Source organism: Haliscomenobacter sp. (genome assembly GCF_041740695.1).
GTDB lineage: Bacteria > Bacteroidota > Bacteroidia > Chitinophagales > Saprospiraceae > Haliscomenobacter.
The window spans coordinates 1-57,671 of record NZ_JBGSLK010000018.1 but is presented as its reverse complement, the minus strand read 5'-3'; the positions used below and the strand labels follow the sequence as shown (position 1 = coordinate 57,671).

The 57,671-nt window shown below is 45.5% G+C and carries 44 protein-coding genes; 34 read left to right on the top strand and 10 right to left on the bottom strand.

Annotated elements, in window-relative coordinates; genetic code table 11:
* The first annotated feature begins 135 nt into the window (after positions 1-135).
* From ACEW9O_RS03245 to ACEW9O_RS03185, 13 genes are all read left to right on the top strand, one after another.
* Positions 136-1,827 carry a hypothetical protein gene (locus ACEW9O_RS03245; RefSeq protein WP_373548686.1) on the top strand — a complete coding sequence of 564 codons (1,692 nt, stop codon included), beginning with the start codon at positions 136-138 and terminating at the stop codon, positions 1,825-1,827.
* On the top strand, positions 1,811-2,734 hold the full coding sequence (locus tag ACEW9O_RS03240) for a hypothetical protein (RefSeq protein WP_373548685.1): 924 nt from the start codon (positions 1,811-1,813) through the stop codon (positions 2,732-2,734). The genes ACEW9O_RS03245 and ACEW9O_RS03240 overlap by 17 nt, the downstream gene beginning before the upstream one ends.
* A 58-nt stretch (positions 2,735-2,792) precedes the next feature.
* The gene (locus tag ACEW9O_RS03235) at positions 2,793-6,404 is read left to right on the top strand and encodes a polymorphic toxin-type HINT domain-containing protein (protein ID WP_373548684.1); all 3,612 of its coding nucleotides are present in this window, start codon (positions 2,793-2,795) and stop codon (positions 6,402-6,404) included.
* Between the two features lie 4 nt (positions 6,405-6,408).
* Entirely contained in the window at positions 6,409-7,218 is an 810-nt protein-coding gene (locus tag ACEW9O_RS03230) for a hypothetical protein (protein WP_373548683.1), read from the top strand.
* Complete coding sequence (locus ACEW9O_RS03225) at positions 7,215-8,705, top strand: Hint domain-containing protein (RefSeq protein WP_373548682.1); 1,491 nt, start codon at positions 7,215-7,217, stop codon at positions 8,703-8,705. Before ACEW9O_RS03230 ends, ACEW9O_RS03225 begins: the two co-directional genes overlap by 4 nt.
* Positions 8,702-9,409: a hypothetical protein gene (locus ACEW9O_RS03220; protein ID WP_373548681.1), complete on the top strand. Its 708-nt coding sequence runs from the start codon at positions 8,702-8,704 to the stop codon at positions 9,407-9,409. Before ACEW9O_RS03225 ends, ACEW9O_RS03220 begins: the two co-directional genes overlap by 4 nt.
* Positions 9,406-11,037 (top strand): T9SS type A sorting domain-containing protein, encoded by a 1,632-nt coding sequence (locus tag ACEW9O_RS03215; RefSeq protein ID WP_373548680.1) that lies wholly within the window; start codon positions 9,406-9,408, stop codon positions 11,035-11,037. Before ACEW9O_RS03220 ends, ACEW9O_RS03215 begins: the two co-directional genes overlap by 4 nt.
* A 116-nt stretch (positions 11,038-11,153) precedes the next feature.
* Entirely contained in the window at positions 11,154-13,292 is a 2,139-nt protein-coding gene (locus ACEW9O_RS03210; protein WP_373548679.1) for a fibronectin type III domain-containing protein, read from the top strand.
* A 23-nt stretch (positions 13,293-13,315) separates the two neighbouring features.
* Positions 13,316-15,412, top strand: coding sequence for a T9SS type A sorting domain-containing protein (locus ACEW9O_RS03205; protein ID WP_373548678.1), 2,097 nt, complete (start codon positions 13,316-13,318; stop codon positions 15,410-15,412).
* 180 nt (positions 15,413-15,592) lie between these two features.
* The gene (locus ACEW9O_RS03200) at positions 15,593-16,876 is read left to right on the top strand and encodes a flavin-containing monooxygenase (protein ID WP_373548677.1); all 1,284 of its coding nucleotides are present in this window, start codon (positions 15,593-15,595) and stop codon (positions 16,874-16,876) included.
* 365 nt (positions 16,877-17,241) lie between these two features.
* The gene (locus ACEW9O_RS03195; protein ID WP_373548676.1) at positions 17,242-18,012 is read left to right on the top strand and encodes an SDR family oxidoreductase; all 771 of its coding nucleotides are present in this window, start codon (positions 17,242-17,244) and stop codon (positions 18,010-18,012) included.
* A 27-nt stretch (positions 18,013-18,039) separates the two neighbouring features.
* Complete coding sequence (locus ACEW9O_RS03190; RefSeq protein WP_373548675.1) at positions 18,040-19,749, top strand: AMP-binding protein; 1,710 nt, start codon at positions 18,040-18,042, stop codon at positions 19,747-19,749.
* A gap of 160 nt (positions 19,750-19,909) precedes the next feature.
* Positions 19,910-21,151, top strand: a complete 1,242-nt coding sequence (locus tag ACEW9O_RS03185; RefSeq protein ID WP_373548674.1) for a M20 family metallopeptidase — start codon at positions 19,910-19,912, stop codon at positions 21,149-21,151.
* A 138-nt stretch (positions 21,152-21,289) separates the two neighbouring features.
* Here the strand turns inward: ACEW9O_RS03185 and ACEW9O_RS03180 are convergent, their stop codons facing one another.
* Positions 21,290-21,640, bottom strand: a complete 351-nt coding sequence (locus tag ACEW9O_RS03180) for a DUF5615 family PIN-like protein (protein ID WP_373548673.1) — start codon at positions 21,638-21,640, stop codon at positions 21,290-21,292.
* A complete protein-coding gene (locus tag ACEW9O_RS03175) occupies positions 21,637-21,879 on the bottom strand; it encodes a DUF433 domain-containing protein (protein ID WP_373548672.1) in 243 nt (80 codons plus the stop codon). Before ACEW9O_RS03175 ends, ACEW9O_RS03180 begins: the two co-directional genes overlap by 4 nt.
* 203 nt (positions 21,880-22,082) lie before the next feature.
* Here ACEW9O_RS03175 and ACEW9O_RS03170 point away from each other — a divergent pair, with 203 nt between their 5' ends.
* The 6 genes from ACEW9O_RS03170 (at position 22,083) to ACEW9O_RS03145 (ending at position 30,761) form a co-directional block, all read left to right on the top strand.
* The gene (locus ACEW9O_RS03170) at positions 22,083-22,649 is read left to right on the top strand and encodes a hypothetical protein (RefSeq protein WP_373548671.1); all 567 of its coding nucleotides are present in this window, start codon (positions 22,083-22,085) and stop codon (positions 22,647-22,649) included.
* A 5-nt stretch (positions 22,650-22,654) separates the two neighbouring features.
* Positions 22,655-23,845: a serine hydrolase domain-containing protein gene (locus ACEW9O_RS03165; RefSeq protein WP_373548670.1), complete on the top strand. Its 1,191-nt coding sequence runs from the start codon at positions 22,655-22,657 to the stop codon at positions 23,843-23,845.
* 284 nt (positions 23,846-24,129) lie between these two features.
* Positions 24,130-24,996, top strand: a complete 867-nt coding sequence (locus tag ACEW9O_RS03160) for a LytR/AlgR family response regulator transcription factor (RefSeq protein ID WP_373548669.1) — start codon at positions 24,130-24,132, stop codon at positions 24,994-24,996.
* A 290-nt stretch (positions 24,997-25,286) separates the two neighbouring features.
* The gene (locus tag ACEW9O_RS03155; protein WP_373548668.1) at positions 25,287-26,378 is read left to right on the top strand and encodes an efflux RND transporter periplasmic adaptor subunit; all 1,092 of its coding nucleotides are present in this window, start codon (positions 25,287-25,289) and stop codon (positions 26,376-26,378) included.
* Positions 26,375-29,461, top strand: coding sequence for an efflux RND transporter permease subunit (locus ACEW9O_RS03150; protein ID WP_373548667.1), 3,087 nt, complete (start codon positions 26,375-26,377; stop codon positions 29,459-29,461). Before ACEW9O_RS03155 ends, ACEW9O_RS03150 begins: the two co-directional genes overlap by 4 nt.
* Positions 29,424-30,761 carry a TolC family protein gene (locus ACEW9O_RS03145; RefSeq protein WP_373548666.1) on the top strand — a complete coding sequence of 446 codons (1,338 nt, stop codon included), beginning with the start codon at positions 29,424-29,426 and terminating at the stop codon, positions 30,759-30,761. The genes ACEW9O_RS03150 and ACEW9O_RS03145 overlap by 38 nt, the downstream gene beginning before the upstream one ends.
* A gap of 203 nt (positions 30,762-30,964) precedes the next feature.
* Here ACEW9O_RS03145 and ACEW9O_RS03140 read toward each other — a convergent pair whose 3' ends face one another.
* On the bottom strand, positions 30,965-31,489 hold the full coding sequence (locus ACEW9O_RS03140; RefSeq protein ID WP_373548665.1) for an RNA polymerase sigma factor: 525 nt from the start codon (positions 31,487-31,489) through the stop codon (positions 30,965-30,967).
* A gap of 332 nt (positions 31,490-31,821) precedes the next feature.
* On the opposite strand from ACEW9O_RS03140, the gene ACEW9O_RS03135 reads away from it, so the two are divergent.
* The 3 genes from ACEW9O_RS03135 to ACEW9O_RS03125 all read left to right on the top strand — a co-directional run bounded on the left by ACEW9O_RS03135 (position 31,822) and on the right by ACEW9O_RS03125 (position 38,375).
* The gene (locus tag ACEW9O_RS03135; RefSeq protein WP_373548664.1) at positions 31,822-32,346 is read left to right on the top strand and encodes a helix-turn-helix transcriptional regulator; all 525 of its coding nucleotides are present in this window, start codon (positions 31,822-31,824) and stop codon (positions 32,344-32,346) included.
* Positions 32,347-32,428: 82 nt separating this feature from the next.
* On the top strand, positions 32,429-33,271 hold the full coding sequence (locus ACEW9O_RS03130; RefSeq protein ID WP_373548663.1) for a thioredoxin family protein: 843 nt from the start codon (positions 32,429-32,431) through the stop codon (positions 33,269-33,271).
* Between the two features lie 421 nt (positions 33,272-33,692).
* Positions 33,693-38,375 carry a gliding motility-associated C-terminal domain-containing protein gene (locus ACEW9O_RS03125; protein ID WP_373548662.1) on the top strand — a complete coding sequence of 1,561 codons (4,683 nt, stop codon included), beginning with the start codon at positions 33,693-33,695 and terminating at the stop codon, positions 38,373-38,375.
* 144 nt (positions 38,376-38,519) lie between these two features.
* On the opposite strand, the gene ACEW9O_RS03120 is transcribed toward ACEW9O_RS03125, so the two are convergent.
* Entirely contained in the window at positions 38,520-39,749 is a 1,230-nt protein-coding gene (locus ACEW9O_RS03120) for a LamG-like jellyroll fold domain-containing protein (protein WP_373548661.1), read from the bottom strand.
* A 119-nt stretch (positions 39,750-39,868) separates the two neighbouring features.
* On the bottom strand, positions 39,869-40,183 hold the full coding sequence (locus ACEW9O_RS03115; protein WP_373548660.1) for a YbaB/EbfC family nucleoid-associated protein: 315 nt from the start codon (positions 40,181-40,183) through the stop codon (positions 39,869-39,871).
* A 192-nt stretch (positions 40,184-40,375) separates the two neighbouring features.
* Here ACEW9O_RS03115 and tatC point away from each other — a divergent pair, with 192 nt between their 5' ends.
* From tatC to ACEW9O_RS03085, 6 genes are all read left to right on the top strand, one after another.
* The gene (gene tatC, locus ACEW9O_RS03110) at positions 40,376-41,242 is read left to right on the top strand and encodes a twin-arginine translocase subunit TatC (protein WP_373548659.1); all 867 of its coding nucleotides are present in this window, start codon (positions 40,376-40,378) and stop codon (positions 41,240-41,242) included.
* A 109-nt stretch (positions 41,243-41,351) separates the two neighbouring features.
* Positions 41,352-41,801: a hypothetical protein gene (locus tag ACEW9O_RS03105; RefSeq protein ID WP_373548658.1), complete on the top strand. Its 450-nt coding sequence runs from the start codon at positions 41,352-41,354 to the stop codon at positions 41,799-41,801.
* A 262-nt stretch (positions 41,802-42,063) separates the two neighbouring features.
* Positions 42,064-42,273: a hypothetical protein gene (locus ACEW9O_RS03100; RefSeq protein ID WP_373548657.1), complete on the top strand. Its 210-nt coding sequence runs from the start codon at positions 42,064-42,066 to the stop codon at positions 42,271-42,273.
* Between the two features lie 226 nt (positions 42,274-42,499).
* Positions 42,500-44,914: a DUF3536 domain-containing protein gene (locus ACEW9O_RS03095; RefSeq protein ID WP_373548656.1), complete on the top strand. Its 2,415-nt coding sequence runs from the start codon at positions 42,500-42,502 to the stop codon at positions 44,912-44,914.
* 90 nt (positions 44,915-45,004) lie between these two features.
* Complete coding sequence (locus tag ACEW9O_RS03090) at positions 45,005-45,301, top strand: hypothetical protein (RefSeq protein WP_373548655.1); 297 nt, start codon at positions 45,005-45,007, stop codon at positions 45,299-45,301.
* The gene (locus ACEW9O_RS03085) at positions 45,288-45,548 is read left to right on the top strand and encodes a Txe/YoeB family addiction module toxin (RefSeq protein ID WP_373548654.1); all 261 of its coding nucleotides are present in this window, start codon (positions 45,288-45,290) and stop codon (positions 45,546-45,548) included. Before ACEW9O_RS03090 ends, ACEW9O_RS03085 begins: the two co-directional genes overlap by 14 nt.
* On the opposite strand, the gene ACEW9O_RS03080 is transcribed toward ACEW9O_RS03085, so the two are convergent.
* Entirely contained in the window at positions 45,545-46,351 is an 807-nt protein-coding gene (locus ACEW9O_RS03080) for a sulfite exporter TauE/SafE family protein (RefSeq protein WP_373548653.1), read from the bottom strand. The two genes, ACEW9O_RS03085 and ACEW9O_RS03080, sit on opposite strands and share 4 nt — an antisense overlap.
* Positions 46,352-46,564: 213 nt before the next feature.
* Here ACEW9O_RS03080 and ACEW9O_RS03075 point away from each other — a divergent pair, with 213 nt between their 5' ends.
* The 6 genes from ACEW9O_RS03075 to ACEW9O_RS03050 all read left to right on the top strand — a co-directional run bounded on the left by ACEW9O_RS03075 (position 46,565) and on the right by ACEW9O_RS03050 (position 52,321).
* Entirely contained in the window at positions 46,565-47,515 is a 951-nt protein-coding gene (locus ACEW9O_RS03075) for a S8 family serine peptidase (protein WP_373548652.1), read from the top strand.
* Between the two features lie 136 nt (positions 47,516-47,651).
* Positions 47,652-49,637, top strand: a complete 1,986-nt coding sequence (locus ACEW9O_RS03070; protein WP_373548651.1) for a hypothetical protein — start codon at positions 47,652-47,654, stop codon at positions 49,635-49,637.
* A gap of 144 nt (positions 49,638-49,781) precedes the next feature.
* A complete protein-coding gene (locus tag ACEW9O_RS03065) occupies positions 49,782-50,078 on the top strand; it encodes a DUF1330 domain-containing protein (RefSeq protein ID WP_373548650.1) in 297 nt (98 codons plus the stop codon).
* Positions 50,079-50,528: 450 nt separating this feature from the next.
* Complete coding sequence (locus ACEW9O_RS03060; RefSeq protein ID WP_373548649.1) at positions 50,529-50,978, top strand: MarR family winged helix-turn-helix transcriptional regulator; 450 nt, start codon at positions 50,529-50,531, stop codon at positions 50,976-50,978.
* Positions 50,979-51,036: 58 nt separating this feature from the next.
* Entirely contained in the window at positions 51,037-51,456 is a 420-nt protein-coding gene (locus tag ACEW9O_RS03055; protein ID WP_373548648.1) for a DUF6069 family protein, read from the top strand.
* A gap of 244 nt (positions 51,457-51,700) precedes the next feature.
* A complete protein-coding gene (locus ACEW9O_RS03050; RefSeq protein ID WP_373548647.1) occupies positions 51,701-52,321 on the top strand; it encodes a glycoside hydrolase family 73 protein in 621 nt (206 codons plus the stop codon).
* Positions 52,322-52,693: 372 nt separating this feature from the next.
* Here ACEW9O_RS03050 and ACEW9O_RS03045 read toward each other — a convergent pair whose 3' ends face one another.
* From ACEW9O_RS03045 to ACEW9O_RS03030, 4 genes are all read right to left on the bottom strand, one after another.
* A complete protein-coding gene (locus ACEW9O_RS03045) occupies positions 52,694-53,809 on the bottom strand; it encodes a helix-turn-helix domain-containing protein (RefSeq protein WP_373548646.1) in 1,116 nt (371 codons plus the stop codon).
* A gap of 55 nt (positions 53,810-53,864) precedes the next feature.
* Positions 53,865-54,494, bottom strand: coding sequence for a hypothetical protein (locus ACEW9O_RS03040; protein ID WP_373548645.1), 630 nt, complete (start codon positions 54,492-54,494; stop codon positions 53,865-53,867).
* Positions 54,495-55,042: 548 nt separating this feature from the next.
* Positions 55,043-56,698, bottom strand: coding sequence for an RNA-directed DNA polymerase (locus tag ACEW9O_RS03035; protein ID WP_373548644.1), 1,656 nt, complete (start codon positions 56,696-56,698; stop codon positions 55,043-55,045).
* A 355-nt stretch (positions 56,699-57,053) separates the two neighbouring features.
* Positions 57,054-57,494: a hypothetical protein gene (locus ACEW9O_RS03030; protein WP_373548643.1), complete on the bottom strand. Its 441-nt coding sequence runs from the start codon at positions 57,492-57,494 to the stop codon at positions 57,054-57,056.
* Between the last annotated feature and the right edge of the window lie 177 nt (positions 57,495-57,671).

The window sequence follows — 57,671 nt, the reverse complement described above, 5'->3', positions numbered from 1 at the left end:
ATACAGCCTGAAGCGCCGCAAAAGAGCGGCGCACAGGGCCTTTTTTGAAGCTGAGACAATATGGTGTTTCAGCTTCAGTAACATTCTTGCATTAATTTTTGTAAAGCCCCAAAGTTTTACTTAAAACTACATTGTATGAAAAGGATATTTTTTCTTTCAATTCTTTTCTTTGGTTTGTTAAGTTCTAGTGTGAAGTCAACTAGATTTAGAACCAACCCGAATTCAATTAGCATGTTTACAACGAGTTTTAAACATGTTGAGCTTAAAAAATGGGCGGATGCGAATCCCAATTTGTTTCAAAATGGTCTTGTTCGAGAAGATTACGTTAGAATTTTCTCGAGCGCCGAGTACAATAAAGTAACAAGCATCGCCAACCAAATAGCAGATGACCATGGCTTTTTGGTACTGGAATTCCAATTTCCTATCATCTATCAATCCTTGAACAATGGTAGAGGTGTTGCTCAAGAAATCATCCAAAGGACCATCAATCAACAATTAAACTACCAGGGGCGCTGGATCGTATTGTGTGGATACCTCAACAACAGAAATTTATTGGATTTTGATGTAATGGTTAGGTGGGAGGATGGCAATGGCAATGTGTCAGGAGTTGATCAAATGCCAGCTACCCGAAGGATTGCTGCTGAAGCATTTGCTGAAGATCACTTGAATAATAACCTACAAAATGATCCGTACAGTTTGCCGGATCGAGAATATTATGTTTTGTCTGGGGTGTTTGATTACTTCACACCAGTTTCACCTGCAGATTATACTACTGATTTAATCGATATGAATACGGGGGAAGTCCTTGGATATATAAAAGATGGAAAACATCGAATAGTTATTATTAAAAAGAATGAATATGAACAGCTGCTTGGCAATTTGAAAACCGAAGAGGCCAAATCGCAGGCTGTAACGACATTGCTTAGTGATGGTACAAAGGCATATCTTGCACAAGTTAAAAAGGATGTATGGGTTTTAGCAAGTACAGGATTTGCAGAGTTTGATGGGACTCAAAACCAAACATCCACAAAAATTGGAGACCCAGAATCTAGAAAAGACGAGACTTTAACTACACAACTTAACTATGCAAGAGCAATAGCTATGGCCTCTGTGCTGAACAGAAGAGATGCAGTCTTCAAATATTATTATAAGTTGGATGATAAGGGTGAATTAATTAGCAATAGTGGGTGGCCTTGCAAGGAAATTAATGGCACTATAAAATGTTTTGATGGAAATAATAACGAAGTAGTTCCTACTGAATTTAATTATAACAAGCCATATAACGGAGGAAGTAGAGATATACAATCGATCGTTTCCATTCGGAACGGATATGAAGCAGTAATGAATAATAAGCCTTCATATGCTGATCCAATGGCATATGTATTGAATGTCTCATATGGTAGATCGGATTGCAAAAATTCAAATGGAGGATATTCTTCTTATTGTTATAGAAATAATAAAGACCAGTTAGTGAGCTGTGTTGCAACTGCTTACCGTTTTTTCTATAATATGGGAGATAGTAGGAATAAAGATGTTTTATTGTATAATTCTATTCCTTGCCAAAAGGTTAGTGATATTCGGTCGCCTTCATCTCAGTATAAAAAATGGAGCGGACGTGTTTCGGGATGCCCTTTAGGTTCGTACGGGTGTGAATATTCGTTCATGTGTGATGTTTCTAATGGATGGAAAGATGGTAATATGGATATATTTGACCTGACTAACGAAACTGGGGGGCTTATCACGCTTTGTATGAAACATCGAATAAGCGACGAAATTGGAAAAATTAAAGAACAAAAAGCGAGGCCAAGATATGAAGATTTACATTAGTTTGTCAGTCCTAGTTTTTTGCCTATTCAGTTGTGAAATTAGGCAAAAACAGTTGGAGGGTAACATAAACCTGCAAGAGATTCGCGATTCTTTCATTGTGAAAGACGCAGTAGTAGTTGATACTTCGCTTGTAAGTGCCCAAGATAGAATGAAGAAATTCTTTGATAAAGTTAATGCTTTAACTAGTGGTTTTTTTGATCGAAAATATAATTATATTGAAATTTGTTTTAGCCCATCTATTATATATTCGGCACTCCCAAGTACTGACACAACAGTGATAAATCAATGCTTAGAGCATCAAAAGCCAGCATCTAAGGAATTTTGCGCATTTATTACTCATGTAATTCTCTTTCAAGACTATGGTAATGGAAATTTTTATACAATAGTTAGAGATCACTCAAAGCAAGGAAGCTTAGTTAGCATCTATTACAATAGTGCACTGAAAAAATTCCATATTACCTCGGATTTAGGTTTGTTATATTGGAAACCAGCACTTGATGGGCCCAATAAATATTCTAACATTCTTTTATTTAGGGTGAAATCAAAAGAGTTTTATTTATATGCGGCAGAATTGCATGGTTTTCCAATAACCCCTGTGCCTGAAAATTTAAAATATTTAACCGTTGAATTTCAGATGATTACAAATCAAGGCGAAGCTGTTTATTTTGATGGGATTGCAGATGTACTATTGCAAATGTACGCCGTTAGATCAGGAGTAACTTTCCAAAAACTTTTGATTAATGGTAAGAAATGCGACGAGGTTCTTCGAAATATTATTAAAGGAACCAAAATAAGTTTAGTACCGAAGTCAAAAGCAATCACCATCAATTTTCCCATCCACAACGATACCGTTCGATATTATCTGGATGAACAAAAATTTCAATTTATTAAAATGTTGGACAAATGATCATGGAAGCACAATTAAATTGGAGGTTTTCATTCCCCAAAACGAAAATGAAAAAAAAATGACTACGCCTAAGCCTTTAGCCCTGCCATACTTTATTGGCAAAATGGCATTGGTATTGAGCACCTTTCTGCTGCTCACTAGCGCAACCATGTTGGTACAAGCCCCCCAACCTAGGGTGCCTTTTCCTGATTTCCAAAACTTACCCCTTCCGGTCTCGGACTTTGTAGAGCGCTACGACGCCTTGATGATCAATGACCCCACCGCTGTTTTTTTGGACGCGGAGGCAGAATACCTGGCCGGAATCGTGCAGCGGGTATTGGGTTATACGGGTGTTTTTAAAACTTATGAATTTCGCATGTATGGCCCCAGTCTCATCGCCAATGGTGAAATCGCCTTTGAAACTGCGGCAGGGTCTTTTGCTGGGAAAATAGAAAACGGAGGTGTGGTTGCTGTAAGAGGCAAAGGAGGGCAGCCGGAATTGCGCAAGGTAACCCAAAATGAGTACTATCTGATGATCGCCATGCAAGCCCAGGGTGGCAATGCGGTGAAGTTTAAAGTGGTACTCAAACTGCCGAAGAAGGCTGGCGTGAGTGATGCGGAGCATGCGACGATGGAGGGGGCACTGGGGCGAATAGGGGAGGCAGAACTCCTTTCTCAATGGAATAAGCGTACGGTTTTGGATGAAGCGGGTATTGCAGAAGCAAAGGGCACCCGTAAGATCGCCGATATGCTGGAAAAATGGACGCCTGGGCAACCAATTGGCAGTGACCAAATGCAGCAAATTTTATCGACTGATGGTTTTTTTAGCCAAAAAGTGCCTTGTTCTAACTTTAGCTTAGATAATACTCAAGCACCCGGGAAAAGTGGCAATGTAGAGTATTACTCCCATGTAACTGTCTATGATGATGAGGCTAATACTGTACCTGCATTTGGTGCCTCCAGCGGGATTGCACTTCACTCTTTTTTGCTAAGTAATGGATTCAATACGGAATTGCAAAAATTGGCCTCTTTTCCGGTTCATTTCATCATTACCTCGGATAAAGATTTTCAGAATGAAAATTGGAATAATGCGAAGCGCTCCTTTGAAGACAAAAGTAAAAAAGTAGCGGTTTGGATTCATTACTCAGAGGGGGATTGTGCCACCAATCTTCGCTCTGCTGGAGATGGATCAGCCAATCTGTCCATAAAAATCAATTCAAACTTAAGTGAAGCGGATATTAATGGAATTGGAAGCATCGACAACCAGAATGACGCCTGGTCATTTTTGAAAGAATGGAGAGCCAAAACCGCTTGGCTGGAAGGTCACGACTCTAACGACCTTGTCGAATTATTTGCCTTTGGGGTCGTGTGTGGAATGATGGATCAAGCTTTAGATCGGCTAGCTGAATTGGTGAGTTTTGTAACTGAATCTGTGAGTTGGCTCGAAAGCCTGGGCAATGAAATTAAAATAGCGGGCAGCAAATTGACTGTATGGATTTTAAATGCGGTCAAACAAGGTATGGAATTGAAATACGTATTTGGGCCTCTGGGGTTAACCATTGATGAATTTGCGCGTAGAAACCCGGAGTCCATCAACCTTATGATCACTGAGTTTTCGGAGTATATTGTTGAACTTGAAGCAATGCAAGGAGAGTTTAGACAACAAATAGAAGACCTCAAAAAGTTGTTTCAACTGTCAACGATTAAAGCTTTTGTAGATGGATTTATTACTGAAATTGTCAAGTGGCTTGGGGATATTAAACGTATTTTTACCAATCCAACTCATACGGATATTAAAAACCTGGGCTATAGCACAGGAAAGGAATTAATGGACTTTGTGATATCCTGGCTTACTGGAGGTGCTGGCAAACTCTTGACAAATACATTTAGCCAAATCAACAAGTCTTTTAAATCTGCTAACAACATGGTCGATTTTAACTTTAGAGGTGGGAGTCGTGCAGTGGGTGACCCTGATGGCATACGTACACGGGAGCGATCCTACGCGGCCAAACTTGGCTGCTTCATCTCCGGCACCCTCGTCCTCACCACCCTCGGCGCCCAACCCATCGAAGCCCTCAACCCCGCTACCCCTATCCCAGTTTACCAAGCTGCCAGTACCCCCACCAGCTACGACCCCAGCACCACCACCGAGTTCGGCATCCAAGCCCTCAATGCCGAGCACACCCTACCCGGCGATGTGCAGGACATCGACCGCGAAGAAATCACCCCCGCCACCTGGCGCTGGCTGCACCTGAGCTATACCAAACCCGATGGCACCGCCGCCCAAGTCTACCTACGCCGCCCCCTGTGGTGGATGCAGCAGCACGGTGCCCGCGCTCCCGGTGACCACATCACCCTGCTCATGCCCGAAATGGGCATCGTAGGCCGGGCCCAGCTCGAAGCCATCCTGCCCAATACCCTCGATACCCACTCCTGGGACTACCGTGCCCAGGGCGACTACGCCCACTACCCCCTCACTGGCTTTTTTGCCCACGAGAGCGCCGAGGTCTGGGATTTGTACTTCTCCTCCTCCAAACAACCCGTGGGTGCTACCTACAATCACCCCTTTTATTCCACCGACCGCGGCCAGTACATCTACGCAGGCGAACTAGCGCTAGGCGAACGAATCCTGACCCAGTCGGGCGATACCGTACAGTTTTTGCTCAAGCGGCCACATGCTGACCTAAGTACCAGGGTGTACAATCTGGAGGTATGGCGGGCACACAATTTCCTGGTGACGGAGAAAGGGATGGTTGTGCATAATAATGGGTGTATGGTGGAGGTGATGGGGGATGACCCGATTACGTGCCTTTTGGAAATACTTAAAAAGAAATTAAAAGACCCTAAATTGGAGGCGGCCTTAGAAGCGGATTTAAAAGCTACTGGGAAAGAGTTTCGTGATGAATTGAGTAGCAAACCTGAAATGTTGCAAGCTTGGGAAGCATTAAACAACAAAAATGATCCCAACACCGTAGGTATTCGCCAGAATGTAGATAACCTGAAGAAACTGGATGACTTCAAAACTAGTTCAAATAAGAGTCTCGCAGAACTTCAAGCTGAATACGAAAAACTACCTAATGCCGAAAAACAGGCTTGGCTGGATCATTTGGAGTATAGAAGTGTAAATGGGAGAGTGGCGAAGGCGGGAGGGAATGCAAGTGTTTATCGAAACATGAGCGATTTGTCAAATATTCCTGCTAGATACCAAAACCATAGTGAGTTTTCGAAGTTGAGCAAAGATCCAGACACTGGTAAATCAAATGTCTATAGAGAAGCCATGACTGGTATAGAAGCAGAGCGCCAAGGGTTATTGAAAAGTCCAATAAAGAGGGGGCCTAGAGGGATTGAATTTTTTGATGCTAATGGTGATCCTTGGGATGCCAAAACCCCTGTAGGTGGTACTTTTTTCAAAGTTGCAACATCTGATAAAAAAGGGATAGGGGACTCAATTGTAAAAGAACTTACAGAGCCCAAGAGACTTGATATTTACGGAGATGGAAATTTAATTGATTTTCCAGGAGGGCAGTATATAAATGAAAACACGAAAGCTATCGTTTTTAAGAGAATATTGCTTGATGTGTCATATATTGATGATCAAGAATTAGCAGCACTGAGGAACTGGTTGAAAAATGATAGTGGGTTGAGTTCTGATGAATTATCTAGAATTGTGGAAATCAACATAAACCTTTAACGATATGACTGAGCTAACAAAGGATGATATGGATAGAGTTGTTGATACTATTCGATTTGAAGTCGAAAGCACAGATTCTATACCCGAATTTGAGTTTGTTGAGATGCATCTATTGAATTTTGAATTTATAGAACTGTTTATCCAGTTTTATTGTAAGGGATGTGTTTTTGAAAAAATAATTTTCAAAAAATCCCATTTTACTCGATGCATTATAATGGACTCTAAGTTTGTAAGTTGTATTTTTGAAAATTGCAAAATTCATGCGAGTAATATTGGCGAGGAGTTTATTGATTGTAAGTTTATTGATTGTAGTTTTGATGAGAGCAGTTTAGGCTCTTATTTCGTATCAGTATTATTCCAACAATGTAATTTTTGGAACTCTTACTTTTTTAAATGCAGGTTTAAAAATTCTCAGTTTGAATATTGTTACGGGTTTCGTTTGGGGAGTTTTAGAGATACATCAGAAGAAAATGTCCGTTGGATTCCAGCTCACTTCCAAGAGATATCTAAAAATGAGTATATAAGGATTTGTGAAATATTGAAAGAGGAACTTCCATTACTTATTAAAGAAAAATCAGTCGATGAATGGATTAAGGATGATATTTTGGTGGAATCGATTAAACTTAAATACAGTGGTTGGGATAATTTGCATGTAGATCACATTTCTTCAGGCATTTATGAACATTTACCAGATGCCCACGATTTTTTCAGTCATTTTTACAATAGTCAAGAGCATCATAGTGGATATACTCGCTTAAATCAGGGTATTATTAATGATGAAAAAGCTCATAATCCAATAACTACTAAGCCATGAAAAACCTCATTTACATCCTCTTCTTCCTCTTTCTCCAGCACCTGAGCGCCCAAACCCCGCGCCAGGTACTCGACCTCATTCCGGGCACTGTCACCACCCTCGGCGCCCAACCCATCGAAGCCCTCAACCCCGCCACCCCTATCCCGGCCTACCAAGCTGCCAGTACCCCCACCAGCTACGACCCTAGCACCACCACCGAGTTCGGCATCCAAGCCCTCAATGCCGCCCACACCCTACCCGGCGACGTAAAAGAGGTCGACCTCGAAGAAATCACCCCCGCCACCTGGCGCTGGCTGCACCTGAGCTACACCAAACCCGATGGCTCTACCGCCCAAGTTTACCTGCGCCGCCCCCTGTGGTGGATGCAGCAGCACGGGGCTCGCGCCCCCGGTGACCACATCACCCTGCTCATGCCCGAAATGGGCATCGTAGGCCGAGCCCGACTCGAAGCCATTCTGCCCAGCACCCTCGATACCCGCAGTTGGGACTACCGAGCCCAGGGCGACTACGCCCACTACCCCCTCACTGGCTTTTTTGCCCACGAGAGCGCTGAGGTATGGGATTTGTACTTTACCTCCTCCAAACAGCCCGTGGGGGCTACCTACAATCACCCCTTTTATTCCACCGACCGCGCCCAGTACGTATACGCAGGTGAACTGGCGCTGGGTGAACATATCCTGACCCAATCGGGCGATACCGTACAGTTTTTGATCAAGCGGCCACATGCGGGGCTGAGTACCAAGGTGTACAACCTGGAGGTATGGCGAGCACACAATTTTCTGGTGACGGGAAAAGGGATGGTCGTGCACAATAATGGGTGTATGGTGGAGGTGATGTTAACCGATCCATTGACTTGTTTGATTGAAAACTATAGAGAGAGAATCTCAAGAATTGCTAATAGATTTGGTAGACCAGAGGCGTTTGAACAACTGCTAAAAACTCTTGCATCAGCTGGAGAGGATGGCCTTAAACTACTTCAAAGAATCGAGTCTGGAGTATTTGAAAATGTTGAAGGGTACACGCAGCTACTTAATAATGCTAAAGCTGACCTTCAAAGCGTAAGATCCGTGAATCAGGCTTTAAATAATGCAGAGGAATTGATCTCAAAAGATATTTCGGTGAGTGATTTACGATTTGAACATAATACAGGTACTGGACTTCATGATGTTGATTTAGGAATTAAAAACCCTAACATTCCGGATGCATACCTTGTAGCATACCAGTTTAAGTATTTAGAAGGAAAACTTAATGCGACTAAAATTCAAGGTGCTGCAAAACAGTTAATAGAAGTCAACTCAGAGAAAAAAATCCTTGGATTTATTTGTGATCCAGAAACAACTATAGACGATATCCTAAATCCGAGTATCATTAAGGAAATGCGATATCAAGCAAAATTGACATTTCCAGATAAAGGTGCAGGTATCCACGAATTTCATTTTCATCTTTCAGATGGCACTAAAATTGTAAAAACTGTTGCTGACCTATGAAAACAATAAAATTTCCTTACATGGGATTTGAAATTTCTTGGTATTTTCATGATAGTGAGGCTACTGAATATCCGCAATACATCATTGATCGTACTGCGAATAAAAAGGTGTATGTGGATTTGGAGCAACTGCTTTTGCTTTTATCTAAGCATCAATTGCTATTTCCAACATATGTAATTGATGAGCCATCACGGAGAATTGAAATTCAAGGAAAAACCATACAGCAATCAATTTGTAACTTAAAGGAGCTAATTCTTCAAAAGGAGATATCTGTTGAAATTCTTCGAATCGGAGGATATGGATTTGTCCTTGATGATAACAAGGAAATGGTGCTCCAAAATGACCTGATTGTTGTGGATAGCTTTCGGTTTTTTGAACGAGCTTTTTGCATTTCAATCAATACAAGTATTTGGCTGCCAATTAGATTTGAATATCAAAATGATTATGACTGGCAAGTGAATCTTGCAAAAAACAATAGCGTTCGTTTAGAGAATTGTCTCAAAGAAATAAAAGAAGTCCTAGCCATTAATGTTACCCCTGCTGAGGATGAACTCGATCGGGAAAATCCCATCTGGCAAAAAGGTTTTAAACTGTACGTGAATCCAGAAATTCTATTACGTGAATATCGGAATAATCCACCTTCAAGTGCTTTTGACCTCCAAGAATTTTTGATTGACGAGCAATCCAACAAACCAAAACCATGAAATACCTCTTTTACATCATCTTTTTCCTCCTGCTCCAGCACCTCGGCGCCCAAACCCCGCGCCAGGTACTCGATCTCATTCCCGGCACCACTTCCACTTTCAACGACGCCCAGGACGAGCTCAGAATCGGCGTAGGCAACCGCGTACTCTTTGTCGTGTACCGTCAGTTCAAATACGAGCTCTGGTCATCTGATGGCAGCGAGGCAGGTACCAGCATGCTGATGGTGGGCACCAATGGGGAAGACTATCCCGAGTTTTTGCCTTACGACAGCAAACAAGTGCTCTTTGTAGCGGATCGCAACAATGGAAACCGCACAGGTGGCGAATTGTGGATCACAGATGGTACCGCAGCGGGCACCCGCAAGCTATTCAGCAATGCCAGCAGGCTAATTCGCAAGGTAGTAGTACACCAGGGGCAAATTTTTTACGTGAGCGCTTCGGCTTCCGAGTTTTTTGACCAAACCGAACTGTGGCGTTACAATCCCACTACGAGTGAAAACCAGATGTTGGCCCGCTACAAAGGCCCCGATGGCATTCTAGATGTAGTATCCTTTTCCAATCAACTCATTCTGCTGGCCCAAAGCAAAGACAGTACTTACCAACTCATCAAGTCGGATGGCACTGTGGCGGGCACCCAAGCCTACCACACCCTGAAGAATGATGGCGAGCTGGGCGGTTCCCCTTTGTTGACCGCAACCGAAAAGCAGGTGTTTTTCTTTTTCCAGTACAGCAAAAAAGATGAACTCTACCGTACGGATGGCACTGCCGCGGGCACGCTGCGGCTGGCTACCTATGAGCCGGTCGTTACCGGTGAAGTGGCGCGTCGCGAACGGGAATTTATTGGCTGGAACAACCTTTTCTTTTATTCCGCTTGCCCACTGGGCACCAGCTTTTGTACCTATCGCGATTTTTTTGTATCCGATGGTACGGTGGCCGGCACCAAACAACTCGATTTTAACGATCGCTCTAAAGAGGATGTCAATTACCTCACGCCATATCGGAACAAGTTGTTTTTGCATGCTGGCCAACCCTCCGGTGTCGCTACTACCGATGGTACCCTGGCGGGCACCCGTTTCCCGATTGTAGACAACCGCAATAACTCCACTTATTACGGTGGAGATTACCTCTGTGTGTTGCAGGATTCGTTGTACTACGTCGGTTACCGCGCTGGCGGCGGTGATGAGTTGTATCAATCAGATGGCACGGCAGCAGGTACCCGCTTTATTGATCTCCGCCCTGGCAGCATCAGCAGCGAACCCGAACAACTGACCCCGGCGGGCAATCGTCTCTTTTTTACGGCCAACACCCCTGTCGCCGGGCGAGAGTTGTGGGTATACGAACCGAAAAGCAACACCACGAGCACCCGCACTCCCGAGGCATTGCCAGCACTGGTGCAGCTTTGGCCCAATCCGGCCACTACCCGTTTGGAAGTGTCTGCCCAAGCCCAGGTCGATTTGGCTCAAATCCGGGTGTATGACCTACTGGGTCGCCCTCGGTTTCAGGCAGCAGTAAGCGGGCAGTCCATTTCCACGTCCATCGACCTCAGCACCTGGCCGAAAGGTTTCTATTTGCTGGAGTTAAGGGCGCAAAATGGTGCCAGGAAAATAGAGCAATTTTTGTTGAAATAACGATAGGCAGCTTCGCTGCTTGTTTTTGTGTATGTAGAATTTAATGCTAGAGTTCCGTGGCAATCAGCCGCCATCGGGCTGATTCTGTATTTATGTAAAAACTACAACACAAGGACATGATAAAACACCCATCGAGCATCATTTGGCTACTCCTGCTGTGCCTCAGCAGCATTGGCCTGAATGCCCAAAGTGAGGCCCAGGTGCGCTTATTGGGCATTCACAGCAATGGCAAAGCCCTCTTGCGCTGGGCACCTACCGATTTCAAATCCTGGCAACAAGGTCGGGATCAGGGTTATCGCCTGGAGCGCTACACCATTTGGAACACGGGCAGTACCCTGAGTGCGGAGCAAATTCTCGCCTCCAAGGTTGTTTTGACCACTCAGTTGTTGCCACAACCCGTGGAAGTGTTTGAAGCAATGTCGGACACCAGCAATGCTGCCGGGGTGGCTGGGGCTGCTTTATTCGAAGACAGCGTACAAGTGAGTGTGGGTACCGGCGATCCCTTTGTCCGTGCGCTCAGCCTGAGTGAGCAAAACGATAGCCGTTTTGGCCTGGGGCTCGTGGCTGCGGATGCCTCTTTCCCGGTGGCTTTGGCGATGGGCTTGGGTTTTCGGGACAATACGGTGGCCGCCAACTCGGTTTACGAATACCGGATCCGCTTTTACAGTGCCGATACGACCCAAACGAGCGCAGCCTGGCTGACGACCATCGATACCCGCCAAACCCAGAGCTTGCCCGCTTTACCCGCACCTACTACCGATGTCAACGTCAAGCAAGTTTTGCTGAGTTGGTCAAAGCAAGGTCTGGACATGTACTACACGGGCTATGATGTAGAGCGTTCGGCAGACAATGGGAGCAGCTGGCAAAAACGCAATCAGGAAACTATCCTTCCGCCAGAAACAGAAACTGCACTCAACCCCAACGCGGTGTTCTATACAGATACCCTGGAGTCGGAAAGCGTGACATACCAGTACCGTTTGCGGGGGCATTCCATTTTTGGCATCAGTGCACTGGGTACCAGCAACAATGCCAAAAGTACCCCGGCACCATTGGCCGAAAAGCCTTCCATCACGGATGTAGCGCGGGAAACGGGGAGCAAACTCTTGGTGAAATGGAGTTTCCCCAGCGGTTTGAATGCCCAAATCAAGGGTTTTAAAATCTATCGCTCACCCTTTGTAGATGGCCCCTTTGTCGCCTTGAGTAGCTTGACAGCAGCGACTGCCCGAGAGTACCTGGACGCCACTCCGCTACATACCAACTATTACCAGGTAAAGGCGGTGGATGTACACGACCGGGAATATGCCTCGCTTGCATTGCTGGGCCAACCCGAAGACAACACCCCACCCGTGCAAGTAGCGGGCCTCAGTGGCCAAATCGACGCCACTGGCCTCACTCTGATCAAATGGACGCACAACCCCGAAGCCGACCTGAGTGGTTATCGCATTTATTTGGCTGACGCTTTGGAGGGCGAATATGTGCAGGTCAACGGTGAAACAGTGTTGGCTAATGCTTTTTCCATCCAGGTGCCGATGAACACCAGTTCGGAGTACGTCTACTTCAAAGTACGCGCAGTAGATTTTCGCGACAATTTGGGCGATTTATCGACTGCACTCAGTCTCAAACGCCCCGATGTGATCCCTCCCGCTCAGCCCAATCTGGCAGAAGTGGAGCCCGTTAGCCTGGGCGTCAAAGCAAAATGGGCACCCAGTGTCAGTACCGACGTAGTGAGCCACGAAGTGCAACGCCGTTCGATCTTACAAACTGACTGGACGACCATTGCCACCTTAACAGATAGCCTTTCCGGGGATCAAATGACGCTCGACACCACTTTACGCGATGCCGCAGATTGGGAATACCGCGTCGTAGCCACCGACGAGGCTGGCTTGAGCAGCACTTCGGCCACGGTGAAGGTGACTTTGCCCAACGTGAAGCGGCCAGCACTCAGTGCAGTAAAAGCAGAATCAACGATTGTGGAGAACAAACCCGCCATTAAGCTCAGTTGGGAGTATGTGCAGGATCCCTTGTTGCGCGCTTTTGTGGTATACCGCGCTGAAAATGGCGGACCTTTGCGCGAATTTCAATACCTGGACGCCGCTACCTTTTTGCCGCTTGGGCAAGTAGAACAAGGTCGAGCCTACTACGCCTGGCGAGATACCCAGACCAAAAGTGGGGAGAATTACCAATATCAACTTGTCGCCAAATTTTTGGACGGCAGCGCTTCGGGCATGTCCGCAGCGGTGACTAAATCCTTGTAACCCGCCACAAAAAACAAAACACCATGAAAAAGACAATCCTTCTCCTCCTCAGCTTTTGTTTGAGCCTCCAGGTATTCGCCACCATCCGCATCGTCAGTACCACGGCGGCTACGGGCAGCTGTACGGGCAGCATCAGGGTAGAAGCAACGGGTACTGCTGGGCCCTTCACGATCACCCTGATTAAGTCCGATGGCACTCAAATCCCCTTCAGTAGCCCTTTTACGGGTACTAAAACCCTACCCAACTTGTGTCACGGCACTTATACGGTGAAAGTATTCAATCGCTTTGAATGTGCTGCCGAGTTAAGTGCCACGGTAGGGAAACAATTGAGCATCAAAGATACGATCCTTTACAATTGTGATGCCAATGGCAGCATTGTGATCACCCCTAGCGGTGGTGATGCTCCTTATACCTATGTTTGGGTGGGGCCTGGATCATTGTATGTACCGCCTCAGAATCCGGTATCGGTATCCCGATCCGGGACTTATTCCATCACAGTAACCGACTCTAAGGGGTTAAGAGCTTCAAAGTCAATCAGCTACGTACCCTTGGTGAGCCAAGCTGTACCAGGCTCTGCCCAAATCAGCATCCAGGCAAGTTGTAGCAGTGGCCAGGGAGGGGGGAGCATTTGCATCAACGTCGACACTAGCAAATGGAAAATAGACTGGCCAGCATTGGGAAAAACAGGAGCCTGTGTGAACAACATCAATGCTGGCACCCACTGTTACAAGTTGACGGATCGGGGCTGTAATAAAGTAACGAACCAGTGTGTAATTGTGCCGATTGGAACACCAAAAGCGCTAAGTATAGTGAGTGACACCAGCCGAGATTGTTCTGTGCCGCAGGAAAAGACAATTTGTGTAAAGGCAAGTGGGGGTTTGGGCCCCTTTCAATACACCTGGAGCAATGGTTCAACCTCCGCTTGTATGACGCGTAGCTCTAGTAGCCGAACAGTAACCATTACCGATGTATGCAATACTACGACAACACAGAGTTACAATTTTGGAGCTACTTTTCCTGCGCTTCGAATCGTCAGTGCGGAAGGGATCAATCAGTGTGCACACCCCAGCGAACAATTTTTGATCAAAGCCAGTGGAGGCAAAGGACCCTATACGTATGAATGGTTTGTGGGCAATCTTAGCAATACGGTGTATTCGCTGGTTGCAGGAGACATAAACAACCCATTGTCACCCGTGATTCCCAGTCAGGGGAATGTAGGCTCTCCCAAAGTTAGGGTTAAGGATGCATGTGGCAATAGTATTGAAAAAATATTGACCAGCAATAGACTGGGAGGTGAAACGATCAGTTTTGAGGCATTAAACAATATTAGCTACGATTGTGATGTGATAAAAAACATTGGGGTGTCGTTTGCAAGCAGTAGCAACAACAATAGCCTGAGTTATCTGTGGAATACCGGGGCTAGTACCAGTCAGATTAGTGCTACCCAAGCTGGAAATTACACGTTGACCATCACCAGCAGACAAAATAGTACTGGAAAAACATGCCGAGAGGTGTACAATACCAGTATTCCTGCAGATTTTGTTGCTCCTTTCTTCCAGGTATCATACGTGGTTACTCCCGCCAGCAATGGCAGCAACAATGGCAAAATTGACCTGAGTGTGTTTGGTGGAGTAAGGCCAATGATCTTTTCCTGGGGCCCAGGTGGACCCACCACAGAAGATAGAAGCAATTTAGCTGCCGGAACCTATACGGTAGCTGTATTGAATAACAGTTGGCCTTATTGTGAGAAAAATATTAGCATTCAAGTTCCAACCTTAGCGGCCAATTTTGGGGGTGCCGAGGATTTAGGGGTTTTCAGCGCCAAACCCCAATCAATAACTTCCACGGCAATGGGGCGTTTTTTGTCAAAAGTATACCCTAATCCTTTTGAAAAGACCTTTAAACTGGAAATTGACTCATCCTTACCTGGGAATAGCGACATAGTGGTGTACAATACGCTGGGACAAGTTGTATTAAAACAACAGGCAATGCTTGTTTCAGGCCTTAATGTACTGGAACTTGATTTGGGCACAGCACAAAACCAGCAGGTGTTTTATGTTTTTGTGCGTCACAAGTCCGGCCAAACGAACTACCATAAAATCATCCAGGCACAGAGATGAGGAACGAGTAAAATAAATAGACAGTAATTCCCTAGTTGACTAACCCTGTCAAATCGGGCTATACCATTTCTTGGGGAAAAGCGAATAGCGAAAAGTAAAAAGGACCTCCCTTTGCTTTTTGTTATTCGCTTTTGCTTTTTTACTATTTTTACTTGAAGTTGAAAAAAACTACATCAGATCATGAAGCGAATTTGTGTCATTGGCGCAGGCTGTTCGGGTATTACCACGCTGAAAAATTTATTGCAAGCAGGGTTGACCGATGTCGTCTGTTACGAACAAAACGACCAGATTGGTGGCAATTGGGTGTACTCAGCGGAAGAATCTCATTCAAGCGTGTGTGAAACAACCCACATCATCAGCTCCAAAACGATGTCGCAGTTCGCCGACTTTCCGATGCCCGCCGACTATCCAGATTACCCTTCCCACGATCAATTGTTGAAATACTTTCAGGCTTACGCAGCGCATTTTGGCTTGTATCCCTATATTCAGTTCAATACCAAAGTGCAAAAGGCAGAAAAAATCGCGGGTGAAAAATGGTTGATTACCCTAGGCGACGGCCTACAAAAGACCTTTGATTATTTGCTCGTTGCCAATGGCCACCACAATGTGCCCCGACACCCTGAGCATTGGCCGACTCAGTTTGCAGGGCGGTACATGCATTCCCACAATTATAAAACAGCCGAGCCATTCAAAGGCCAAAAGGTGTTGATCGTAGGTGCGGGCAATTCGGGTTGTGATTGCGCGGTGGAAATCAGCCGGGTAGCCAGTTTTGTGGCCATCAGTACCCGAGGGCCACAATACATCGTGCCCAAGTTTTTTATGGGCAAACCTACTGATACCTTTAACGGCCAAATGTTGTGGGTTCCCAAACCCATTGCGGCTTTTTTACGCCAGTTGAGTCTGAGGATACAGGTGGGGAAATATTCAGATTACGGCTTGCCTGATCCAGATTTTCCAGTCCTCAAGGCGCATCCCACGGTCAATTCAGAATTGTTGTACAAAATTCGCCACGGCAAAGTCCATCCCCGCAAGGGCATCGTGAAGGTGGAAGGCCACAAAGTGTATTTTGCCGATGGGGTAGAAGAGGAGTACGATACCATCGTCGCTGCAACGGGCTACAAAATCAGCACTCCGTTTTTTGCCCCCGATTTTATCAATTACGAAGAAGCGGATCGGGTGCCCCTTTACCTGCGCATGTTCCATCCTCAGCATCCCAGTCTGATTTTTATTGGACTTTTTCAACCGCAGGGCGCTGTTTGGCCGTATAGTGATTTACAGGCCAAATTGGCTGCAAATTACATTGTCGGGCGCTGGGCTTTGCCTAAAAATCTGGCAGAATTGGCGGAGAAGGATGCCGAGCATGTCAGTCGGGAATTTTTACAGGCCAAACGCCATAGCATCGAAGTTCACGCGCACGAATTCGAGCGGGAATTGAAAAGGCAAATTCCTAAAGATGCCCCATAATATTTAGGCGTAGGAATTCCAAGGTTTGCCGTCAGACAAAAGGCGAAGCGATAAAAAGTTATATCCATGCAGTTGCCCCAAATGAGCCGACCAGCGGCAGAGCCGCGCAACGTCAATAGGGTAAGGGAACGAAGGTAGATTTAAGGTGCGTAGCACCGGAACAATTGCCCGCTGTTCCGGTGCTACGCACCTTAAATGCACTGCTTGGCTTAAATGCTATCGACGTTTCGCGGCGCTGCCGCTGGTCGTACGCTCTAATATGGTGCAAATTGTATCACTTATTGTCGCAACAATTTTATAAAATTTAGAGTCGAGCGACAAACCCTGCAAACCTGCACCCCATTTTTCATCAACATCTTGAGTTTATGCTGCAAGCAAATGTTTTTTCCCAACAAGTCGCCCTGGTTACCGGCGGCGGAAGTGGCATCGGATATGCCATTGCTAGCCAATTGTTAAAGTCAGGTGCCCAGGTTTTTATCTCCGGGCGCAAAGAAGAAAAACTCCAAAAAGCACAGGAGAACCTGAGCCAACTGGGCACTTGCCATTATCAGGTGTGTGACATCCGGGATAGCGCCCAAATCCAACAACTCGTAGCGTTCATTCGGGAAAAAGCCGGGCGCCTGGACATCTTGGTCAACAATGCGGGCGGACAATTCCCCTCTCTGGCTGAAGACATGGCCGAAAAAGGTTGGAATGCCGTGATCAACAACAACCTCAATGGCACCTGGTACATGACCCAGGCGATGGCCAAAGCTTTTTTTATCCCCCAAAAACAAGGGGCTATCCTCAACATTATCGTCAATATTTACCGGGGAGTCCCCGGAATGGCGCATACTGGCGCTGCCCGCGCCGGAGTGGACAACCTAACCAAGACCCTGGCCGTGGAGTGGAGCAAATACAACATTCGGGTCAATGCAGTGGCCCCGGGTATCATCCAGTCTTCAGGACTCGAAAACTACCCTCCGGAGATGTTGAACGGCCTGGCTGAAACCATTCCGATGCAACGCCTGGGTACTACTGATGAGGTGGCCTGGTTGAGCGTGTTTTTGGTTTCCCCGTATGCATCCTACATCACGGGCGAGACCATGTACGTGGATGGTGGGCAACGCTTGCATGGCCAACAGTTTCAGATTTGATTGAATACTTTGTGAAAACATCAGTTCATGACACTCCAAGACAAACAAGAACTCAAGGGCTTGAATGAAGCCAACCTAAAGAGCATACTGGCCTATTTTTATGAATGGGAACAAAAAAAAGGCGATGCCGTTTTTTTGCGTCAACCAGAAGGGAATGACTGGAAAACCTATTCCTGGAGCGAAGTTGGGCAAATGGCACGCCGACTGGTTCGCGCCTTGTACGGCATGGGCTTGGAAGAGGGGGACAAAGTCGCCATCGTGTCTAAAAACTGTTACCACTGGATCGTCAGCGATCTGGCGCTGATGATGGGGGGCTTTGTTTCGGTGCCTTTTTACCCCAACCTGACCGCCAAAGAACTCAATCAGGTGTTGTCGGCCAGCGAGGCAAGGGTCATGTTGGTGGGCAAACTGGATGATTGGGGCAGCATGCGTTCAGGTGTGGTGGAAGGGGTGGAGCTGATTCGCTTTCCCCATTATGAGGGCAATTCGCGCGTTGAAGAAGGCCTGGATTGGGATCAATTGCTCGCTGGAGTAACCCCCATTGAAGGCAACCCTCTTCCTGGACTCCACGACCTGTGGACGGTCATTTTTACCTCCGGCACCACTGGTGTACCCAAAGGGGTGATGCTGAATTATTACCACGCCGCTGCCTTGATTCACAACGAAAAAGTCAACGGCAACCTGATCGATTTTTCTACCGAAGACCATCGCTTTTTCTCTTTCCTGCCGCTCAATCACATCGCCGAGCGCATCATTGTGGAATGTGCGTGTATGGCCACCGGGGGTAGCATTTCTTTCAGCGAGTCGATTAATACTTTTGCCCAAAATCTACAAAGTACTCAGCCCACTCTATTCATGGCGGTACCACGCATTTGGTCCAAATTTCAACTGGCCATTCTGGAACGTTTGCCGGAAAGGCGCTTAAATTTGTTGCTCTCGATTCCGGTACTGGGGGCATTTTTGAAGCATAAAATCATTCAGGGACTGGGTTTGAGCAAAGCCAGGGTTTTACTGACCGGGGCTGCACCTACGCCCGACTCAGTGAAAGCTTTTTTCAAAAAACTGGGCCTGGCCGTCCAGGAAGTTTACGCCATGACTGAAAATGCGGGTGGCTGTACCCTAATGCCCCGCGCCGACATTCGCCCCGGTACAGTGGGCAAACCAATGGCCAATGTCGAAATCCGCATCGATCCCCAAACCCAGGAAGTGATCATGCGTGCCCCCTGGATAATGGCTGGTTATTACAAAGACCCGGAACGTACCGCGCAGGTCATTCAGGATGGTTGGCTCCATACTGGTGATCAAGGAGAGATCACCCCGGATGGTTACCTGAAACTGACGGGTCGCGTGTCCGATACCTTTAAGTCGGCCAAAGGGAAATTTATCGTCCCCGCGCCGATTGAATGGGGTTTTGCCAAAAACAGCTACATCGAACAGTTGTGCGTGGTAGGTTTTTCCATCCCGCAACCCCTGGCACTGGCGGTGCTTTCTGAGATTGGCCAAAAAACGCCACTGGAAATGGTCCAAGCTTCTTTGATCCAAACCCTGGAGGAGGTCAATGCTGGACTGGCGCATTACGAACGGGTGAAAGCGGTGGTCATCACTCGGGAGCCCTGGGCGGTAGAAAATGGAGTGCTGACGCCTACCTTGAAAATCCGCAGGGAGGCGCTGAATCGGAAGTATGCGGAGCAGTATGAGCATTGGTTTGAAAAAGGGGAGCGGGTGATATGGGAGTAGGTTTTCCTTCTAAGGTGTTTCTAAGGTGTCTTAGGTTTCTAAGGTGGTTCAATAAATCACAACCCTGCGCAGCAGGGTATTTTTCTCTCACCACCTTAGACACCTAAGGAACACCTTTAGTAGATTTGTCACCAATTCTATCACCACACATTTCCTCAACATGCCACTAATAGATACCATCCGCCAGCACGTCGAAGCAGATTACGAGCGTATTTTTCAACTCTTTTGCCACTACAACGAAAATCCCGAAATCGGGATGGACACCTTCAATACCTCCCAACGCCAGGCCGAAGAGCTCCGTGCTGCCGGTTGTGATGTGGTACAAATGGTGTGCGAAACTGGAGTCGTGGCGGTGATGAAAAACGGCGAAGGCCCCACCTATTTGTTTCGCGCCGATTGTGATGCCTTGCCCCAACCCGACCTGCGTGGCGAAGCCTGGGCCTCTAAAATTCCCAATGTCGGGCATCAATGCGGGCACTCGCTGCATTCTGCAAATTTGATTGGGGTGGCCCGAGCAATGGCTAAATTGAAGTCTGAATGGGCGGGTACAATGGTGTTTGTGACCCAACCCGGTGAAGAATTTGACAATGGTGCCGATAAACTCATCAAAGCGGGTTTGTTCGATCATTTTCCACTTCCGAAAGCAGCTTTGGCCTACCATGTTTCGCCAACTTTGCCGGCTGGTACCATCGGAGTCGTGCGTGGACCAGCGATGGCTTTGATCGAAATGCCAAAAATCATTGTCAAAGGCATTAGCGGACACGGAGGCTATCCCCAAACGACCAAAGACGCGGTGGTACTGGCCTCGAGCATTGTTGTGCGCTTGCAAACCATAGTCAGCCGGGTGATGTCGCCCTTTGAACCTACGGTAGTTTCAGTTTGTAGCATCCATGGGGGTTTGTCGCACAATATTTTGCCCGATCAAGTGGAATTGAAACTCACAGTGCGTTGCTTCAGTGTGGCCGTTTATGAAAAAATTATGGCAGAAATCAAACAGATCTGCGAGGGTGAGGCCATTGCCTCGGGTTTGCCGAAGGAGCTGTTCCCTGAAGTCATCGAGCGCGGCTTTTTTACCAAACCCGTGATCAATGATGTGGCGCTGATGGACAAACTACAATCCAGTTTTGAACAAACATTGGGGAAAGACATGGTGCGCCAGGAACCTTGCTATACCTTTGGAGAGGATTTTTCAAGCTATGGTCTGGATGGGAAAATCCCATTGGGCTTTGTTTGGCTTGGCTCGGTCAATCCGAACAAATTTGATGAAAACATGCAGCCTAAATCCACAGAAACCTACCCGCCGCTGCACAGCTCAGTATTTAATCCGTATCTGCCGGGGACGATTCGTACCGGGATTGCTGCAATGACTGCAGCGCTGATTCAGTTGTTTAAAAATGGGTAGGGGGGGAGGAATATTCGCTGGGGTTCAAGTTTACCGCAAATTCAAAGGTTTTCGCCTTGATTTGTGTCTTGCGCTCTTTGGGGTGTCAGATCTAATAAATATTTAACTTCTCCGGTATAAATACTTTCTGAACTCCTGCTATAACTTTCGAATTCTTGTTAAACCTGGTTGTAATACCACAAAATGGCCAGCTAATTTATCCAAGTTTTCACGAATGAAATGATCAACATAAGTCGATCTGGAAATAGAAGGGAGTTCCTCCATCCGAACCAAGATAATACCAGAGTGAATCCTTTTTAATCGATAAACTAATTCTCCAAAATCTTTATCTCTCGTGATAAGAATACGACCATCGCTATTGGCTAATGCCAATACTTCTTCGTCAGAGATGCTACTTGCTGATTCTGCAACGTAAAACACATCATAACTCGCAGCCCTCAATAACTCTACCAAGGACTTGTCCACACCTTCATCTGCTAAAAAAATCATGCTGCACTGGGAATGAGGAATTCACTTTTAAGCGCCAAGGCAGCGAAAGCGAAAGCTGCTTGGATATGGTGCAGTTCTAAGCGAGGATGTTCAATTAAAATGGCATCAAAGGATTCACCAATTGCTAGCTTTTCCAGAATTAGCTCTACTGTTATACGAGTACCTTTAATGACAGGTTTCCCAAACATTATAGAAGGATTGACCTCAATGAAATTTTCAACTAAATCATGTGTGCTCATTACGATTGAAATTTATCCAAAATTAAAGACTTTTTGTTAAATATGCCATACTATTCTGTTTTCCCTCACCCCCAATTCCCGCTCTTTCACCCCCACCTTTCCGTCACTTCAGCCGCAAAGCCCCGCCAATCCTGCGGCCTGGGCCCTGCTTTTTGCATCCATTAACCAACGAAATCATTCGATCATCCACCAAATGAAGGATCATGAAAAAGTACAAAATGCTGGCTGCAAGTTTACTCGTACTGGCCGTAGTAGGCTGGGGGAGGGCGCAGTCCAAACTCCTGTATCAAGTCTCCCTAAACTTCCCGGCTTTTGGCATGCCTGGTTATCGGCTGAGTGAAAATTTTCGGAATATGGGCCTCAGTGCAGGCATCACTTACCCACTCAATCAAGCGGAAACATCAGGGCTGCGCCTGGATTTGGGGCATTACCGCACTCGTTCACAAGGCAGCAGTTTTTACCTGCAAAGCCAGTTTAGTTATCACCCCCGCATCGGTAAACTGGAGGCGGGTTTTGATCTGGGGCTGGGTTACCAATTGAATCAGGGTTCGGGCCCTGGATTAGTAAGGGATGGAGAAGGGCAATGGCAAACGCAGAAGAACCAAAAGGCGCTGCTTTTTGTACCCGCTGGCCTGCATTTGGGTTACCGGGTCAGCGAACACTGGCGGCCTTTTGTGCAGTATCAGGCGCAGGCGCTGCTCGGCTACAACGAAGCCTTCCCCGTTTTCCCCATCCATTTAATCACCGTAGGGCAAACCTTCAAATTTTAATTCCCATGAAAATTGCACCCATTTTATTCATACTGGTACTCGGTATGCTGAGTGCTTGTGAGAGCACTGAACAAGCCATCGCGCCGCAGCAAAACTGTGTGGCACCCGGCATCAATCCCACCCATCCTTTGGCGGGTCGTTTACAAACTTTGATCGATAGCTTTGTCGCCGAAGGTATCCCTGGCGCGGTGGTGGCCATCAAAGATGCCAATGGAGTTTGGACTGGCACCAGCGGCTTATCTAAGTTGGAGGACAACACCCCCATGCAAACTTGCCAGGTTCAACACGCCTACAGTGTCAGCAAAACTTTTATTGCCGTAGCTACCTTGCGCTTGGCCGAGCGAGGTTTGTTGAACCTGGACGACCCGGTTGCCAATTATTTGCCCACCTCCATCGCCAATCGCCTTACTCAGGCAAAGGGAGTCACAGTGCGCATGCTGCTCAATCAAACATCGGGCTATCGGGAATTTCACGAAGATTTGAAGCGGCTTTCGGACTTGCTGAATCGCCCTACTCGCCCCTGGTCGCGCGAGGAGTTGTTGGAATACGTAATCGATAAGCCGCTGCATTTTCAACCCGGCAGTGATTGGGCTTATGCCAATACCAATTACTTGCTCCTGACTTATGTGCTGGAAAAAACCAGCGGCAAAGACCACGCCGAAGTCATCAAAGCAGAAATCCTGGAGCCGCTGCAACTGAAAAATACCTACTACAAATTACAAAGCGGTTATCCGGCCAATTTAAGCTTGCCCAACCACTATTGGGATCGTTACGCCAATGGGGTATTGGAAAACTGCACCCAAACCAACCTCAATATTGCCGCTTATTCTGGGTATGGAGAAGATGGAATCATCGCCTCGCCCCTCGATTTGGTCACCTTTATGGATGCGCTGGCAAATGGCAAATTGTTGAACGCACAATCCTGGAAGGAAATGACGAGTTGGGTACAGGGCAAGCAATCCACTGAGCCGGATTATGGACTGGGTTTGGTATGGGTGAATTTTGGCGGCGGCCAGCCAGAGTTTGGACACTATGGCGGCGGAATTGGCGGCCAATGCTCGCTGATTTATTTGCCCCAACAAAAAATAACGGTGTTTACTTCCACCAATGTGGGTCGGGAAGGGGGCGGGCGCTTTGCTTTTTTGAGTAGTGTGCTGGTGAATCGGGTACCGGAGGTTTTGTCGAAGTTGCCGTGACGGTGTTTTCGCAAAAAATATTCATTATCCCGATTTTTTCATAAAAACCAAAGCGGCATTTTATTAGCACAAAGGAAAAAAAGAGGACACAAAGGACACAAAGTTAGACGTTGACAAGGCTTCGCTTTGTGTCCTTTGTGCTCCTTTGTGTATTCTTTGTGAAAAAAAATGTCGCTTTGGTGATCTTCTGAAAAACTCAGATGACGAACTATTTGCCGCAAAATCAAAACAAGTTCTTTTTGCGTATCTGAGCATAGTTGTACTTTTGCCAGGAACACACAACTATGCTTTTATCCATTTCCTATCCTGACCGCAACCTTCGTTTGATTGCCATTCCATTGTGGGGGTTCCTGTACCGCAACATTGGTGAAGTAGCTTCCTTTGGACAATTGTTGAAGGATCCCCAGTACTATCTGGATTTGGGGGTTGGCATTCTGGTTACCTTTTTGATTTGGGAACTCAACCGTTTTTTCATCCTTCGTTTTGACAAAAAATACTCCTGGGTAGACCAGGGTTTTCAACGCGTATTGATCCAGGGCGCTACCTGTTTTGGCCTCTCCAGTTTGATCGTTTTGATGGTTACCTTTGTGTACAACACCTACCTGGCGCAACGGCATCCGCTATTCAACATCGAGATCGTTTTTATGACCGATATCCCGATGGCCTGTATGTTTTTGTTGGTGATGCACTTGTTGTATATTGGAATGTGGATGCGGGTTTATCACTTGCGGGTAGTGGAGGGTTTGCAGACGCGAATCAACAGTTTAGAAAGTACTAGTGTACCCAATGTCAATACGCCAAGCGGGCGCTCTTTGCGCAGTTTGTTGGTCAATCAGGGCAAAGCTCAGGTACCTTTGAACCTGGAGGAAATGGCCTACCTCAGTGTGGCGGGGGATTTGTGCGTGATCCGCAACTTGCAGGGGCAATCTTTTACCATTGATCAAACTTTGGAGCAACTGGAAGATAATTTGCCAAGTAGTGAATTTTTTCGCCTCAATCGACAAATCATTGCCCACCGCCAAGCCATTCGCAAGGTGGAAACGGATGGTTCGGGGCGTTTGCTTTTGCAGTTGAGTCCGGCTTTTTCGGAAGAGGTGAGTGTGAGCAGAAAGAAGGCGAATGCCTTTAAGGACTGGATGATTGGCCAGTAAGGATGACAGTCCACCTGATAATAGACGCTCCTTTGACTAGATTTTGGTCGACCAAAAGTATTTTACACATTCATCAAATTTCCACTGACGACCAACAACCTTTCCCCGTCGCTATACGACATTTTGCCCCTTCAACCCGCACTCGGTCGCAATTGTTTAAACTTCAAGTAACTGACCCAATAAAGTTTCGTATTTTTCCGGCTTAGAGCTGGTTTAAGCAAGCTCTTGAATTTTAAAGCCCATTTTGCACGTGAACAACATTTGTTCGATTTTACTAACCTGCAATTTTTATGAAGTACATTTCTTCCCTGCTCTGTCTGGTCCTTGTAAGCCTAGTAATGATTTCCTGTGGTGGGAAAAAAGAGGGCGCCCCGATGGCTGGTGCTGGCCCTGGTGGAAAACCTGGCGGCCCCATTCCTCCCACTCCGGTAGACTACATGATCGTAAACTCACAAGTACTGGAAAACACGCTGTTCACTACGGGTAACCTTGTCCCCAACGAACAAGTTGACATTCGCCCCGAACGTTCCGGGCTGATGACCAAGCTGCTCTTCAAAGAAGGCGCATTGGTACAAAAAGGTACCCTTTTGGCTGAATTGGATCGTGCTGAACTGGAAGCTCAGTTCGCCAAACTCAAGGTCAGTGAAGCCTACAACGAGCGGGAGCTCAAACGTGCGAAAGACCTTTTGGCCATCGACGGGATTTCACAGGAGGATTATGATCGCCTTGGCCTTACCCTGGATCAAACCAAGGCAGACATGCGAATCACCCAAGTCGCCTTGGACAAGACCCGCATTCGGGCCCCATTTAGTGGGAAATTAGGTTTGCGTCAATTGAGTGAAGGGGCCTATGTGTCTCCCAACGATATATTGGTGGGTTTGCAACAAACCAATCCCATCAAACTCGAATTTGAAGTCCCTGAGCGCTTTTCCCGCGACTTGAAGCCAGGACAGCGCATTCGGTTCAATGTAGAAGGGATCACTGAAAATTTCAGCGCAGAAATTTATGCCCTGAGCAATCAGGTGAATTCTGCTTCCCGCACCCTTACTGCCCGGGCACGTTGTGCGAACCCCAATGGCACTTTGAAGCCGGGTAACTTTGCCAAAGTACAAGTGATCACCAGCCAAAATAAGGCGGCATTTTTAGTGCCTACTGATGCGGTTATTCCCATTTTGAACGGCCAACAAGTGTTGGTGATCAAAGGGGGGGTCGTAAAAATGCAGACCGTATTGGCAGGTCAACGCCTGGAATCCGCCATAGCAATATTGGACGGCTTGGCACCTGGTGATACGGTAATTCTCTCGGGCTTATTGTCCCTCAAAGAAGGAATGCCTGTGATTCCTACCAAATTGCTTGAATCTCCAAATCAGAATGGCCTATGAATATGTCTTCTTTGAGTATCGACCGGCCAGTAATGGCTACGGTGATCTCCATAGTGATTGTTCTTTTTGGTTACATTGGTTATCGTTCACTGGGCTTGCGTGAGTACCCCAGTGTGGATCCCCCGGTTGTATCGGTATCTACGAGTTATACCGGGGCTGCTGCTGACGTAATCGAATCACAAATTACCGAACCACTGGAGGAAAGCATCAACGGGATCGCGGGGATTCGCTCTCTGTCCAGTACCTGTTCGGATGGCCGAAGCAACATTCGGGTAGAGTTTGAACTGGGCATCGACCTGGAAGCAGCTGCCAACGATGTGCGGGAAAAAGTATCGCAGGCGCAGCGTAACTTACCTCCCGATGCCGACCCCCCGATTGTATCGAAGGCAGATGCCAACTCTAACCCCATTTTGTCGATCACCGTACAAAGCAATCGCCGCGACCTGATGGGGCTGAGCGAGTTTGCCAATAACGTGATGAAGGAACGTTTGCAAACCATCCCCGGGGTGTCAAATATTCGGATTTGGGGGGAAAAGCGCTATGCGATTCGCATCAAAATGGATCCCACCATGCTGAGTGCCTATAGCCTGACGCCACTGGATGTTCGCACTGCACTCCAACGTCAGAACCTGGAGCTGCCCTCTGGACGGATTGAGGGTTACCGCACGGAGTTGACCATTCGTACCGAAGGCCGCTTGTTTACCCCCCAGGAGTTTTCCAATATTGTATTGCGGGAATCCAACGGTGCAACCATCCTTTTGAGCGATGTAGCTACTGTGGTATTGGAGCCGCAAAACCTGCGCTCAATTTTGAGGGGAAACAACATCACGCCCATGGTAGGGGTAGCCATTACCCCACTGCCGGGTGCCAACTACATCGAGATTGCCGACCGGGTATATGATCGGGTCGCCGAAATCAAAAAGAACATTCCTGAAGACATTACGCTGGATTATGCCTTTGACGGGACGATCAGCATCCGCAAAGCGATCAAGGAGGTAGAAGAAACCCTACTGTTGGCTTTTGGACTGGTAGTATTGGTGATCTTCTTGTTTCTGCGCAACTGGCGGACTACGCTCATTCCGGTTATCGCTATTCCGATTTCATTGCTTGGGGCCTTCTTCATCATGTACGTATTCAATTTTTCCATCAATATTTTGACCCTGCTCGGGATTGTGCTGGCTACGGGTTTGGTGGTGGATGATGCCATCGTGGTGATGGAAAATATTTTCCGGCGGATTGAAGATGGGCAAAAACCTTATGAAGCGGCTCACGAAGGTTCCAAAGAAATCTACTTCGCCATCATTTCTACTTCGATCACCCTGATCATTGTATTTCTGCCGATTGTGTTTTTACAGGGTTTGACCGGGCGTTTGTTCCGTGAGTTTGGGATCACCGTAGCGGGAGCCATTCTCATTTCGATGATTGTTTCGCTCACCTTGACACCTATGATGAGTGCCCGTTTTTTGAAACAACAAAAACATGGGTACATCTATAACCTGACCGAAGGTTTTTTCAACGGGATGACGAATTTGTACAACCGCACGCTGAAAGGCTTCATGAAGGTGAGGGGTCTGGCTTGGATCATCACCATCTTGGCAGGCTTCGGCATCTATGCCTTGCTGCAAAAAATCCCTACCGAGCTCGCGCCGATGGAAGATAAAAGCAGCTTGCGGGTACAAATGACCGCTCCGGAAGGCACTTCTTTCGAGATCATGGATCGCTACATGCTGGAAGTGCTGAAAATAGTGGACACCTTGCCGGAAAAACGAGCCGTTATTGCTGTTACCGCTCCTGGGTTCAGTGGTTCTGGGGCAGTGAACTCAGCATTTGTCAACATCATCCTCAAACAGCCCGAAGAACGTACCCGTACCCAGGATGAATTGGCGAAAGCTCTTTTTCCTCAGATTGCTCAGTTGAACTATGCTCGTTCACTGATTACCCAGGAACAGACCATCGCGACTGATCGCCGGGCGGGTGGTTTGCCAGTGCAATTTGTTATCCAGGCACCCAATTTTGATGATTTGAAGACGGCTCTGCCTAAGTTCATGGACGAAGCCGCCAAAAATCCTGCTTTTGCGGTAGTCGACCTGGATTTGAAATTCAACAAACCTGAACTACGCCTGGAAATTGACCGCGAACGGGCCCGGAAACTCAACCTGAGTGTACGGGACATAGCCGAAACCTTGCAGTTGTACTACGCCGGCCAGCGCTACGGTTATTTCATCAAAGACAGCAAACAATACGAGGTAATTGGGGAAGCCAACCGGATTTACCGTGATGATCCTCGCGATTTGGCATCCCTCTTTGTACGCAATACCCTGGGGGAACTGATTCCGATGAGCAACGTGGTGCGGGTGATCGAACAATCCAGCCCCCCACAATTGTACCGCTTCAACCGTTATTTGTCAGCTACAGTATCGGCAGGATTGAACCCTGGCTATACCATCGGACAAGGCATTGAAGTGATGGAAAGCATCAGGGATAAGGTTTTGGATGAGTCTTTCCAAACCGATCTGACGGGTACTTCCAAGGACTTTAAAGAAAGTTCAGGGGGGATCCTGTTTGCCTTTATCCTGGCGTTGGCACTCGTTTACCTTACCCTGGCAGCCCAATTTGAAAGTTTCTTTGATCCCTTGATCATCATGGTTACGGTGCCACTTGCCCTGGTTGGGGCTCTGTTGACGCTGTGGTGGTTCAACCATACGCTCAACATTTTTAGCCAAATTGGAATCATCGTTTTGATAGGTATTGTAACCAAAAACGGGATTTTGATCGTAGAGTTTGCCAATCAAAAAATGGAGGAAGGTATGAATGCTTATGAGGCAGCTGTTGAGTCGGCGACCCTGCGTTTGCGCCCCATCCTGATGACCAGTATTGCCACCATCCTGGGGGTTGTACCGATTGCCCTGGCTTTGGGTGCCGCTTCAACGAGCCGGATCCCGATGGGCGTTGCAATCATTGGCGGACTGAGTTTCTCATTGATCCTCACCCTTTACGTGATTCCAGCTATTTACACCTTTTTCAACCGACAAAAAGTAGTGAAGCATGAAGAACAACTCGAAGAAGTCGCAGTTGCTGAATAACATATTCTGTGTAACATTCATTTTATTTATGGCTTCATTCTCCTACGCGCAGTCTCCAATGCTGCGCGTAGAGGATGCAGTAAAAGTGGGTTTGGAGAAAAATTTCAATATCCAGATCCTCCGCCAACAAGAGCAAATTGCCATAAACAACAATACGCCAGCTCGGGCAGGAATGACCCCAACGGTAAACACAACCGGAAACGTTTCGTACGCCATCAATAACACAGAGCAAAAGTTCTTCACTGGAGAATCGCGTGGAGCCCCCAATGCAGGTACCTTCAATATCCGCTTTGGTGTGGAGGCCCTCTGGACCATTTATGATGGATGGCGGATGTACGTAGCCAGGGATCGCTTTACTGCTTTCGAGCAGCAAAGTCGGGCGTTCACCACGGCTCAAATGCAAGCACTAGCTGCAAATATCACGCTGTCTTATTACAATATTGTACAGTTGGAGCGTACCACCGCCAACCTCCGTTATGCGGTTCGACTTGATCGGGATTTGCTCAATTTGGTACAGGCTAAAAAAACAATTGGTAGTGCTACCGGTTTGGAAGTGTTACAATCTCGTTCGCGCCTGACGGCAGATAGCGCCCGTTTGGTGCAACAAGAAGTCGATATTAGAAGGCTTTACATGTCTTTTAATCAATTGTTGAACCGTCCGGTTGATGAGAACTTTCGGGTAGATACTACCTTGGCTTCTCAACTGGTGATTGGCGTGGATGAGTTGGTTCAAAATGCAAAACAAGCTCACCCTCAGGTAATTCTGAGTAAACTGGATCAACAAGTTGCGATGTTGAACACTAAAGAAATTAGAGGCACTTTTAAGCCAGAACTGGATCTTTCTGCCAACCTCAACTATTCGTATCAGCGCAACGCAGTAGGATTTTTATTGTCCAACCGCAACTTGGGTCCAACGGTGGGCCTTACCGCGCGTTATCCAATCTACGATGGACATTTGCGCAGGCAAAATTTGGAGAATGCTAAAATTGTGGAAGAAAGTGTCAAACTGCGTCAGGATGAACTCCTGTATACCCTCGAAGCGCAAATCCGTACCCGTTACGCCGATTACCAATCGCTCAAGCAATTGCGTGACCTGGAAGATGCCAACCTGCGGGTGACCATCGATCAGGCCAATTTGGCGCGGGAATTGTACCGCCTCGGGAAAATCACCAACTTTGAAGTGCGGGAATCTACCCTTTTGGAGGTTCAGGCACGGGATAGAGCCATTCAGGCTGGTTTTCGCCTCAAACAAGCGGAGATTGAGATACTGGATTTGGCTGGGATGAAAATGTTTCAATAAGTTGAGGGAGGTTGAGAAGGTTGAGGAAGGTTTAGGCTACCGCGAGCGATCCTTGCACTTCGGCTACGCTCAGTGACCGGGTTGCTCGCGGCAGCCTAAACCTTCCTCAACTTCCCTAAACCCTCTCAACCAACAAAAAAGGCGCCAGGAGATCATCTCCCAGCGCCTTTTCTTTTTTATTGAACAACAACAAAAGCAGCTACTTAGGCCCGCTCCCGATAGTTTTCGTCGTATAGTTTTTGCAATTTTTTACGGGCGAAGAAAATCCGGCTTTTGATGGTACCCAGTGGTGAGCCCAGCTCTTCCGCAATTTCTTCATACTTAAAACCATCGTAAGCCATCAGGAAGGGCTCGCGAAAATCGGTAGGCAAAGTATCCACCAGGCGCATCAGCTCTCCAAAAGACACATCGTGTTCGCCATCATTCTCCACTTTTTCTTCCCCGGAATTGAGGTAGAAATTGTTGGGGGTCTGATCCACGATCATGTTGCGGCGTACTTTTTTGCGGTAATTGTTGATGAAGATGTTCCGCATGATGGTAACCGCCCAGGCTTTGAAGTTGGTGCCTTGGTTGTATTTATCTGCATTGGTGATGATCCTTACCGCGGTGTCTTGGTAAAGGTCGTCAGCATCGTTGTAGTTACCGGTCAGTTTGAGTGAAAAGGCGCGCAATGAATTGCTCACCTTGTCAAGTTGCTCGTAGATCGGATTTTGAATCGCGTAAAGCATGGTCCGGTGATTTATTTGGGTTACAGTATTGTAATAAATTTTTACAAAAATAAAGAATGCTGGGGATTTGTGCAATTATTTTTGTCTATTTAGATTCATTTTTAATAAAAAAAGTCGCAACGCGACAGTTTTTTCCAAAAATAAGGGATTTTGTTAAAAAAATTAACACCCATAAAACAATGAGCGCTTAAATTTGTATTCAAGTAATAAGATTTGAACCACTAATTGAAGGAGACGAATGGAATAGATTCGTCGTTCAACTGCTTAATTTATTACGAAGGATCTTTTATTTTTTTCTTTCGCCTCTATTTTGGATGATTAATTTGGATGGAATGGAACAAATGGTTGATTTTACTTATTTGGACAAAAACATTCGTTTTTTGCGCAAGCAGATGAATTGGAGTCAAGAAGAACTTGCGTCAAGAATCGGATTGAATCGGGGCAACATTGCTTCGTACGAAAATGGCACTGCCGAACCAAAGGTATGTAACCTGCTAAGGTTGTCTCGCTTGTTTGGCGTCTCCATCTGTGATTTGGCACAACGTGACCTGAGTGGTGACGAGGTACCTTGCGCTAAGAGCAACGGCCACGCTAAAAACGGGCACTTGGTTGAACCCCAGAATCCCGAACTGTTGAACATCATTCATGGGAATGCCCAACGCAAATTGCAGATGATGGAGGGCTTGGTTACTTGTAGCCGCTTGAAGCTTGAACAAGTCCATACTCAAATCCCCCCTGAACTACAATTGATCATCGTCAACTTCGAAGAATTGTACCGCACTGCCCGTTCCCTCATGGATGAACACCTTTCACTGCTCAAAAGCCTCAATTGCAAAGATTCTTCTGCAAACGAGTGATCTTTAACAGATTAATGGTTGCACTGCATGGGGAATAGGGATATATTGCGACGTTTTAGTTGTAGTATAATCCCATAGTCCCATGAAAAAATTGTCCCTTCTTCGGGGCCTGCTGTTGGTATTGACCCTATTGACAGCAAGCCAAAAGTTGCACGCCGTGCAGTTTGCTCGCTTATCACTGGCCGAAGCCAAAGCTAGAGCAGCCCAATTGCAACGTCCATTGTTGATTCATTTTGCCGCCAACTGGTGCTTGCCTTGCCAATGGATGGACAAAAACACTTTTGTCGATCCGGAGGTGTTGACCTACCTGAGCAATCAATACCTAGCGGTAAAAATCGACGTGGATGAAGTACAAGGTTATGCCGACAAGGAAGCTTGTGGGGTAAAATACCTGCCTTCTTTATTGATTTTTAATGCCACGGGAATAGTAGTGTCCCGCTACGAAGAGACGCTTGATGCGGCCCAAATGCTGGAGGTCTTGCGCAAATACGATACCCCTGCCAACCGAATTGCCCCACGTTCCACTTATGCAGTTCCCACTGTGAAGATCAATACTCCTAGCAACACCGTAGCTCAAATTGATCAAAGTGAAATAGGCACAATTTCTGCCGATGTTGAGAATGACCCTGCCCATTTGGATGCACAACGTCTGCCAATTGGCCAAACCAATGCAGGCCCGGCCTTGCCGAGTTCTCGCAAGATGGGGATACAAGTGGGCGTTTACAGCAGTTATGAAAATGTAATTCGGCAGGTACAGTATTTTGAAAAAAAATTTTACAAAGCTGTTCAGATCTCGGCTCAAACCAAAAATGGACAAACCTACTATCACCTCATTGCCGGGCCTTTTGAAACCCCTGCGCAAATGCAAACGTACCTCATCGCCCTGCAACGCGATGGACTTAAAGGTTTAATTGTCACCTTATAATGTGTTAATTTGCTAATGTGCTGATTGGCTAATTTAAAGAAAACGATCCAGCTTGATATGTAAATCTGCTGCCGTGTTTTTTGAAGGCTAAATCAGCACCTTAGCGCTTTAACAAATCAACATAGGAGCACATCAGTAAGTCAGCAAATCAGCAAATCAGCAAATTAGCTCGACTACACATCAAATAATTGTCATTCTGTTTCGTTTCTTTGTCGGAGTATTTAAAGAGTGTAGTGGGGCTTCCACTTTGCGCTGCAAATGACTAAATTTTGCTCTAGTTTCGTTCCGAAAATGCTCATTTAGCGCTGCTAAACTCCGCTTTTCGTGCCTCACTAGAGCAAAATTTAGCTCATTTTCGCTTGCAAAGCAGAAACCCCACCACACTCTAAGTTCGTTCAGGACAATCAGAATGATGAGCAAAATGAGCAGATTTTTCGGCTATCTAATTGTAGTTTTATTAGTACCCATGGGTGCTATTTACGGTCAAGAAATCGACCATATTCGGTCAAAGTACGATATCAAGCGCCCTCAACTTAGGCAAGCTTGCGACAATCGTGCTGGTACAGTTACCATCGGACCAATTCAAGGGCAAAGCAATACCTCGGGAGGCGGAACCATTTATCTTTGCTTTGGAGACTCTATTTCCATTAAGCATAACGGTGATTTTGTAATCAATGACCCTAATCGCAATACACCTTCAGGGATTAAATATTTGGTTACAACTTGTCCTCCCTCTGCCGAATTTTCGGGGCCTGATGTCCCTACTATTCAAAAAGAGCCTTGCCTATTTCCTGATGCTACTATAACTATTAATGGACAAACTTCTACAAAAGGGGATTACTGGACGATTTCAGATCCAGTTAGAAGAAATGGAGACCTCATTATTCGTAATCTTGGAGGCTTTATTGAAGGATTTGGGAAAAATAAGCCAGTAGGCTTGTATCTCACGCCCATTACGTCTGATGACTTCGCCAATGATATAAATGAAGCAGGCGGCTGTGTGGTGTTTAACCCTGAAGCAACTTTTCGGGTGGTTTATCTTAAGCCAATTGACACGCTCAGGGTTCGTACCCGGGTTGACAATGCAGGATGTACAGGATCATTTATTGTAGGAGGGGGTGTGCCTGAATTTGAGACAACTGAACGTTTTACCATTACGGTCGTCAAAGAAGATGATCCATCGGTTACGGGGATTGCAAAAGCCTCCAGTACCAATAGTAATACGGCCATGCATTTAGACTCCGTTGCATTTTTTGTGCCGGAACCAGGTCGTTACATCATCACGATTAGCGATGGACGGAATTGCAATCTGTCTTTTCCAGTGAATATGGCTGGCTGTCAGGCCGTAGGCTTTCAGCTGCCTTTTTTAAATGCGAAAACAGGAGACGAAATTTGTGTGGATTTAAAAACGACCAACTTTACTAAAGTAGGTTTGTTTGAGATGAACATCCGTTGGGATACGGCTGTACTGGAGTTTATACGCACCCAGAATTTCAACCCCGCTTTGGGTGGCTTTGGAGCAGGTAGCATCGGCCAAACTTCGGATAAATTGGGCCTTGCACTATCTTGGTCAGACAATACCCTCACTGGGATAACTCTTGTAGATAGCTCAACCTTAGTTACTTTTTGCTTCAGAGTAAAAGGGGCTTTGGGAACAACTAGCCCACTTCATTTTCAAGGATCGCGTGACCCCTCTGAAACAGTGGGCACACCTGATCCAGCCAGATTGGGATATATTTTCCGAGATGGACAAGTGAATGTGACGGATGATATCCTTTTTACAAGTGTTAGAACTTCTGGCTTAGAATGTTTTGGCCAAACCAATGGTGTGATCGAGGTCGTTGCAGACAAAGGGACTGCTCCATATAGTGTAAGTTTGCGGAAAACCGCACCTAATGTTCAAAATTTTCAAGATGAAATAATTGCAAAACCTGGAGGAAATTTCCGCTGGGAGGATCTAGATGTTGGTTCATATGTTGTCACTATTCAAGACGATAGTAAACCTACCCCTAATACCAAAACATTCAATGTTGAGTTCACTCAACCGGAGAATGTAGCAATTGATGTACAGGTTTTATCTGAAGTTTTGTGTTCTGATTCTAAAACTGGCTCACTTAAAGGTGTTGTTTCTGTCAATTCTATTTTAATCCCTAATCCAGATTCTACCTATAAATTCCAGTGGAACATCCCTGGTGAAAGAGGTCAAACGGTGGATTCTCTGGGCCCAGGAACTTATTTCGTGACTGTAACCAATAGCCGAGGTTGCCAGTCCAGCTCCAGCACCGGTTTATCGATTCCGGTTAGGCTTGAACCTGTACCGACAATTACACCAAACACCTGCTCGGGTGTTTCCAATGGGGCAATCTCCATTAGAGTGAGTGGAGGGGTCCCTTTCAGTGGCAACAGGTACTTTTTTAAGTGGGCATCTACAACAGGTGATACGACAGATACTTCGACCATTTCAAACCTTGCTGAAGGGAACTATACGGTAACCATTACAGATAGTAGGCAATGTGTGAAAGAGTTCAGCTTCCCGGTTGAACCTTTTAAAGTTTTGGAAATTGATACCGCAGTAACAGACGTGACCTGTTTTGGATTGTCAAATGGGGTAATTATTGTTACTGGAAATACCAGTGGCGCCCAGGCCCAATTGCCTTACGACTTTACCTGGACAGGTTCTACCAATACACCAACCAATCAACCAACCAATAGTACGCTTGACAGTATACCTGCGGGCACCTATATTGTAACCATGAAGGATCAAGATCCCCTAGGATGCTTCACTTCAGATACCATCGTCGTCACTCAACCTACTCAACTCTCTGTTGCCCAAGGCCGCCTGCAAAATGAGACTTGTAACCCTGGCAACGATGGACTAGCTTCCCTTCTCGTAAGCGGTGGTATCAAACCCTATGCCTACGAGTGGCGCAGGGATACGGTGCTGGATACTTTGCAAACCGATTCACTGGCCATTGGCCTACGTTCTGGTAACTACATCATTACAGTGATCGACAGCAACCAGTGTGATACCACCTTTATGCTCGACATCAATGCACCCGCTGGGCCTCAGATTACCCAGCTCAACGACTTTACCTTGCGTTGTTTTGGCGATGCCAACGGTCGTTTGTCGGTAAGGGCAACGCCAATACCGGGCACCACGATTACTTCTTATACCTGGGACAACCAATCAACTGGCCAAGACCTCACGAATCTACCTGCTGGCCGCTACATTGTGACGGTGACTGGGAGCGATTTTTGTAGTTCAGTGGATACCGCGCAAGTGATTGCTCCCACGCCCATCAGTGTGGATAGTATAACGGCGGTTGCACCCCGCTGCCCAGGAGATGCCAATGGCTCGCTGACGGTGAATGTCAGTGGGGGTACGGCACCGTATAAATTCTTGTGGAAGGATCAAGGTACCGATACTTCGAGATTCCAATTGCGCCCAGCTTTGGTTGCGGGCACCTATGATGTGGCTATTTTCGACGCCAGTGGTTGCCCCTCTGTGATGAGTTCGGCGACCTTGCAGGATCCTCCACGCATTGTCATCACCTTTACAGATAGTACTGGAGTCGCCTGTTTTGAAGGAAGTACAGATGGGCGAGCTACGGCGGTCGCACAGTTTAGTGATGGAACCAATGGCTTGTTTGAGTTTACCTGGCAAGGCAGCCAGGAAACCTTTGCTGGGGTAGCCAGTTCTACTGCCACTATGTTGTCGGCTGGTATGAACGTAGTGGTAGTGGTTGATTCCAACTCTTGCGCAGCTGCCGATTCAGTACTCATCACCAGCCCACCTGAAATCAAAATTTTAGCGGTGGTAGAAGCCGTGACTTGTTTTGGTTTGGCGGATGGAAAAGTGAAACTCACACCGGGAGGTGGAACCCCTCCTTTTAACATCAACTGGCAAGTCATCGGGTCTACTCAGGATAGTTTGAGCAACCTGCAGGCTGGAACTTATACCGCGGTCATTACCGATAGCCGCAATTGCCCCAAAACGCAAGAGATTGAAATTAAAGAACCTGCCGAACTCAGGGTGGAAGTGGATCAATCCTTCTCAAGAGCCTCCAGTTGTAGCAATACTGATGATGGTCGCTTTGGAGTAGTTGTCAATACAGATGAGGGCATCAACCCCTTACCTGAAGATGCCTTTACCTGGTCGGGTAGTATATCACGCCCCAATTCTCCATTTGCGGAGAACCTGGCACCAGGAACGTACTCGGTGACCGTGACCGATACTAAAAATTGTACGGATTCAACTAGTTATACCGTGGTATCACCACCACCGGTGATTGGCCTGCTCAACCCAGTGACTGAACCTCGTTGTTTTGGCGATGCGACTACCCTTACCGTAGATACCGCTTACGGTGGCAATGGTGTTGATTTGACGGATTTCACTTTTACAGTAGACAACAACGGGATCAGTTTCCCGCTGAATCAGGCCGCTAACATCTTCGCTGGCCAACACATTGTAGCGATTGAAGACCAATTGGGTTGCCAATACATCGACACCATTGTAGTGAATCAACCGGAACAATTGACCGTTGCTTTTAATCCAAATCAGGTTGTAGTGGAATTGGGCGATAGTTTGCAACTTACCCCGATTGTGACCAGCACCAAACCCATTACGGGCTACGATTGGCTACCAGCAAGAGGGCTCTCCGACAATAAAATCGAAAGTCCATATGTGATTACGGCAACCCGTACAGAACGCGACATGCGTGATGATACTGAATTTATCTTGACGGTAACAGATACCAGCGGTTGTAAAGCAGAAGGAACCATCTTTGTGGAGCTCGATCGCAACCGCAATTTTTTCATTCCTAACGCATTTACCCCCAATGGAGATGGACGCAACGATGAATTCCGGGTATACGGTTGTAAGGGGGTAAAAACCATCAACTACGCCCGGATGTTTGACCGTTGGGGCAACCTGATTATGCAAGCCGAAGGGATTGTGCCAGATTGTGCTGGTGGGACCATTGTTTGGGACGGTTTATTGTCCTCCAAACTGGCCAATCAAGGTGTATATGTGTACATTATAGAAGTGGAATTCCTCGACGATGTGAAGTTGTTGTATCGGGGGGATGTGGGGTTGATTCGTTAAAATGCGTAGGGGCAACCCTTTGTGGTTGCCCCTATGCATTTGGAAATATTCCTGATGGATTGCCCCTACTAAATATTGGGCAACCACAGAGGGTTGCCCCTACGGATTTGGATATAAATATTGGGCAACCACAGAGGGTTGCCCCTACCGTAATACCATTATGCTGCCTGTTGCCAATTTTTCCTCACCTTTGCAACGGTAGCGAATTTTATACAACATCACGCCAGGGTTAATTTCTTTCCCCTGAAATTTTCCATCCCAACGGGAAAAAGGATCGGCGGAGCCAAATACCCGGCTTCCCCAGCGGTCAAAAATTTCAAATGCTATCAATTCCTGAATGACAAAAGGATTGCTGATGCCAAAGGTTTCATTCAAACCATCTCCATTGGGCGTAAAAGCTTTGGGGAGTAATACCTGCCCACAATCCAGGGTGTTGGGATCAATCACGGTGATTCTGATCGAATCTGTAGCTACACAAGCTCCGCTATCATCCGACATATCGACCGTGTAAAAATGGATACCTGGGCTCAAGGGTTGAATTAATGGTTCTTTTTCAAAAGGGGAAATCACGTCAAGGGTGGGCGACCAGTTAAAAATATAATTACAAGTAGGCCCTATTTTGATTTTTACAGCTCCACCGACAAAAATGCTGGTATCACGCGTTACGATGTTGTCGGGCTCTATGGTATACAGTGATTTGATTTCATTGTCGTTTAAGGAGCGGTTGTACAGTCTTACTTCGTCCATATAGCCTTCAAAAGGGGCTTGATTGGCTACTGGAGTACAAGGTGAATTGCCCATGGTAAATTTTCCATCATTGGATAGATTGATTCTTCCCTGGGTATTCAATTCCTGAATTTTTACGCCATTGATGTACAGTTTAACTTTGTTCGCTTCCCGAATCACTGCAACGTGGTGCCAACATTTTCCAGCGGGAACCTCACCAATCAAGTTCACCGTTTTGGCACCTTCCCCCAAAAACACGTTCAAGGTGCGGGTAAAAGGCCGGTAACGGATGTAAAAAAGATTACCATCGGTCGCACAATTGCTGGTGAGCTTATGCACCAGGTATTGAATGCCATTGGAGTTGGTTGATTTAAAATAAAAACTCAGGCTGAAGTCTTCGGTGGTAAACTCGTCATTGGCGGGCCCCATCACGACTGCATTTCCGATGGCCCCAGAAAATTCCAGAGCTTTCCCTTCTACGCCACATTCATAACTCCGATTGAGGGCTGGTTGAAATGCATTGGCCGTATTCCCTGCGGCATCGGCATTGCTGTTTTCAAAAGGGTAAAAAGCCACCAAACCAGCCGTGGGTTGGGCGAATAAAGCAACGCTGCAACAGAGGCAGAATAAAAATGCAAGTATTCTCATGGTATTTTTGGAATTGGCAAAATAATGGCTGATCGCTGCACATCCGCGGCAGAAATCCAAACACACTCTAAAAAACGAAGGAAGAGGAGGCTTATTTTATTGCGTTTCCTTCAGCAACCCTATTTGAAGAAACCATCCAGCCCTGGAGGCATCATGTCTTTGAGCAGTAGTTGGGTTTCCGCCGCCTCTTTTTCCAAGGCGCTGTTTAGCGCACGATTGATGGCAACTAGGAGCAAGTCTTCCAACTCCTCAGCCTCAGCATCTTTTAAAAAAGCGGGATCAATGCTGATGTTGGTGATTTCGCGATTGGCGTTGGCACTGATTTTAATGGCGCCGTCGCCGGCCTCACTTTCTACAATGAATTCGGCCAATTTTTCGCGCATGGCCTTTTGTTGGGCCTCCATATCGCCAAACATGTTTTCAAGTCCAAACATGGTACGGTTTTTTGTCGGTAAAATATGTGCGAAGATATAACAGAACGTACAGGAAACGTCAGTATTTTATACATTTGTCCCCGTTAAACCAGTTGCAGGGTAAAACTGTTTTGGCATTAGTGCCAATCCACAACAAATGGGGACTGGCACACGGGAGCACAAATTCTACTTACAGTGTAAAATAGCGCCATCATGGCTTTGGATCAAGTTGATGTAGATCAGGAAGAAAAAAAGGTGGGTAAAGAAATGTCTTTTCTGGACCACTTGGAGGAGTTGCGTTGGCACATTATCCGCTCGTTGTCGGTCATTTCTGTTTTTGGAATTGTTCTGTTCCTCAACCAGGAATGGATGTTCAACGTGTTGATTTTTGGCCCTTCCAAACAAGATTTTATTACTTACCGAGCACTGTGTTCTTTTTCAAAAAGTATGGGGCTGGGGGATACCATGTGTTTTGCGGCCACTAAAGTCAATTTACAGACCATTGGTTTTGCCGAACCCTTTGTGACCAGTATGTGGGTTTCTTTTGTGGTGGGTTTGATCCTGGCTGCACCTTATGTATTGTGGGAAATCTGGCGCTTTGTCAGCCCGGGTTTGTTGCCCAAGGAACAAAAAGCTGCTACAGGGGCAGTTGCTGTTTGCTCATTCTTGTTCCTGTTGGGAGTGGTCTTTGGCTATTTCCTAATGGCGCCTTTTGCCATCAACTTCCTGATTGGCTATACCATTCCTGGCGTTACCAACGTCCCTACGCTCAATTCGTACATCAATTACATGGTGATGTTTACTTTGCCATTGGGGCTGGTGTTTGAGCTGCCTGTAGTGGTATATATTTTAGCTAGAATTGGCCTCATCACCGCACAGGATATGCGGGCTTTTCGTCGGCAGGCCATTGTGGTTATTCTGATCGTTGCAGGGATCATCACGCCACCGGATGTGGTTTCACAATTGTTTGTCACCATACCTTTGTATACTTTGTATGAAGTCAGTATCCTCATAGCTAAAAGGGTTGCCCCACGGGATGATGACGATGATGAACCTTCAAAAGCAGTAACCCCTTCATAGTTGAGATGTTGAGGAGTTGAGGCTGCCGCAGGGACTTAGACTATAGCTAATCCAAATCGCTGCGGTAGCCTCAACTCCTCAACTCCTCAACTCCTCAATTTTCAATCGAATGGAACGGATTTCGAGTAACCTTACGTTGATGTATAAAATTGTACTGCCCATTTTCTGGATTGTGTTTATGGGCGGTGTTACAGTGGCCATCATGCTGAGCAAATTTGCAGGCATTGGCAATACCTCTTCGTGGGCAGTGAAGGCAGTGATATTGTTCGTGTTCACCACGGGAACCTTGTTCCTGGCATTTACCTTGATGCGCCTCAAAAGGATAGAGGTAGGCCAGGAAGGGGTATACGTGACCAATTATTTCAAAAATGTGCGTTACCCTTTCAGCGAGGTAGATGGCATTACCTCTACTTCACTGTTGCTTTTTTCGGTGGGGACACTACATTTAAAAGGCAAAGGGAGCTTTGGCAAGAGCATTACGTTTATCCCTAGCCCAAGTCGGTTTTATACTTTTTTTGAGGAAAATCCGGGTTTGAAGGAGCGGTTATTGAAGGTGTAGGGCTTTTCCTCAAACGACGATGGGGGTTGAGCTCTAAAGAAATTTTAGTTTTCCACTGGAGCTTATATGACGCTTTATGGAAAAAGACAGAATAAGAGAAACTTTTTATGATGCTTGTCCAATGTGTCCAAGCTATTCAGAAAAAAATGGAAGTCGAAACCTTCGAAAGCTTTGTTAAAGAGGGGGGAGTATTGCTGACTTTAGATATATACGAGTAAATTTTCGGCATCAAAGAAAGTGATTGGGAAGTTAAGCAAACATCATGAAAGCAAGCCGCGATGACCTGATTCTAGAAATCACTTCAACACTTGAACAGATTCAGAAAGTCAATTCAATGATCCTTTTTCATCAATCCTTTGAAGAGCCTGATGAAAATGCGTTGGATAATTTCAATCGCCTTCGGGATGATTTTTTACAACAATTGAATGCTTTGATGGGCGATTTGAACATTGAGGCGAAATGGCGAATGTAACTTGGCTTTTTAATCTTGCCAACCTAATTGGTTAAAAGTCAAAACCCAAATCAAACATGGTTAAAACATACCCGATCGGGATTGTTTTAACAAAATTTCCTTGTTGTATACCCGATCGGTGCTAGTAGTGTGAAATTTTCAGCTCCCCCTCGCCAAATCCCTTCCCAAACTTCCCAATCTCCCATTTTTTTCCTAAACTTGTCTTGTATTCGACCCAAACAAAGCCATGAAAAAAGAAAAATACCTGTGCATCCACGGTCATTTTTACCAACCTCCGCGTGAAAATGCCTGGTTGGAGAGTGTGGAATTGCAAGATTCGGCGGCCCCTTTTCACGATTGGAACGATCGCATCAACTTCGAATGTTATGCCCCCAATACGGCGGCCCGTTTGATGGACAATGACAAACAGATCATCAACATTGTCAACAACTATTCCAAAATCAGCTTCAATTTTGGCCCAACTTTGTTGTCCTGGATGGAAAAAGCCGACCCAATGACTTATCAGGCCATCATCCAGGCCGATAAAGAAAGTCGTTTGGCGGGCGGAGGCAAAGGTTCTGCGATGGCGCAAGCTTATGGGCACCTGATCTTACCCTTGGCCAATCGCCGCGATAAAGAAACCCAGGTAATTTGGGGCATTCGTGATTTTGAATACCGTTTTGGCCGCAAACCAGAAGGCATGTGGCTGGCGGAAACGGCGGCGGATACTGAATCGCTGGAAGTCTTGGCCGAAAATGGCATCAAGTTTACCGTACTCGCCCCCCGACAAGGCAAAGCCATCCGCAAAATCGGCGCGGAGACCTGGGAAAACATCCCATCGGACAGCATCGACCCCCGCCGGGCTTACCTGTGCAAACTGCCCTCTGGCCGTACCATCAACTTGTTTTTTTACCACGGAGGTGTTGCGCAGGATGTTGCTTTTAAAGGTTTGCTCAACGATGGCATCAATTTTGCCAACGCCATAGCGGGCTCTTTTGAAAACATCGATACCCCTCAATTGATCCACGTGGCCACCGATGGCGAAAGTTACGGCCATCACCACCGCTACGGCGAAATGGCTTTGGCCTCTTGTTTGGATCATTTGGAAAAAAATACCGACATACAAATCATCAATTACAGTGCCTTTTTGGCTAAATTTCCACCGCAATGGGAAGCGCAAATCCACGAAAATAGCTCCTGGAGTTGTGTACATGGGGTAGAGCGCTGGCGCAGCAATTGTGGTTGTAACTCTGGTGGTCGGCCCGATTGGAATCAAAACTGGCGGGCACCTTTGCGGGAAACCCTGAACTGGTTGCGCGATGAATTGATCCCCATTTATGAAAGCCAAACGGCTGGTTTGCTCAAAGACCCCTGGGCGGCGCGCAATGACTACATTCAGATCGTGTTGCAACGGGGCAATGAGCCTTTGTTGCAAAAATTCATCCAGGCACATGCCAGCAAACCTTTGAGTGAGGCGGAAAAAATTCAACTCCTGCGTTTGATGGAAATGCAGCGGCAAGCCATGCAGATGTTCACCAGTTGTGGCTGGTTTTTTGATGAAATTTCGGGTTTGGAAACCGACCAAATCCTGCAATATGCCAATCGGGCCATCCATTACGCGGAGCAAGTGGCTGGCAAAGAGCTGCATGAGGAATTTGTGCAACGCCTCGAAAAAATACCCAGTAATGTGTACGAAAATGGGGCTAGCAGCTACCGCAAAAACGTTATTCCAGCGCGGGTAGATTTAGCGCGAGTGGGCATGCATTATGCGGCCTCGTCCTTGTTTGAAGAATACCCCGAGTACCTGGAGATTTTTAACTACCAAATGAGTAGCGAGGAATTCCACCGCTACGAGGGCGGCAACCAACGGCTGGCCTTTGGCCGCACCAAAGTGCGCTCTAAAGTCACCCTTTCCGAAAAACATTTCAGTTTTGCGGTATTGTACCTCGGGCAACAAAACATCATCGGGCACATTTCGGTGAACATGCCTCAGGCTGATTTTGATGACATGGAGGCCAAGTTGATACCCGCTTTTGAGCAAACTGACCTGGGAGAAGTGGTAGGCGTGATGCAAGATTATTTTGGCTCCGAACGCTTTACGTACTGGCACCTCTTCAACGACGAAAAGCGCAAGATTTTGGGTGAAATCTCTGAGCGGAGCCTACGCGCAACTGAAACCGTTTTCCGCGAGATCTACAACGACAACTACCAACTGATGACCGGGATCAAATTGAGCAAAATCCCGGTACCCGAGACGTACCTCACCGCAGTGAAGTTCATCCTCAATTACGACCTGGTGGCCATGTTTGCCAATGGAAATAACTTCAGTATCCGCACCTTGAAGCGACTGATTTCCGAGTTTAAAAAATGGGAAGTCAAGCTGACCAATCGCTCCAGTTTGCGGCTGAGCATCACTGAGCGGGTATACCTCGAGTTGCAGCTGATTTTGCAGGAAAAAGAAAAAGCGCTGGAACGGATGCGCCTGCTCAATCTGGTCATGGAAAACCTCAAAGAACTGGAGATGGATCTGAACATCTGGAAAGGGCAGAATTTCTATTTTTCGGCCTCCCGGCAAATGAAACGCTTCCAGTACTCCATCCATTGGTGGGCGGAGTGGACGAAGTTGGGGAAACATTTGGGGGTGAAAGCGGTGGAGGGCTAAAACAATTGATGTGGTGGAGCACTTTATGCTGCATTCGAGTTGAAAATTGTATAAATTTATCCTGTTGTAAACAGTTTGAATTGCGACAACATGAAAGCTATAATAGAATTGAATGAAACAGAACTGGACAATAAAGTTCTGGAGGCAATAAAAATGGCGTTTAAAGGCTTGGACTTGGAAATTTCAGTCCAAGTCAAAAAGCCTTATTATCTATCCGAGGAAGATTTTATTTCAAGGGTAAAAACCGCCCAGGAGGCTAGAGAGGCTTATCGTTTGAGCCCTGAACAATTTGAAGGCTTTTATGAGAAAGTAATGTCAGATGAAGAAATTGACTTGGATAAAGAATTCACAAAATTCAGAATAGTGCTTGATAATGAGAGGAATTGAACTTCGCCCTCAAGCATTCGAGCAGATGAATGATTGGCTGAGGGAGGATCGAAAAATTTTACAGAGAATATTGAGAATATTGAAAGAGTGCCAACGCACTCCATTCGAAGGCATTGGAAAACCAGAACCATTAAGGGGTGAGTTGTCAGGATGCTGGTCTAGACGAATAAATGATGAACATCGGTTAGTTTACGAAGTGACAGAAGAGTTGATAATCGTACTGTCCATGTATGGGCATTATGACTAATTTTTGTTCAACTCCCAAAAAACGTCCCATCCAAAACGCAAAAGCAATGCCCCAATCACCCCCAGAAAAAAAATCCGTACAAACCCATTCCCACGTAAAATAGCGGTTCTGCTGCCAAGGTAGGACCCAATCATATTGCAAACCATCATAGGTAGGGCGATTTCAAAACTGACGTACCCGTGCCACAAAAAGAAAATCAAGGAAAATACATCAGCGACCACGTTGATGAACTTTGAAATGGCGGAGCCAGTGAGGAAATTGTAGCCGATCAAACTCACGAAACCAAACACCAACAAACTACCCGTACCCGGCCCTACAAAACCATTGTAAAACCCACAACTCATCCCAACCAGCAGCCCATAAACCGGGATCAGCTGCACACTCACCCGAAACTGTTCCTGGTGCCCCAGATCTTTCTTGAAATAGGTGTATACGGCGATGACGACCATCAAGACCAAAATGAGCGGCTTTAACACTTCTGAACTGACCAAACTGGAAAACCGTGCCCCCAAAAAAGACATGGCCCCGGCACCAATACCGCCATACAACACGGTACGCCAGGGGATCGTTACCTTGCGGGAGTATTGCCAGGCTGCTACAGCAGTGCCCATAAAGGAGGCAAAACGATTGGTGCCAATGATGCGTGGTACCGAAAAACTGGGAAACAGAATGAACATGGCCGGTGCCTGGATCAGTCCTCCTCCGCCCACGATGGCATCTACAAATCCCGCCAACAGCGCGGCTAAACAGGCGTAAATCATTGCTTTTGTTGCATTAGTAGTGGGGCAAAAATAAATGTTCATTTTTTTTAAGCCATAGGATTAGATAAGATACTTAAATTGAACCGTTTACTTATCTAATCCTATGGCAAAATGAACATTTATTTTTTTATCGCCCCTAAGTGCCTGCAAAGTTAAGAATAGCTACAAAAGCATTACTTTTACCTTGCATTTGTCACAAAATCGCTTTATATCTGCACTTCGACTTCGCTCAGTGACCCTATAAAACCCTATATCATGACACAATTCGACTGGCAAGAACAACTAAAACCAATATTGCCCCCGGAATGGCTGAGTACCCAAGGCAAGGGTGTAAAAATTGCCGTTTTGGACAGTGGGCTCAATTTGGACCACCCTGCTTTTAAACATTTTAACAAAGGTATTGGACATCGCTACAATGCAACCTTAGCGGGCGACCGTATCCTATTTGGGGGAAACGACGATGTGAGTGAGCAAAAAACCGACAATACCGACCACGGCACTCCTTGTCTGAGCATCATCAGTGGGCTTCAGGAGGGTGTTTTTAAAGGGATTGCGCCCTTGGCAGAAATTTTTGTGATCAAAGTATCCCGGAAAGTGCCTGGTACTCCCTTTGAACTCTTTCAAGTGCCCGATTTTATCAACGGACTTAAAATTGCCAAGGCGCTGAAGGTCGATTTTGCCGTGGCGGCACTGACTTTCAGCCAAATGAAACTGAGTGATTTTAGCATCAGCAAACCTGTTGCCAATCAGGCGATTGATGATTTTTTGGCTACTGGCACCGAACTGTTCAACTCCGTCAAAAACTACCACGTATTGACTGATGGGGTTTTGTTGTCCGCAAAATACTTTCCTACCTGGCATCCTAAAGGGATCAATTGTGGCTACGTGCCAGCCGCCGATTTGTTCGAAAAACTACAACAAGATGCAGGCATTCATTTCTTTTGGGACAATTTCAAACCTGTCGTTTACCGGGCTTCCGGTGAATTGGAAGAAGCGGATTTGTCGACCAGTTATGCTACTTACCTTACCGCCGGGGTTGCAGCCTTGGGGCTTGCCCACTTAAAAGCTGTTGAAAAAGACAACTTCAAACCACGCAATCGTGCGGAGCTTTTGCAGATGATGCAAAATGTAGCCAAACCTCTAGAAAACGTAGGTGCCCAACCAACACTGAGCCTGCTGCACAATAAACTGGAAATCAATCCCTAAGTAGGGGGGCAAAAATAAAATGTTCATTTTTTTTAAGCCAAAGGATTAGATAATACATTTAAAATGAACCGTTTACTCATCTAATCCTTTGGCAAAATGAACATTTATTTTTTATCGCCCCTAAAAACCTAAACCAATGAAACGACTGTGCTTAGTTTTTTTAGGCTATTTTTCCATTTTTGGGTTGGTTGCTCAATCTTTAATTGATGATGCACTGGCACTCAAACCTTATTTTGCACCAAGTGGTCAGCGCCTCGCCCTGCTGAATGTATCTGCGGAGGATGCCCAGAAAGTAGCCAATATCCTGGCGCGCTATACCGACGAAAGTAACATTGAATTGGCATTTGAAGACAACGCCTTTTTCTCCACCGAGCGCGTGCCCAATGCGGATATCCGGATGTTGGGAGATGCGGCCAAAGGAGCTTCGCCTTCTTCCTTTGTTACTTATTTTGCGGATGGTTTGGCCAAATTCATTGCTACCCGCACCAAGCAGGAGTTAACCAATGCTTTTTTCCGCCGCTTCAAATCTGACCTGGATAATTTTCCCGTCCTCGATACCCTTTTTCCGGCCACTGGGCTGTTGTTGAGGCGGATCGATTCCGATATTTATTTTTTTGACAAATACATTGACGACCTGCGGATCCATTTCATCAAGGACCTGGAGCGTTTGCCCACGGGTTTGCGCGAATTGGTTGTCGCCGATCGTTCCCGTTTGCGAGCAGGGGAACGTTTGTGGATGGCCGATTTGTTGCAGGTATCCCAAATGTTTCTCGACGGTTTTGGCATCAAAGAATCGCTGGACTACCTGGCTTCGGATGAAACCCAGATGTTCAGCAAACTCCGTGAAATCAGTGGAGATACCAGCGAATTCCGCAAAGTGGCCAATCTTTCTGCCGCATTCCGAACCACTCGTCTATTGATGCAAGCTGTGGAGGTGTCGCCTGAGTCTGGCGCGCGGAATGCCGATGAAAAGAGCCCACCCAAATGGATTGCATCCGATAAACTATACCGGGCGCTGAACGACCCCATCGCACGGGATTTGATTTTGGGCTTGTTGTTTCAGCAAGGGATACACATTGATTTTTCCAACAATCAAGCCCAGCGAATCCCCTTCCGGGAAATGTTGAGTTCGGTTAAAAATGAGGTGCCCAAACTGGAAATATTTAAAAATGCGCTCAATGATTTGGTAAGCGACCTTCGCCAAGCACAATCCAGCATTGGCGAGGTTCAAGGGCTTGCACCGGATGATGACAACAAAATGGCGACTTACTATCGCTTGTTTGATGCCGCCTTTGGCGCTTTCCAGGCGGGCATGAAAATCAAAAACCTGATTGCCACGCCCAAAAATACGGAAGACAATAAAATGTTCTTCGTCATTCGGCAGCTCAGTGAGTTGAACATGCACTTGCGCAGCAAAGCTTATGGCTCGGCGGTGATCAATGTGGGCAATGTAATCGACACCTTATCTTGGAAATTGCTGATGAACAAACGCAAGAGCCTCAAGGCTGGTCAACCTGTCATGGAGCAATCTTCTTTCTCCTCCTATTTCTGGCGCTATGGCAGCTTTATGGCCGCAGTAGCTGAAGCCAAAAATTCGGACGAAGTGGCCTATGCCATTGACCGCATTGCTTTACCTCCTGGCAGCGCGGCGATGAAAAAAAGCAGCGCTTTTTCCTTGATGATCAATGCTTATGGAGGCGTCAGTGGTGGCATCGAATTTTTGGGACAAGGCATTGGCCAAGACCGAGATGCGAAAACTTTGCTGGCTCCCTGGGCACCATTGGGCTTTGATTTCAGTTTTGGCAATAAAAAAGGCAATGCCAGCACAGGGCTATTCCTACCCTTCATCGACGTAGGTGCGTTGGCGGCTTTCCGCTTGGGTGATACGCAGGCAGCCGATGTGCCCCAACTCAAATGGAGCAACATCATTGCACCGGGAGCTTATCTGGTGTTTGGGTTTTCACGCGCAGCTCCGCTGAGCTTAAGCATTGGAGGCCAGCTAGGACCAAACTTGCGCAAGGTGAATGTCCAGGGTATCACCCTTGATGATCAGCGGGGGTACCGGATTGGTGCGACCTTGGCGATAGACATTCCGGTATTGCGCTTGGTGGGTGGGCAGTAGCCCCGCAGCCCTATGTGGCTGCTGATGGTAATCGGCAGCCTTGTGTTGCTACACTTGGTAATCTATAGCTCCACACCAACATACACAATTCCGTTCAGCAATTTTACACCCCTGGAAAAATTCATCATTCATCACTCTCTCGTTATGCCAGCATACGTCATCGTTCAAGTAAAAGTGAACGAACCCATTGAATACGAAGTATACAAATCACTCACTCCCGCCTCCATCCATGCTTATGGTGGGCGATTCATCGTGCGGGGTGCTGCCGTAGAAACCTTGGAAGGAAGCTGGGCTCCAGGCCGTTTGGTGGTCCTGGAATTCCCGGACAAAGCTACCGCCCAAGCCTGGTGGGATTCGGAAGAATATGCCACCGCCAAAGCCATTCGGCAGCGTACCGCGGAAACGGAAATGATTTTGGTGGAGGGGTTTGTACCTGTGTAGGGACAACCCTCCGTGGTTGTCCACATTCACACCGCATGGGCAACCCTCCGTGGTTGTCCACATTCACGCCGCATGGGCAACCGGACACAGGGCAACCACATAGGGTTGCCCCTACGTGCGATACCGCATGGCCTTAATGCCAATGCGCACACCTGCAATAAACATCGTCAAACCGGCAATAAATAGGGCAACAACTAACGTCGTCATGTGTGTTGGTTTTAGGTGAAGTAAGAAACACGGAGTGCCGCCAGTTTTGGATGAAGGGCAGCAATGATTTTTTAGACAGAGTGACAAATAGAGAGGTTGCGATGCAGAGGGAACTTTAACAGGATCATAACTTTTTGAGATCATTGGGAAAAGAAGATTTAGTTGTTTGTAAATCATCGCCGCTTGGTCAAACTATTATTAAAAAACATTTGTTTAAACGAATATCTTCACTAACTTCACACCATGAAGATCGAAGAACTGATCAAGCAGACCAAGTTTGTTTCGCCACTGCAAAAGGCCGTACTCAATCTAATCTATACCTACAATTGGCATGTGGATCAGGCGGAAGCGCTATTCAAACCCTTGGGAATCACCATGCAACAGTTCAACGTATTGCGCATTCTAAGGGGTAAATACCCTGAGTTTGTTCAGGTAGGAGATGTCAAAGTGGTAATGCTGGATAAAAATCCCGACCTGACGCGCTTGTGTGATCGATTGCAGGAAAAGGGTTTGATTGAACGAGAGACCAATGCCTGTAACCGCCGCCAGGTTTTGCTCCGCATTGCCAAACCGGGTTTGGAGCTTTTGGAGAAAGTAGATCCTATGATGCTCCAGCATGCAAAAAAATATGACAACCTCAGCGATGAAGAAGCAGAGTTGCTCTCCGATTTATTGGATAAACTAAGAGGGTAAATTTTTTTGCCCTGATATTTGTTTAAACAAAATTTGTTCAACCATTAAAACAACTAAAATGTCAAGTATTGAAAAAATTGCGGCGAAAAAACTCCTTTGGGTTGCGCCATTGGCTGGTGCAATCGCTGCCGGGATCAACAGTGTATTGTTCCTGATTGGCTCAGCGATAGGTTTAATCGATGCTGCGGTGTTGGTTCCTGGAATGAATACGCCGATTACGATTGTTCCAGTAATTATGTCCTCCTTTATACCCAGTCTGGTAGCGGGCTTGGTGCTGGCTGGACTGAATTATTTCCTGAACAAACCATTTAAGGTGTTTAGAATTGTTGCGGTAGTCCTATTGCTTTTATCTTTTGTAAATCCTTTTATGGGTATTCCGGGTATCCCAATTGGAATGGGAATCTGGTTGAATGTAATGCACATCGTAGTAGCCGGAACGGTGGTGTATTGCTTTGGTCGCTTTACGGCGAAGTCATAATGCAATTAGCAATTGGAGATTGTATTGAAAGCATTGATTTGGCTTTCAATACAATTTCGTTTTTTAAAAAGCCTTTTTCAAATTGTATTGCCACATTGAAAAAATTACCTAGTTTTACCCACCTGATTCAATCCAGCATCTTTAAATAGAACGTATATATTTTATGCTAAATCTACTTCCTGCCCACTAAGAAGCGTAATCACTTACTCAATTATTTTTTGAATACCTAAATACTGACTGAGTAATGAAAATTCAGCCTAAACCCGCTTTGTGCAGTTTGTTGATTGGAGTATTCTTTGCCCTTCCCCTTTTGGCTCAATCCCTAACGCCGGAAGAAAAAGCCAAAAAAGTCGCGGAGGAAAAAGTCAAAAAACTGGCCTACGTCAAAAAGTTTTCCTGGCTCGCCATTGAAGAAATGCGCCGCACGGGAATTCCCGCCAGCATCAAACTCGCCCAAGCCATCGTAGAATCACATTCCGGTACCAGCCCTTTGGCCACAGAGGCCAATAACCATTTTGGGCTAAAATGTGGCAAAGAATGGGCGGGAAAAACCATGTTCCGCGTGGATGATGATCGGGATGCCTACGGGTTTTTGATCGAATCTTGCTTTCAAGCATACACTACCATTCGGGAGTCTTACATGCGCCACTCTGATCATTTGTTGAACCCTTCCAAAATGGATCGTTACGGCTATCTTTTTGCCCTGGATGTGCTGGATTACCGAGCTTGGGCGGAGGGCTTACAAAAGGGAGGGTATTCGACCAATCCACTTTATGCCCAAATTTTGATCCAGACTATTGAAGAACTGGCACTGCGGGAATACGATTTGCGGGTGTTGACTGAGGTGAATGGGGGGCGGAATTGAGGGGTTGCTCTTGAACTTTAACCATTAGCCTGCGGCATACCCTCAATAATGTAGAAGAAAGTACGGACGCGTTGAAGTTGAACATGGAGGCGCTGAAGCATGATTTTTTGTTTAGGGGGTATTTTAGGAAGATGGAGAGGGGGAAGAAGTGAGTGATTGAGAAGGTCTATTAAAACTTGCGAATTGAGCCAAATAACTACATCACTGTGGTAATGGGTCAAACTTGTGATCAATACAGTCATTACATTAAAGGTAAAGAGCTGGATTCAAATTGATGAAGGGTAGTTTTTTGCTTAAGTATTCTAAAACAAATGCACTGATCAGAATTTCCAACCAGTGCATCCTATTTTTCAGTTCTTCATAAGATTAGCATCAATCCGTTGTGAGATCAAGCCTAGTTCGTTCATTTTTGCTTTTGATAAGCCTGAGATTCAAATTGCCAGATCGCTTTTTCATAAAAAGCTCAAGAAAATCTTGAACACTAATGCATAAGTCTTCAGCAATGTCATCATAGGAATACTCCAACTCGGACTTCAACAAGTCAATTGTTTTCTTCACAATTTTCGGTTCATCAAATTCTACGAAACCCGGTTCACTTGTTACGTAACCTAGCCTACTCAATTCAATGTAAAGGTTTGTGGCACGACTTTCAGCAATTATTTTTAAGCTCTTGGCGCGATAAACCAAAGACCGCATAGAAACTTGCCAATAGTCTTTAAGTCCACCCAGTTTACCTATAGTCAAATGAGTGAGATCATTTCGAATATCGAGCTCAGGCATCAAACATTCAGCAGCAAACTGATTGGCTTCAATTTCTTTGTCTTGGTCGGTACGATCATCTAACTTCGCTCTTAAATGTAGAACCAGGTGACCTAACTCATGTGCAAGAGTGAATCGTTTACGGTCATTAGGTAAATGCTCGTTCAAAAAAATCACAGGGTACTGTTCGTCAGTGAACAAAGTAATGCCATCAAATTTATCAGACTCAGAATCAACTAAAAAGATAACAACCCCATTTTGCTCTAGTAAATTGACCAGATTTTTAATTGGCCCTCTGGTCAAATTTAAATGAGATCGGATTTTTCTTGCTGCTTCCTCTGGTGTTAATCCATTCCTTAAATCTACATGTGGTATATTTAAGGAGGGTAATTCAATATCAAAAAAGAGTTTATCTAAACCCATTCTGATTAAATCCATGGTAGCTTCGAGCTTTGATAAGCTCTTTTTCGGTACGGATTGTCGCTTGCGGTAGTAAAAATCATTAATTGGAGTTTTAACATTTTCCTGAAAAAAGAAAGCTTTGGGAAAATTCAGCGCGGCTGATATCTCTTCAAGAGCATTATCTGAAATAGAAAGTTTTCCTTTCTCCATTCGCGATAAGTTACCCTGGTTTACAGAAGGTGCTCGTGCTGATAGTTCTGATTGCGTCATGCCCCTGATCTCACGAGCAAGCACAATCATTGCATGGTTTGGTTGTAGCTCTTTCATGGACTATTGGAAGTTGATGGTAAAGGGATGGTATTCCTCTGGCTATTTTAACAATTTAAGCCTTTTTTCTACGAATGCCGTCCTTCACTTTGAGTTTTACCTCTGGCTCGGCGACAGGATCATGCTTCGTTTTTGTAATGGTTTTTATCGAACTTGAAGAATGTACCATTTCCTCCATGTCGACAGCCCAATTAAGTTTTCGGTCGGATAAACTAACGCTGTAAATGCCGTTTAAGGACGACCACGTAGAATCTACCTTGTACCCAACAAAAATAACTGTCTTGTCGTCGTTCGAAGACCATGTTCGGTTTCTCTCTAGCAAACTACTCCTTTTGGTGTAGTTGTAACTTGGCCGATATTGATCATTGAGTTTTTTAAACTGGAGCTTATACTTTCCTTTTTCAAGATAGAAAGTATTGTACTCCTTTTTGATTAAGGGAGCAATTGTCGGCTGACTACTTAAATACGAATATACATGTCGATTGATAGCATCCGCAGGCCACCGAGAATTAATTTCTCTGGTTTTTAGCCTGGAACGCTCTTCACGCATTCTTTCAAAAGCATATTGATATGCCCAGAAGAACTCTGGAAGGAGCTTCTCAAAATCCTTGAGGTACTCTACCTCCAAGGCAGATTCTCGTTTAGGAAATTTGGAGAAGTCGAAAAGAGTTAATACATTTGTCATAACGAAAAATTTTCTTGCCTGAGGAATACCAGTCCGAAGGCTTTTTTTACGGAGGCAAGATACATAATTTTTTAGATAAAATTGTACATAATTTTTTAGATAAAATTGTAAATTTGATTTTTTTATTTGTAAATGTCTATATATCAACTCTTTTGAAGAAAGAACTATGCTTGCTTCTTATTCCATTTCTTGGAATTTAGTTTCTTCTTTCTATAAAGAACTAAGAACTCAATTTTCGAACAATTAAATGTGACAGATCATTGCAAGCTTTGGATAGTCAAAAGCAAATTGAGTACAAATCAGTAAACCAAGCTGGGTTGGGCGATATTTACGATATCTTCAATAGTTACCAGAGTCAAATCTACATTTTTCATTAGGGCAGACACTCAGATTGTGAATTTCTACACCTTTAGGGGTATCATGCCCGCAAGTTTCTTCTTGATCATGGAGTACCTGTGGTGATGTAATTGCCACAGGTGAACCGGTTCATGATAATACCAGTTTCCGCTTTTTTGCAGAACAATTACACCAAGCCGTATAAATTACATTTACATATACCCAAAATAATCAATATCTGAAGGGTCTGCTTCATCAAAAACTGTATCAAATTCATCTGAGGGTTCTTCAGCAATCTCGGCTATTTCAGGATAGTCATCCTCCGATGTATTCTCGTATTCTGTCTCAGGTTCAGCTTCAATAACTTCATTCTTATTCAAGTCTATTGGTTGAATTTGAAGGTTCTCATCGTAGAAGGAGATGCCATTATTCTTTAATATTTTAAAAAATGGGACGCTATCAATGTAAGTGTGTGAACTTCCGATCCATTTTTTAACACCAACTTCATAAGCAAAAAGCCAATTTCCATTAAGTAGAGATACTTCATCAAGTTTTTGCTCCCATTCGGAAGTGTCTAAATCTGTTTTGGTAATTAACCCCATGCTAGTAAGGTTTAGAGCAATTAGCATTGAAATTGTATCATTTGATTTTGAAATAATCTCAACTATATCTTTTGGTATCTTTATTGAAAATGTTTTTGCTATCCACAATGCCCATGCTAACTCATAATCATTTCCTCTAGGGCAATGGAACCTGATGAACTCTAAAAGAACCTTTTCAACTTTTTTAACTCTTACTTTATTTTCGTATGTGTAAAGTATTCTAAATACCTCCTTAATTGTAGACGGTTCTGCTACTATAGTTTTTAGCAGCATAGTTTCTAGAACTGCAAAATTTTTGTCTGAAACAAGTTCTACTCGCTTTATTTTTTCAACAGCATATGATAGAATGTATTCATTTGGAAGTTGCAAAGCTAAATCGAAAGCCAAACTGAAAAAACTGATTAAATCATTATATTGAGTTACTTCCGTATCTCTAATAGAAAATGTTCTTAGTTGGACTATCCATTCAGGTTCAATGCCCCTAGGTATTCTTCTGATTTTTGTTTTTTCAGTATTTATTTGTAACTCAAATTCTTTTAGTATTTGTTGTAATTTTAATAGGGCATTTTCAGCTTCTGAATATGTGTGAAAGAAAAAATACATGTCATCTACATATCTATAGCCTTCTAGATTGGGAATAGTTGAGGCTAACAGGTTGTCTATTGTGCAGCCAATTATTTCTGCAATAATGAATGATATGTCTGGTCCAATTGGAATGCCAATCGTCTGACCATACATTGTTTGTTGTACTTTGTTGTCCAATTTATTGCCTAAAAGTGTTTTATCCGTTCTACGGTTTTTTGCGACTACTTTGCCATGAATTGCCCAAGGAATACTGTGCGTGTAAATTGTTGGATAATATTTTGAAATGTCTGTTTTTAATTCATAACTGTAAGGATAAGAAGCGAGAAAAGTCTTCCTTATAAACTCTTTAAATCTCATAGGGTTTGCAGCTCTCTCTCCAATTAGCTTAGGACGACTGCACGAGAACTTTGATGTTTGGTAAATTGCTTCTATATCAGTCCAATTATCAACTACTGTCTCTGATAGGTCACATTGATGGATTGGATTAGGAATTTTTATAATTTTTCGAACAAGGCCAACTTTGACCGTTGAAAAATCAACACATCTGGTGGGAACCTTTTTGTCCGTTCCAGCTAAATTACGTCTAATCGCAGCGTATTTTGTAGCTAATACTTTTGTGTTAAATGGAGGGGGTAAGTCTTTTGGAAAATACCCCTTGCCAAGTAAGTCTTCTATTGTCATAGTAGATATTAGTTTTTATCTATCTGAATGGCTTCAACTTTAGTTTTTAGTTAAAATTAAACTTACTAAAAACATAGCTAACTTGCTCAAACAGAATATTGGTTCAAAATAATCCTTACCGCATGTTTTGGTTGCAGTTCATGAGCAATTTTTGATTTAGTTTAGACAACTAAAAAGCATCTAATCCCCAAAGTTGCCTTAAACGGGGTGCTTTAACTGCTAAATCATAAATACCTCAAAACTCTATACGAATTAGCTATTTATAATGTTACAACCTGATCCATTATTCCAGGGGCTTTTTGACCAATAAAGATTCTTTTCTTGCTTGAGTCATACATCAACTCATTAAGTAGTTTTATGTAGAGCTCCCACTTGAGTTACCAAAACCTATCAAATAACTGTTCTCCCCAGGCACCATTAAAAAAGGTTGATTCATAGAATGTTGTAATTCAAGAGAATTAATCACCCATTCACAAGCTTCCTTAAAATCTGCGTAAAAATCCTCGCATTTTAAGTTAATCCTTTGTTGTGTATATGCTGTTGATTCAAGAAGATGTGGGTCTTCTTCTTTAGAAGATAAGGTGATTTTAAACTTAGGTTGTGCGCTGTGCAATAATCCACAGCGGAGAGAACCGTACAGGTCATATCCATTTTTATCCAATAGAGGCTTATATTTTTGAAGAGAAGGTATTTCTTCAATCGCCTCTCTAAAACTGGACTTAGACTTGCCTTCATCATGCCAACCTGTTTTATTAAGGTCCAAGCACTTACCGAGAAACTCGATGCCAGTACTCATTACCATAAACGCAATGTAAGGATGATGATCTACAATGTATCCCTCTGGGCAAGCCCATCTTGTAGCTAATCTAAAGGCGGTGTAAATTTCGGCACAAAAAACAAATGGAAAGAAGAGTAAAATGTCTCCGGCGGAGCGCTGGAGAGATGTATGGGGTCATAGAAGGGTGGCAAGTGA

What these genes read in the sequence shown, in the direction of transcription:
- ACEW9O_RS03245 (WP_373548686.1), top strand. Translation starts at nt 136, where the DNA reads ATGAAAAGGATATTTTTTCTTTCAATTCTTTTCTTTGGTTTGTTAAGT.
- ACEW9O_RS03240 (WP_373548685.1), top strand. Translation starts at nt 1,811, where the DNA reads ATGAAGATTTACATTAGTTTGTCAGTCCTAGTTTTTTGCCTATTCAGT.
- ACEW9O_RS03235 (WP_373548684.1), top strand. Translation starts at nt 2,793, where the DNA reads ATGACTACGCCTAAGCCTTTAGCCCTGCCATACTTTATTGGCAAAATG.
- ACEW9O_RS03230 (WP_373548683.1), top strand. Translation starts at nt 6,409, where the DNA reads ATGACTGAGCTAACAAAGGATGATATGGATAGAGTTGTTGATACTATT.
- ACEW9O_RS03225 (WP_373548682.1), top strand. Translation starts at nt 7,215, where the DNA reads ATGAAAAACCTCATTTACATCCTCTTCTTCCTCTTTCTCCAGCACCTG.
- ACEW9O_RS03220 (WP_373548681.1), top strand. Translation starts at nt 8,702, where the DNA reads ATGAAAACAATAAAATTTCCTTACATGGGATTTGAAATTTCTTGGTAT.
- ACEW9O_RS03215 (WP_373548680.1), top strand. Translation starts at nt 9,406, where the DNA reads ATGAAATACCTCTTTTACATCATCTTTTTCCTCCTGCTCCAGCACCTC.
- ACEW9O_RS03210 (WP_373548679.1), top strand. Translation starts at nt 11,154, where the DNA reads ATGATAAAACACCCATCGAGCATCATTTGGCTACTCCTGCTGTGCCTC.
- ACEW9O_RS03205 (WP_373548678.1), top strand. Translation starts at nt 13,316, where the DNA reads ATGAAAAAGACAATCCTTCTCCTCCTCAGCTTTTGTTTGAGCCTCCAG.
- ACEW9O_RS03200 (WP_373548677.1), top strand. Translation starts at nt 15,593, where the DNA reads ATGAAGCGAATTTGTGTCATTGGCGCAGGCTGTTCGGGTATTACCACG.
- ACEW9O_RS03195 (WP_373548676.1), top strand. Translation starts at nt 17,242, where the DNA reads ATGCTGCAAGCAAATGTTTTTTCCCAACAAGTCGCCCTGGTTACCGGC.
- ACEW9O_RS03190 (WP_373548675.1), top strand. Translation starts at nt 18,040, where the DNA reads ATGACACTCCAAGACAAACAAGAACTCAAGGGCTTGAATGAAGCCAAC.
- ACEW9O_RS03185 (WP_373548674.1), top strand. Translation starts at nt 19,910, where the DNA reads ATGCCACTAATAGATACCATCCGCCAGCACGTCGAAGCAGATTACGAG.
- ACEW9O_RS03180 (WP_373548673.1), bottom strand. Translation starts at nt 21,640, where the DNA reads ATGATTTTTTTAGCAGATGAAGGTGTGGACAAGTCCTTGGTAGAGTTA.
- ACEW9O_RS03175 (WP_373548672.1), bottom strand. Translation starts at nt 21,879, where the DNA reads ATGAGCACACATGATTTAGTTGAAAATTTCATTGAGGTCAATCCTTCT.
- ACEW9O_RS03170 (WP_373548671.1), top strand. Translation starts at nt 22,083, where the DNA reads ATGAAAAAGTACAAAATGCTGGCTGCAAGTTTACTCGTACTGGCCGTA.
- ACEW9O_RS03165 (WP_373548670.1), top strand. Translation starts at nt 22,655, where the DNA reads ATGAAAATTGCACCCATTTTATTCATACTGGTACTCGGTATGCTGAGT.
- ACEW9O_RS03160 (WP_373548669.1), top strand. Translation starts at nt 24,130, where the DNA reads ATGCTTTTATCCATTTCCTATCCTGACCGCAACCTTCGTTTGATTGCC.
- ACEW9O_RS03155 (WP_373548668.1), top strand. Translation starts at nt 25,287, where the DNA reads ATGAAGTACATTTCTTCCCTGCTCTGTCTGGTCCTTGTAAGCCTAGTA.
- ACEW9O_RS03150 (WP_373548667.1), top strand. Translation starts at nt 26,375, where the DNA reads ATGAATATGTCTTCTTTGAGTATCGACCGGCCAGTAATGGCTACGGTG.
- ACEW9O_RS03145 (WP_373548666.1), top strand. Translation starts at nt 29,424, where the DNA reads ATGAAGAACAACTCGAAGAAGTCGCAGTTGCTGAATAACATATTCTGT.
- ACEW9O_RS03140 (WP_373548665.1), bottom strand. Translation starts at nt 31,489, where the DNA reads ATGCTTTACGCGATTCAAAATCCGATCTACGAGCAACTTGACAAGGTG.
- ACEW9O_RS03135 (WP_373548664.1), top strand. Translation starts at nt 31,822, where the DNA reads ATGGAACAAATGGTTGATTTTACTTATTTGGACAAAAACATTCGTTTT.
- ACEW9O_RS03130 (WP_373548663.1), top strand. Translation starts at nt 32,429, where the DNA reads ATGAAAAAATTGTCCCTTCTTCGGGGCCTGCTGTTGGTATTGACCCTA.
- ACEW9O_RS03125 (WP_373548662.1), top strand. Translation starts at nt 33,693, where the DNA reads ATGAGCAGATTTTTCGGCTATCTAATTGTAGTTTTATTAGTACCCATG.
- ACEW9O_RS03120 (WP_373548661.1), bottom strand. Translation starts at nt 39,749, where the DNA reads ATGAGAATACTTGCATTTTTATTCTGCCTCTGTTGCAGCGTTGCTTTA.
- ACEW9O_RS03115 (WP_373548660.1), bottom strand. Translation starts at nt 40,183, where the DNA reads ATGTTTGGACTTGAAAACATGTTTGGCGATATGGAGGCCCAACAAAAG.
- tatC (WP_373548659.1), top strand. Translation starts at nt 40,376, where the DNA reads ATGGCTTTGGATCAAGTTGATGTAGATCAGGAAGAAAAAAAGGTGGGT.
- ACEW9O_RS03105 (WP_373548658.1), top strand. Translation starts at nt 41,352, where the DNA reads ATGGAACGGATTTCGAGTAACCTTACGTTGATGTATAAAATTGTACTG.
- ACEW9O_RS03100 (WP_373548657.1), top strand. Translation starts at nt 42,064, where the DNA reads ATGAAAGCAAGCCGCGATGACCTGATTCTAGAAATCACTTCAACACTT.
- ACEW9O_RS03095 (WP_373548656.1), top strand. Translation starts at nt 42,500, where the DNA reads ATGAAAAAAGAAAAATACCTGTGCATCCACGGTCATTTTTACCAACCT.
- ACEW9O_RS03090 (WP_373548655.1), top strand. Translation starts at nt 45,005, where the DNA reads ATGAAAGCTATAATAGAATTGAATGAAACAGAACTGGACAATAAAGTT.
- ACEW9O_RS03085 (WP_373548654.1), top strand. Translation starts at nt 45,288, where the DNA reads ATGAGAGGAATTGAACTTCGCCCTCAAGCATTCGAGCAGATGAATGAT.
- ACEW9O_RS03080 (WP_373548653.1), bottom strand. Translation starts at nt 46,351, where the DNA reads ATGAACATTTATTTTTGCCCCACTACTAATGCAACAAAAGCAATGATT.
- ACEW9O_RS03075 (WP_373548652.1), top strand. Translation starts at nt 46,565, where the DNA reads ATGACACAATTCGACTGGCAAGAACAACTAAAACCAATATTGCCCCCG.
- ACEW9O_RS03070 (WP_373548651.1), top strand. Translation starts at nt 47,652, where the DNA reads ATGAAACGACTGTGCTTAGTTTTTTTAGGCTATTTTTCCATTTTTGGG.
- ACEW9O_RS03065 (WP_373548650.1), top strand. Translation starts at nt 49,782, where the DNA reads ATGCCAGCATACGTCATCGTTCAAGTAAAAGTGAACGAACCCATTGAA.
- ACEW9O_RS03060 (WP_373548649.1), top strand. Translation starts at nt 50,529, where the DNA reads ATGAAGATCGAAGAACTGATCAAGCAGACCAAGTTTGTTTCGCCACTG.
- ACEW9O_RS03055 (WP_373548648.1), top strand. Translation starts at nt 51,037, where the DNA reads ATGTCAAGTATTGAAAAAATTGCGGCGAAAAAACTCCTTTGGGTTGCG.
- ACEW9O_RS03050 (WP_373548647.1), top strand. Translation starts at nt 51,701, where the DNA reads ATGAAAATTCAGCCTAAACCCGCTTTGTGCAGTTTGTTGATTGGAGTA.
- ACEW9O_RS03045 (WP_373548646.1), bottom strand. Translation starts at nt 53,809, where the DNA reads ATGAAAGAGCTACAACCAAACCATGCAATGATTGTGCTTGCTCGTGAG.
- ACEW9O_RS03040 (WP_373548645.1), bottom strand. Translation starts at nt 54,494, where the DNA reads ATGACAAATGTATTAACTCTTTTCGACTTCTCCAAATTTCCTAAACGA.
- ACEW9O_RS03035 (WP_373548644.1), bottom strand. Translation starts at nt 56,698, where the DNA reads ATGACAATAGAAGACTTACTTGGCAAGGGGTATTTTCCAAAAGACTTA.
- ACEW9O_RS03030 (WP_373548643.1), bottom strand. Translation starts at nt 57,494, where the DNA reads ATGAGTACTGGCATCGAGTTTCTCGGTAAGTGCTTGGACCTTAATAAA.